Origin of the sequence: Brevundimonas sp. MYb52, assembly GCF_002979535.1 — a bacterium.
Taxonomy (GTDB): domain Bacteria; phylum Pseudomonadota; class Alphaproteobacteria; order Caulobacterales; family Caulobacteraceae; genus Brevundimonas.
The window spans coordinates 1-54723 of sequence record NZ_PCPB01000017.1 but is presented as its reverse complement, the minus strand read 5'-3'; the positions used below and the strand labels follow the sequence as shown (position 1 = coordinate 54723).

56 protein-coding genes (1 of these 56 only partly in view) are annotated in these 54723 nt (G+C 68.6%); 21 read left to right on the top strand and 35 right to left on the bottom strand.

Annotation, left to right across the window (positions count from 1 at the left end; translation table 11 throughout):
* Positions 1-794, top strand: the 3' portion of a protein-coding gene (locus CQ039_RS15000; protein WP_105564598.1) for a glutamate racemase. 70 nt of this gene lie to the left of the window's left edge; 794 of the gene's 864 nt are visible here — the last part of the coding sequence; its start codon lies off the left edge, out of view; its stop codon occupies positions 792-794.
* On the opposite strand, the gene CQ039_RS14995 is transcribed toward CQ039_RS15000, so the two are convergent.
* On the bottom strand, positions 795-1292 hold the full coding sequence (locus CQ039_RS14995; protein WP_233190313.1) for an S-type pyocin family protein: 498 nt from the start codon (positions 1290-1292) through the stop codon (positions 795-797).
* Positions 1293-1425: 133 nt separating this feature from the next.
* On the opposite strand from CQ039_RS14995, the gene coaBC reads away from it, so the two are divergent.
* On the top strand, positions 1426-2649 hold the full coding sequence (coaBC, locus tag CQ039_RS14990) for a bifunctional phosphopantothenoylcysteine decarboxylase/phosphopantothenate--cysteine ligase CoaBC (protein WP_105564597.1): 1224 nt from the start codon (positions 1426-1428) through the stop codon (positions 2647-2649).
* A gap of 9 nt (positions 2650-2658) precedes the next feature.
* The gene (gene dut, locus CQ039_RS14985; protein ID WP_105564596.1) at positions 2659-3108 is read left to right on the top strand and encodes a dUTP diphosphatase; all 450 of its coding nucleotides are present in this window, start codon (positions 2659-2661) and stop codon (positions 3106-3108) included.
* A gap of 3 nt (positions 3109-3111) precedes the next feature.
* Here dut and CQ039_RS14980 read toward each other — a convergent pair whose 3' ends face one another.
* Entirely contained in the window at positions 3112-3993 is an 882-nt protein-coding gene (locus CQ039_RS14980) for a DMT family transporter (RefSeq protein ID WP_233190312.1), read from the bottom strand.
* A 135-nt stretch (positions 3994-4128) separates the two neighbouring features.
* Here CQ039_RS14980 and CQ039_RS14975 point away from each other — a divergent pair, with 135 nt between their 5' ends.
* Positions 4129-4482: a hypothetical protein gene (locus CQ039_RS14975; RefSeq protein WP_105568039.1), complete on the top strand. Its 354-nt coding sequence runs from the start codon at positions 4129-4131 to the stop codon at positions 4480-4482.
* Between the two features lie 23 nt (positions 4483-4505).
* Here the strand turns inward: CQ039_RS14975 and dapB are convergent, their stop codons facing one another.
* The 3 genes from dapB to dnaK all read right to left on the bottom strand — a co-directional run bounded on the left by dapB (position 4506) and on the right by dnaK (position 8556).
* Positions 4506-5255, bottom strand: a complete 750-nt coding sequence (gene dapB / locus CQ039_RS14970) for a 4-hydroxy-tetrahydrodipicolinate reductase (RefSeq protein WP_105564593.1) — start codon at positions 5253-5255, stop codon at positions 4506-4508.
* Positions 5252-6460 carry a molecular chaperone DnaJ gene (dnaJ, locus tag CQ039_RS14965; protein WP_105564592.1) on the bottom strand — a complete coding sequence of 403 codons (1209 nt, stop codon included), beginning with the start codon at positions 6458-6460 and terminating at the stop codon, positions 5252-5254. The genes dapB and dnaJ overlap by 4 nt, the downstream gene beginning before the upstream one ends.
* A gap of 185 nt (positions 6461-6645) precedes the next feature.
* Entirely contained in the window at positions 6646-8556 is a 1911-nt protein-coding gene (gene dnaK, locus CQ039_RS14960) for a molecular chaperone DnaK (protein ID WP_105564591.1), read from the bottom strand.
* 459 nt (positions 8557-9015) lie between these two features.
* Between dnaK and CQ039_RS14955 the strand changes: the two genes are divergently transcribed.
* Entirely contained in the window at positions 9016-9666 is a 651-nt protein-coding gene (locus tag CQ039_RS14955) for an alpha-ketoglutarate-dependent dioxygenase AlkB (RefSeq protein WP_105564608.1), read from the top strand.
* Between the two features lie 43 nt (positions 9667-9709).
* On the top strand, positions 9710-10612 hold the full coding sequence (locus CQ039_RS14950; RefSeq protein WP_105564590.1) for a dienelactone hydrolase family protein: 903 nt from the start codon (positions 9710-9712) through the stop codon (positions 10610-10612).
* A gap of 205 nt (positions 10613-10817) precedes the next feature.
* Here CQ039_RS14950 and grpE read toward each other — a convergent pair whose 3' ends face one another.
* Both grpE and hrcA read right to left on the bottom strand, forming a co-directional pair.
* The gene (grpE, locus tag CQ039_RS14945; RefSeq protein ID WP_199183665.1) at positions 10818-11414 is read right to left on the bottom strand and encodes a nucleotide exchange factor GrpE; all 597 of its coding nucleotides are present in this window, start codon (positions 11412-11414) and stop codon (positions 10818-10820) included.
* A gap of 41 nt (positions 11415-11455) precedes the next feature.
* Positions 11456-12544, bottom strand: a complete 1089-nt coding sequence (hrcA, locus tag CQ039_RS14940) for a heat-inducible transcriptional repressor HrcA (protein WP_369831567.1) — start codon at positions 12542-12544, stop codon at positions 11456-11458.
* 50 nt (positions 12545-12594) lie between these two features.
* Here hrcA and rph point away from each other — a divergent pair, with 50 nt between their 5' ends.
* Positions 12595-13311 carry a ribonuclease PH gene (gene rph, locus CQ039_RS14935; protein WP_105564588.1) on the top strand — a complete coding sequence of 239 codons (717 nt, stop codon included), beginning with the start codon at positions 12595-12597 and terminating at the stop codon, positions 13309-13311.
* A gap of 75 nt (positions 13312-13386) precedes the next feature.
* Positions 13387-13842, top strand: coding sequence for a hypothetical protein (locus tag CQ039_RS14930; RefSeq protein WP_105564587.1), 456 nt, complete (start codon positions 13387-13389; stop codon positions 13840-13842).
* Between the two features lie 252 nt (positions 13843-14094).
* Here CQ039_RS14930 and pnp read toward each other — a convergent pair whose 3' ends face one another.
* The 13 genes from pnp to htpX form a co-directional block, all read right to left on the bottom strand.
* Positions 14095-16326 carry a polyribonucleotide nucleotidyltransferase gene (gene pnp, locus CQ039_RS14925; protein ID WP_105564586.1) on the bottom strand — a complete coding sequence of 744 codons (2232 nt, stop codon included), beginning with the start codon at positions 16324-16326 and terminating at the stop codon, positions 14095-14097.
* Between the two features lie 298 nt (positions 16327-16624).
* Positions 16625-16894, bottom strand: coding sequence for a 30S ribosomal protein S15 (gene rpsO, locus CQ039_RS14920; protein ID WP_105564585.1), 270 nt, complete (start codon positions 16892-16894; stop codon positions 16625-16627).
* 47 nt (positions 16895-16941) lie between these two features.
* A complete protein-coding gene (truB, locus tag CQ039_RS14915) occupies positions 16942-17874 on the bottom strand; it encodes a tRNA pseudouridine(55) synthase TruB (RefSeq protein WP_105564584.1) in 933 nt (310 codons plus the stop codon).
* A complete protein-coding gene (rbfA, locus tag CQ039_RS14910) occupies positions 17874-18347 on the bottom strand; it encodes a 30S ribosome-binding factor RbfA (RefSeq protein WP_105564583.1) in 474 nt (157 codons plus the stop codon). The genes truB and rbfA overlap by 1 nt, the downstream gene beginning before the upstream one ends.
* Positions 18348-18408: 61 nt before the next feature.
* On the bottom strand, positions 18409-19119 hold the full coding sequence (locus CQ039_RS14905; RefSeq protein WP_105564582.1) for a DUF2459 domain-containing protein: 711 nt from the start codon (positions 19117-19119) through the stop codon (positions 18409-18411).
* A 5-nt stretch (positions 19120-19124) separates the two neighbouring features.
* Positions 19125-19649: a hypothetical protein gene (locus CQ039_RS14900; protein WP_105564581.1), complete on the bottom strand. Its 525-nt coding sequence runs from the start codon at positions 19647-19649 to the stop codon at positions 19125-19127.
* Positions 19650-19787: 138 nt separating this feature from the next.
* The gene (gene infB / locus CQ039_RS14895) at positions 19788-22823 is read right to left on the bottom strand and encodes a translation initiation factor IF-2 (protein ID WP_105564580.1); all 3036 of its coding nucleotides are present in this window, start codon (positions 22821-22823) and stop codon (positions 19788-19790) included.
* 79 nt (positions 22824-22902) lie between these two features.
* Complete coding sequence (locus tag CQ039_RS14890) at positions 22903-23607, bottom strand: RNA-binding protein (RefSeq protein ID WP_105564579.1); 705 nt, start codon at positions 23605-23607, stop codon at positions 22903-22905.
* An 18-nt stretch (positions 23608-23625) separates the two neighbouring features.
* Complete coding sequence (gene nusA / locus CQ039_RS14885) at positions 23626-25350, bottom strand: transcription termination factor NusA (RefSeq protein WP_105564578.1); 1725 nt, start codon at positions 25348-25350, stop codon at positions 23626-23628.
* A complete protein-coding gene (rimP, locus tag CQ039_RS14880; protein ID WP_105564577.1) occupies positions 25350-25946 on the bottom strand; it encodes a ribosome maturation factor RimP in 597 nt (198 codons plus the stop codon). Before rimP ends, nusA begins: the two co-directional genes overlap by 1 nt.
* A gap of 137 nt (positions 25947-26083) precedes the next feature.
* A complete protein-coding gene (locus CQ039_RS14875; RefSeq protein WP_105564576.1) occupies positions 26084-28009 on the bottom strand; it encodes a methyl-accepting chemotaxis protein in 1926 nt (641 codons plus the stop codon).
* A 108-nt stretch (positions 28010-28117) separates the two neighbouring features.
* Complete coding sequence (trmB, locus tag CQ039_RS14870; RefSeq protein WP_105564575.1) at positions 28118-28861, bottom strand: tRNA (guanosine(46)-N7)-methyltransferase TrmB; 744 nt, start codon at positions 28859-28861, stop codon at positions 28118-28120.
* Between the two features lie 53 nt (positions 28862-28914).
* A complete protein-coding gene (gene htpX, locus CQ039_RS14865; RefSeq protein ID WP_105564574.1) occupies positions 28915-29877 on the bottom strand; it encodes a zinc metalloprotease HtpX in 963 nt (320 codons plus the stop codon).
* Positions 29878-29962: 85 nt separating this feature from the next.
* On the opposite strand from htpX, the gene CQ039_RS14860 reads away from it, so the two are divergent.
* Positions 29963-30211, top strand: a complete 249-nt coding sequence (locus tag CQ039_RS14860; RefSeq protein ID WP_233190310.1) for a DUF1674 domain-containing protein — start codon at positions 29963-29965, stop codon at positions 30209-30211.
* Between the two features lie 93 nt (positions 30212-30304).
* Positions 30305-31171: a hypothetical protein gene (locus tag CQ039_RS14855; protein WP_105714866.1), complete on the top strand. Its 867-nt coding sequence runs from the start codon at positions 30305-30307 to the stop codon at positions 31169-31171.
* 70 nt (positions 31172-31241) lie between these two features.
* Here the strand turns inward: CQ039_RS14855 and pyrF are convergent, their stop codons facing one another.
* Entirely contained in the window at positions 31242-31964 is a 723-nt protein-coding gene (gene pyrF / locus CQ039_RS14850) for an orotidine-5'-phosphate decarboxylase (RefSeq protein WP_105564851.1), read from the bottom strand.
* A 99-nt stretch (positions 31965-32063) separates the two neighbouring features.
* Between pyrF and CQ039_RS14845 the strand changes: the two genes are divergently transcribed.
* Complete coding sequence (locus CQ039_RS14845) at positions 32064-32762, top strand: MarC family protein (protein ID WP_105564850.1); 699 nt, start codon at positions 32064-32066, stop codon at positions 32760-32762.
* 3 nt (positions 32763-32765) lie between these two features.
* Here the strand turns inward: CQ039_RS14845 and CQ039_RS14840 are convergent, their stop codons facing one another.
* The 4 genes from CQ039_RS14840 to glpK all read right to left on the bottom strand — a co-directional run bounded on the left by CQ039_RS14840 (position 32766) and on the right by glpK (position 36723).
* A complete protein-coding gene (locus tag CQ039_RS14840) occupies positions 32766-33572 on the bottom strand; it encodes an SDR family oxidoreductase (RefSeq protein ID WP_105564849.1) in 807 nt (268 codons plus the stop codon).
* A gap of 10 nt (positions 33573-33582) precedes the next feature.
* A complete protein-coding gene (locus CQ039_RS14835) occupies positions 33583-34053 on the bottom strand; it encodes an Rrf2 family transcriptional regulator (protein ID WP_105564855.1) in 471 nt (156 codons plus the stop codon).
* 91 nt (positions 34054-34144) lie between these two features.
* On the bottom strand, positions 34145-35218 hold the full coding sequence (locus CQ039_RS14830; protein ID WP_105564848.1) for a phosphotransferase family protein: 1074 nt from the start codon (positions 35216-35218) through the stop codon (positions 34145-34147).
* The gene (gene glpK, locus CQ039_RS14825; RefSeq protein WP_105564854.1) at positions 35215-36723 is read right to left on the bottom strand and encodes a glycerol kinase GlpK; all 1509 of its coding nucleotides are present in this window, start codon (positions 36721-36723) and stop codon (positions 35215-35217) included. The genes CQ039_RS14830 and glpK overlap by 4 nt, the downstream gene beginning before the upstream one ends.
* Positions 36724-36780: 57 nt before the next feature.
* Between glpK and CQ039_RS14820 the strand changes: the two genes are divergently transcribed.
* The 3 genes from CQ039_RS14820 (at position 36781) to CQ039_RS14810 (ending at position 40051) form a co-directional block, all read left to right on the top strand.
* Positions 36781-37755, top strand: coding sequence for a threonine/serine dehydratase (locus CQ039_RS14820; RefSeq protein ID WP_105564847.1), 975 nt, complete (start codon positions 36781-36783; stop codon positions 37753-37755).
* A 59-nt stretch (positions 37756-37814) separates the two neighbouring features.
* Positions 37815-38282: a MaoC family dehydratase gene (locus tag CQ039_RS14815; protein WP_105564846.1), complete on the top strand. Its 468-nt coding sequence runs from the start codon at positions 37815-37817 to the stop codon at positions 38280-38282.
* Positions 38283-38377: 95 nt separating this feature from the next.
* Positions 38378-40051, top strand: a complete 1674-nt coding sequence (locus CQ039_RS14810; protein WP_105564845.1) for an MHYT domain-containing protein — start codon at positions 38378-38380, stop codon at positions 40049-40051.
* Here CQ039_RS14810 and CQ039_RS14805 read toward each other — a convergent pair.
* The gene (locus CQ039_RS14805) at positions 40048-40980 is read right to left on the bottom strand and encodes a Gfo/Idh/MocA family protein (RefSeq protein ID WP_105564844.1); all 933 of its coding nucleotides are present in this window, start codon (positions 40978-40980) and stop codon (positions 40048-40050) included. The two genes, CQ039_RS14810 and CQ039_RS14805, sit on opposite strands and share 4 nt — an antisense overlap.
* A gap of 5 nt (positions 40981-40985) precedes the next feature.
* Entirely contained in the window at positions 40986-42146 is a 1161-nt protein-coding gene (locus CQ039_RS14800; protein WP_105564853.1) for a DegT/DnrJ/EryC1/StrS aminotransferase family protein, read from the bottom strand.
* A 181-nt stretch (positions 42147-42327) separates the two neighbouring features.
* On the opposite strand from CQ039_RS14800, the gene CQ039_RS14795 reads away from it, so the two are divergent.
* From CQ039_RS14795 to CQ039_RS14785, 3 genes are all read left to right on the top strand, one after another.
* Positions 42328-43446 carry an AGE family epimerase/isomerase gene (locus CQ039_RS14795; protein WP_105564843.1) on the top strand — a complete coding sequence of 373 codons (1119 nt, stop codon included), beginning with the start codon at positions 42328-42330 and terminating at the stop codon, positions 43444-43446.
* Positions 43443-43952 (top strand): HAD-IIIA family hydrolase, encoded by a 510-nt coding sequence (locus tag CQ039_RS14790; RefSeq protein ID WP_105564842.1) that lies wholly within the window; start codon positions 43443-43445, stop codon positions 43950-43952. The genes CQ039_RS14795 and CQ039_RS14790 overlap by 4 nt, the downstream gene beginning before the upstream one ends.
* 68 nt (positions 43953-44020) lie before the next feature.
* Entirely contained in the window at positions 44021-44917 is an 897-nt protein-coding gene (locus CQ039_RS14785) for an alpha/beta fold hydrolase (RefSeq protein ID WP_105564841.1), read from the top strand.
* Between the two features lie 62 nt (positions 44918-44979).
* On the opposite strand, the gene CQ039_RS14780 is transcribed toward CQ039_RS14785, so the two are convergent.
* The 3 genes from CQ039_RS14780 to CQ039_RS14770 all read right to left on the bottom strand — a co-directional run bounded on the left by CQ039_RS14780 (position 44980) and on the right by CQ039_RS14770 (position 48074).
* Entirely contained in the window at positions 44980-45204 is a 225-nt protein-coding gene (locus CQ039_RS14780) for an alkylphosphonate utilization protein (protein ID WP_017506643.1), read from the bottom strand.
* A gap of 66 nt (positions 45205-45270) precedes the next feature.
* Positions 45271-45873: a DUF4168 domain-containing protein gene (locus tag CQ039_RS14775; RefSeq protein ID WP_105564840.1), complete on the bottom strand. Its 603-nt coding sequence runs from the start codon at positions 45871-45873 to the stop codon at positions 45271-45273.
* 152 nt (positions 45874-46025) lie between these two features.
* Complete coding sequence (locus CQ039_RS14770; RefSeq protein WP_105564839.1) at positions 46026-48074, bottom strand: NAD(+) synthase; 2049 nt, start codon at positions 48072-48074, stop codon at positions 46026-46028.
* Between the two features lie 189 nt (positions 48075-48263).
* On the opposite strand from CQ039_RS14770, the gene ftsY reads away from it, so the two are divergent.
* The 3 genes from ftsY to CQ039_RS14755 all read left to right on the top strand — a co-directional run bounded on the left by ftsY (position 48264) and on the right by CQ039_RS14755 (position 50708).
* Positions 48264-49199, top strand: a complete 936-nt coding sequence (gene ftsY, locus CQ039_RS14765; RefSeq protein WP_105564838.1) for a signal recognition particle-docking protein FtsY — start codon at positions 48264-48266, stop codon at positions 49197-49199.
* 6 nt (positions 49200-49205) lie between these two features.
* Positions 49206-49850 carry an inner membrane-spanning protein YciB gene (locus CQ039_RS14760; RefSeq protein WP_105564837.1) on the top strand — a complete coding sequence of 215 codons (645 nt, stop codon included), beginning with the start codon at positions 49206-49208 and terminating at the stop codon, positions 49848-49850.
* 210 nt (positions 49851-50060) lie between these two features.
* The gene (locus tag CQ039_RS14755) at positions 50061-50708 is read left to right on the top strand and encodes a MarR family winged helix-turn-helix transcriptional regulator (RefSeq protein WP_105564836.1); all 648 of its coding nucleotides are present in this window, start codon (positions 50061-50063) and stop codon (positions 50706-50708) included.
* 148 nt (positions 50709-50856) lie between these two features.
* Here CQ039_RS14755 and CQ039_RS14750 read toward each other — a convergent pair whose 3' ends face one another.
* The 5 genes from CQ039_RS14750 to CQ039_RS14730 all read right to left on the bottom strand — a co-directional run bounded on the left by CQ039_RS14750 (position 50857) and on the right by CQ039_RS14730 (position 53698).
* Entirely contained in the window at positions 50857-51096 is a 240-nt protein-coding gene (locus CQ039_RS14750) for a hypothetical protein (protein WP_105564835.1), read from the bottom strand.
* A 73-nt stretch (positions 51097-51169) separates the two neighbouring features.
* Positions 51170-51730, bottom strand: a complete 561-nt coding sequence (locus CQ039_RS14745) for a DsbE family thiol:disulfide interchange protein (RefSeq protein ID WP_105564834.1) — start codon at positions 51728-51730, stop codon at positions 51170-51172.
* Positions 51727-51879 carry a heme exporter protein CcmD gene (gene ccmD, locus CQ039_RS14740; protein ID WP_105564833.1) on the bottom strand — a complete coding sequence of 51 codons (153 nt, stop codon included), beginning with the start codon at positions 51877-51879 and terminating at the stop codon, positions 51727-51729. Before ccmD ends, CQ039_RS14745 begins: the two co-directional genes overlap by 4 nt.
* Positions 51880-51889: 10 nt before the next feature.
* Positions 51890-52609, bottom strand: a complete 720-nt coding sequence (locus CQ039_RS14735) for a heme ABC transporter permease (RefSeq protein ID WP_105564832.1) — start codon at positions 52607-52609, stop codon at positions 51890-51892.
* A 66-nt stretch (positions 52610-52675) separates the two neighbouring features.
* Positions 52676-53698 (bottom strand): adenosine kinase, encoded by a 1023-nt coding sequence (locus tag CQ039_RS14730; protein ID WP_105564852.1) that lies wholly within the window; start codon positions 53696-53698, stop codon positions 52676-52678.
* A gap of 97 nt (positions 53699-53795) precedes the next feature.
* On the opposite strand from CQ039_RS14730, the gene CQ039_RS14725 reads away from it, so the two are divergent.
* The gene (locus CQ039_RS14725) at positions 53796-54686 is read left to right on the top strand and encodes a RimK family alpha-L-glutamate ligase (RefSeq protein WP_105564831.1); all 891 of its coding nucleotides are present in this window, start codon (positions 53796-53798) and stop codon (positions 54684-54686) included.
* The last annotated feature ends 37 nt before the right edge of the window (positions 54687-54723 follow it).

Below are 54723 nucleotides of genomic sequence, written 5' to 3'. Positions count from 1 at the left end.
CGACGCGGGACTTCATCTATCTGGGCGACCAGGCCCACGCCCCCTATGGCGGTCGCGGCGGCGAGGACATCGTCGAGCTGACGCGCGCGGGCTGCGAGCGTCTGTTCGAGGCCGGCGCCTCGGTCGTGGTGCTGGCCTGCAACACGGCCTCGGCCATCGCCCTGCGCCGCCTGCAGCAGACCTGGATTCCGGCGATGCGCGAAAAACTGGGCCGTCCGGTCAACGTCCTGGGCATCATCGTCCCGACCATCGAGGCGGCCACCGGCCTGCCCTGGTCCTATGAGGCCGAACGCAACGGCCGACTGGAAGGCGAGAAGAAGCAGGCAATCGACATCACCGGCGTCTTCTGCACCGCCGCCACGGCCATGAGCCGGGTCTATGAGATCGAGATCGACAAGCGCCGCGAAGACCTGGCCGTCTTCACCGAGCCCTGCCCCGGCCTGGCCGGCCTGATCGAACTGGGCGCCCCGGCCGAGGAACTGAAGGTGGTGGTCGAGGACCACGTCGACGCCCTGCGCCGTCGCATCGGCCGCCACCCGGACAAGGCCATCCTGGGCTGCACCCACTACGAGATCGTCGCCGACCTGTTCGCCGACGCCCTGCCCGCCGGGGTCCAGGTCATCAGCCAGCCCGCCGCCGTGGCCGACTCGCTGGAGCGCTATTTCGCGCGGCACCCGGAATACGACCTGGGATCGTCCGGCCGTCGCGACTTCCTGACCACCGGCACGCCCGGCCCGCAATCGGACCTGATCGCCCGCTTCTGGGGCGCGCCGTTGAGCTTCGACGCGGCCTGATTATTCGGCCGGGCTTGAGCGGCGCTGGCCGAAGGTCGGCGCCCTTTCCTTCTGCTGCGCCCAATAGGCCGGACCGTCGTCAGGCTTGAACATGGTGCGCGGCACGCCGTTGCGGTCCACCACCGCAAAGGTGTTGGTCGAGGCCTGATAATAGAGGGTGTCGCCATTGGGGCGCTTGACCGTCTCGGTCCCCTTGGGCGCCGCCTCGGTGAAGGCCCGCACCTTGCTGAGATACTCATCCGCCGACTTCGCGCCGAAGGCTGCGCCGTTGCGTTCGAACAGACGTTGCACCTTGGCGTCAGCGGTCTCGCGCCGATTGGCCGTCACGGGCGGCTTGACCTCGGGCGCCGCCTCGCCAGCGCCTTCCTCCGACGCCGCAGAGATCAGGGCGACCGGCTCGGCCGTCGTCCGTTCGCGCGTCTGAACCGCCGAACCCCCGCTGTCGCACGCCGCCAGAACCAGCGCCGTGAGCGCCGCCGTCGCCATCTGAATCCGCATGGGTCACCCTCCCTGAAGAACCCGCCGAACACAGGTATGCACAGAGCGCACGTTCGCGCAATGTTCCTACTGACATTTCTGTTTGAAGAAGCCCTGTCTCGACGGCGTCATGTGGTCCCGCTAGAGATTTCCCATGACCGCATCCTCGCTTTCGGGCCGCAAGGTCCTGCTGATCGTCGGCGGCGGCATCGCCGCCTACAAGGCGCTGGAACTGACGCGCCTGCTGAAAAAGGCCGGGGCCGAGGTGATGGCCGTCCTGACCAAGGCCGGGGCCGAGTTCGTCACCCCCATGTCGCTGGCGGCCCTGACCGGCCACCCCGTGCGGCAGGATCTGTTCATGCCGGAAGACGAGACGGCCATGGGCCATATCGAGCTGTCGCGCTGGGCCGATCTGGTGGTGGTGGCGCCGGCGACGGCGGGCCTGATCGCCAAGGCCGCCAACGGCCTGGCCGACGACCTGGCCTCGACCACGCTTCTGGCCACCGACAAGAAGGTGCTGCTGGCCCCGGCCATGAACGTGCGCATGTGGCTGCACCCGGCGGTGCAGGCCAATGTCGAACGGCTCAAGGGCTTCGACGGCTTCCACGGCATGGCCGTGGTCGGCCCTGACGACGGCATCATGGCCTGCGGCGAGTTCGGCCCCGGCCGCATGGCCGAGCCGCCCGTCATCTTCGATGAGATCGCCCGCCTGCTGGACGGACCGGACGGCCGCCCCCTGGCCGGCAAGACCGCCGTGGTCACCGCCGGGCCGACCTTCGAGCCCATCGACCCGGTGCGCGGCCTGACCAACCGTTCCAGCGGCAAGCAGGGCTATGCCGTGGCCGCCGCCCTGGCCGAACTGGGCGCCGAGGTGACCCTGATCTCCGGCCCCGTGGCTCTGGACGCGCCGGTCGGCGTCACCCGCCTCTGGGTCGAGGCCGCCACCGAGATGAAGGCCGCCGTCGAGGCTGCACTTCCGGCCGACATCGCCGTCATGAGCGCCGCCGTCGCCGACTGGCGCGTGGACGGCGTCGCCTCAGGCAAGATCAAGAAGAAGCCGGGCGGCCCCCCGTCCCTGGCCCTGATCGAGAACCCCGACATCCTGGCCGGCGTTTCCGCCCCGGGGCCAAAGCGGCCGAAACTGGTGGTCGGCTTCGCCGCCGAGACCAGCGATCTGGAGGCCAACGCCCGCGCCAAGCTGTCGCGCAAGGGCTGCGACTGGATCGTCGGCAACGACGTCTCGGGCGAGGTCTTCGGCTCCGACGGCAACGCCGTGACCCTGTTCACCCGCGACGGGGCCGAACCCTGGCCGCGCCAGTCCAAGACCGAGGTGGCGAGAAAGCTCGCCGTCCGCATCGCCGATCACTTCAAGGCCTGAGAGAACTCCATGACCACCGTCCGCGTCGAACGCCTGCCCCACGCCGAGGGCCTGGCCCTGCCCGCCTATGAGACGACGGGATCGGCGGGCATGGACCTGCGCGCCGCCGTAGCCGAGTTCGAACCGGTCATCCTGGCGCCGGGCGAGCGCAGACTGATCCCGACCGGCCTGAAGATCGCGCTGGAGCCCGGCTATGAGGCTCAGGTCCGCCCCCGCTCGGGTCTGGCCCTGAAGCATGGCGTCACCTGCCTGAACGCCCCCGGCACCATCGACAGCGACTATCGCGGCGAGGTCGGGGTCATCCTGATCAATCACGGCCAGATCGCCTTCGAGATCAACCGCGGCGAACGCATCGCACAGATGGTCATTGCCCCCTACGCCCAGGCCGTCATGGCCGAGGTCGAGGCCCTGGACGAGACCGCGCGCGGCGCGGGCGGCTTCGGCTCGACCGGACGCTGACCCTCAGACCGCTGACCCGGACGGCGGGGTGATCTCGCGCCTCAGCACGTGCTCGCGCCAGGCGGTATAGAGACCGCTGCCCACGATCAGGGCGGCCCCCGCCAGGGTCGCCGCCGTCGGCGTGTCGCGCAACAGCAGCCAGCCCAGAACCACCGCTCCGACCATCTGCAGATAGTCCAGCGGCGCCAGGGCCGAGACGGGAGCGTGCTGCAAGGACGTCGTCATCAGCAGTTGGGCCAACCCGCCCGCCAAGCCGCCCGCCGCCAGGATGGCCAGCACCCGCCAGCTGTGACTGTGGCCGTCGACCAAGGTCAGGGCGCCGCCCACCAAGGCGCAGGCGATGAAGAACCAGAAGACGATGGCGGTGGCCGATTCCGTCTTGCCCAGTTGGCGCAGGGTGACGGTGACGGAGGCGGCCACGAAGGCCCCGCCCAGGGCGAACATCAGTCCGGCCAGCGGCGGGGCGCCCTCGGCGCCGGGGCGCACCATGACCAGAACGCCCAGAAAGCCCAGCCCCACCGCGGTCCAGCGATGGCGCCCGACCTTCTCCTTCAGGAAGAGGATGGACAGGAGGGTGGCGAAGATCGGCGCCGTGAAGCCGATGGTGGTGGCGTCGGCCAGGGGCAGAAGCCGCAGCCCCTGGAAGATCAGCAGAATGCCGGACACCCCCAGGGCGCAGCGCCAGACGTGCACCATGGGGCGACGGGTCGAAATTGACGCCAGTCCGCCCTTGAGGCTCACCACCCAGATCAAGACGACCGGGAGGCCGAAGATCGAGCGATAGAAGACCATCTCGCCCGCCGATACAGGCTCCAGCGTCGCCGCCCACTTCATCAGGGCGTACATCAGGGAGAAGCTGAGGGCCGACGCGACCCGCAGGGTCATGCCGTAGCTGGCTCCGTGCCGTGTCATCCGCCTGCGATGTCCTCGGCGTTGATGTGGGAGATCATGGGCTTTCTTCGGCGATTGCCGTGAACCCATAGGCCCGATAGGCAGGCAAGCCCACCCCTCTTGAACGGCATGGCCATGGACCTGCAGCAGATCGCCGCCTTCCTGATGGGACTATTTGAACTGGCGCGGTTTCAGCCCGACGCGGGGGCGGCGTCGCTGGCGCTGACGCTCGCTGTCATCGGCGGCCTGGGCATGCGCGACTGGCTCGCGCTCAATGCGACAGCGCGGGACGCGGCTCTCGCCCACATGCTCACCCTGGGGGTGCTGACCCTGGTCATGCGCGACGACTTCGGCATGCCGACCCCGCTGTCGCTGGGGTTCTGGCTGAAGCTGATGATCCTCTTCCTCGGCTATGAGATCGCCATCGCCGGGATCTTCTTCGCCAAGACGGTCGGACGCCGGGTCATTCGCCAGGAGGCGTGAAGGCCAGCGCCCCGCCGGGAACGTCAGGCCTGACGGAAGCCGAGCACGTCCTGCATGTCGTAGAGGCCGGGGCGACGGTTGCGCACCCAGGCGGCGGCGGCCACGGCGCCCTTGGCGAACAGGGAGCGGTCGATGGCCGAGTGCGACAGGGTCAGCAGTTCGTCGTCCGAGCCGAACAGGACCGTATGTTCGCCGATGACGCCGCCGGCCCGCAGGGAGGCGAAACCGATCTTGCCCGGCTCGCGCGGGCCGGTGATGCCGTCATAGGGCGCGGTCTTCAGGTCTTCCAGATCGCGGCCCCGGCCGTTGGCCGCGGCCTCGCCCAGCATCAGGGCGGTGCCCGAAGGCGCGTCCACCTTGCGCCGGTGATGGGTCTCCAGCACCTCGATGTCCCAGTCGCGGCCGTCCAGACGCTGGGCCGCGTGCTCGACCAGGCCAATCAGGATGTTGAGACCCAGCGAAAAGTTGCCGCTGCGGACGATGGCGATCTTCTCGGCCGCCGCCTCAAGCTCCGTATCCTGTTCCGGCGACAGGCCCGTCGAGCCGATGACCAGGGCCGGGCCGCCACGTTCAGCACAGGCCTTGGCCAGGTCGACCGAGGCCTCGGGCGTCGAGAAGTCGATAATGACGTCGCACAGCTTCAGGTCAGGCGTCTCGCCGCGATCAAAACGGGCGGCGACCACCACGTCCTCGCGGGCGTCCAGAACCTGAGAGACGGCGCGGCCCATGCGGCCCCGGGCGCCGGAGATGCCGGCGTGGAAGATGTCGCTCACGCAGTCTCTTTCGGATTGTCAGCGTCGCCGCCCAGAATATCGGCCCAGAACCGCTTGGCCTTGCCCGCGAAACTGGAGTTGCGCGGATTCTGGCTCTCTCCGAACGAGGCCGCAAGCTCCTGCATCAGTTCCTTCTGACGCGGCGTCAGATCGGTCGGGGTTTCCACGAACAGCTCGACCACCAGATCGCCGCGCTGGCGGCCGTTCAGGTGAGGCATGCCCTTGCCCTTGATACGGACGGTCTTGCCGGTCTGGGCGCCGGCGGGCACCTCGACCGTGGCCTTGCACTTGCCGTCGCAGGCCTCGGACACCAGGCAGGGGGCGTCGACCACCCCGCCCAGCGCCGCCACCGTCATCGGCACCGGCACCGTGACCAGCAGGTCCAGGTTGTCGCGCTCGAACAGTTCGTGGTCGTGCACCGACAGGAAGACATAGAGGTCGCCGCGCGGGCCGCCGCGCTGACCGGCCTCGCCTTCGCCCGACAGGCGGATGCGCGAGCCGTCGTCGACGCCGGCGGGGATTCTCAGGCTGAGCTGGCGGTTCTTGCGGACCTGGCCGTGGCCGTGACAGGCGCCGCAGGGGTCGGCGATCATCTCGCCCGAGCCGCCGCAACGGGGGCAGGTGCGCTCGACCTGGAAGAAGCCGTTGGCCTGGCGCACGCGTCCGGCGCCGCCGCAGGTCGAGCAGATGGTCGGCTTGGTCCCGGCCTTGGCGCCCGAACCGTCGCAGACCTCGCAGGTCATGGTGGTGGGGACCGCGATCTCGACCTCGGCCCCCTTGTAGGCCTGCTCCAGGGTGATCTCGAGGTCATAGCGCAGGTCCGAGCCGCGACGCGGTCCCGCCTGCTGCTGACGCCCGCCGCCTCGGCCGCCGAACGCATCGCCAAAGGCGTCGCCGAAGACCTGGGAGAAGATGTCGTTGATATCGTGGAAGCCTTGCCCGCCGCCGCGTCCGAACGGGTCGCCGCCGCCGGCGCCGCCGTTCACGCCCGCATGACCGAACCGGTCATAGGCCGCGCGCTTCTGATCGTCCGACAGCACCGTATAGGCCTCGGAGATTTCCTTGAACTGGGCGAGGGATTCTTCGGAGCCGCCGTTGCGGTCCGGGTGGTGGATCATGGCCAGCTTGCGATAGGCCGACTTCAGGCCCGGCGCGTCGATGGTCCGTTCGACCCCCAGAATCTCGTAATAGTCACGCTGCGCCATCAGGCGTTCGTCCTCTTACTTTCTCGCGGCGTCCGCCGTCCGTGTTGAGCCCCGGATCGTGCGGTCGCCAATGACCCAATGACCATGTCTGCTGACATGGGCGCCCGGTCGAATGATGCAAGTTTTATGAAACGGCCCCGCCTGCCGTCTGGCAAGCGGGGCCGGTCGTCGTACGTCGCGTTTCGTTACGCGTTCTTCTTGTCGTCTTCGTCCGAGACTTCCTCGAACTCGGCGTCGACCACGCCGTCGTCGGCAGGCGCCTCAGCCGAGGCGCCGTCTTCACCGGCGCCCTGCTGAGCGGCGTACATGGCCTCGCCCAGCTTCATCGAGGCCTGGGCCAGGGTGTTGGTCTTCTCGCGGATGACTTCCGGGTCCGAACCGTCCTTGGCCGACTTCAGATCGTCCAGGGCCGACTGGATGGTGGCCTTGGTGGCGTCGTCGACCTTGTCACCGTGTTCCGACAAGGCCTTCTCGGTCGAGTGGACCAGGCTGTCGGCGCCATTGACGGCCTCGACCAGTTCCTTGCGGACCTTGTCGGCGGCGGCGTTGGCTTCGGCTTCCTTGACCATCTTGTCGATGTCCGCGTCCGACAGGCCGCCGTTGGCCTGAATGCGGATCGACTGCTCCTTGTTGGTCGCCTTGTCCTTGGCGGTGACGTGGACGATGCCGTTGGCGTCGATGTCGAAGGCGACCTCGATCTGCGGCATGCCGCGCGGCGCCGGCGGAATGCCCATCAGGTCGAACTGACCCAGGACCTTGTTGTCGGCGGCCATCGGGCGCTCGCCCTGGAAGACGCGGATCGTCACGGCCGACTGGTTGTCGTCAGCGGTCGAGAAGACCTGGGCCTTCTTGGTCGGGATGGTGGTGTTGCGCTCGATCAGGGGCGTGAAAACGCCGCCCAGGGTTTCGATGCCCAGGGTCAGAGGCGTCACGTCCAGCAGCAGAACGTCCTTGACGTCGCCTTGCAGAACGCCGGCCTGAACGGCGGCGCCCAGGGCCACGACCTCGTCAGGGTTCACGCCCTTGTGCGGCTCCTTGCCGAAGAACTTCTTCACGGCTTCCTGCACGGCGGGCATGCGGGTCATCCCGCCGACCAGAACGACTTCGTCGATGTCCGAGGCCTTGAGGCCCGCGTCCTTCAGCGCCTTGGCGCAGGGCTCGATCGTGCGCTGGATCAGGTCGTCGACCAGGGCTTCCAGCTTGGCGCGCGACAGCTTGATGTTCAGGTGCAGCGGACCCGAGGCGTTCATGGTGATGAACGGCAGGTTGACCTCGTACTGGGCCGTCGAGGACAGCTCCTTCTTGGCCTTCTCGGCTTCTTCCTTCAGGCGCTGCAGAGCCAGCTTGTCGGTCCGCAGATCGACGCCCTGCTCCTTCTTGAACTCGTCGGCCAGGTAGTCGACCAGACGCAGGTCGAAGTCCTCGCCGCCCAGGAAGGTGTCGCCGTTGGTCGACTTCACCTCGAAGACGCCGTCGCCGATTTCCAGGATCGAGACGTCGAAGGTGCCGCCGCCCAGGTCATAGACGGCGATCTTCTGACCTTCGTTCTTCTCCAGGCCATAGGCCAGGGCGGCCGCGGTCGGCTCGTTGATGATGCGCAGGACTTCCAGACCGGCGACCTTACCGGCGTCCTTGGTGGCCTGACGCTGGGCGTCGTTGAAATAGGCCGGAACAGTGATGACGGCCTGGGTCACGGTCTCGCCGAGGTAGGCCTCAGCGGCCTCCTTCATCTTGCCGAGGGTGAAGGCCGAGACCTGCTGGGGCGAATAGTCCTTGCCGTGGGCGCGCACCCAGGCGTCGCCGTTCGGACCCTTGACGATTTCGTAGGGCACCATGCCCTTGTCCTTGGCCACCACCGGGTCATCGAAATTGCGGCCGATCAGGCGCTTGATGGCGAAGAAGGTGTTGGTCGGGTTCGTGACCGCCTGGCGACGCGCAGGCTGGCCGACGAGCACTTCGCCGCTGTCCTGGATCGCCACGACCGACGGGGTCGTGCGGTTGCCTTCGGCGTTCTCGATGACCTTGGGGTTCTTGCCGTCCATGACGGCGACGCACGAGTTGGTCGTGCCGAGGTCGATGCCGATAATCTTGGCCATGAGCTTGTCTTTTCACTCCTTGCGGCGGGCGATGCGGCGGCCTTCGAAAAGCGCCGCGCGTGACCGCCCCCAGTTGGGCTGAAAGCCGTTCCGGTCGTCCGGTCGGGCAGGTTGAATGGTTGCGGTCGAAAGCCCCAGGAACTTCGGGGTTTCTTCCAGACTGGCCCGGATATGGGAAAGACCGCAGGGGCTGCAAGGGTTTCGTGCGGTTCGGGACGGATTCGATGGCGTTTACCGCCATGAACCCTCTCCCGACGGTGAGCCGCCTGGAGAGAGGCCACCTCCCCTGCCGTCACCCCGGACGGCCCGGAGGGGCGATCCGGGGCCCAGGCCCGGGATCCGAAGACGGCGCGGCGGAATGTCGGACGTCTGGGTTCCGGGTTCGCTTCGCGCCCCGGAATGACGGCAGAGGGGGCGAGACGCCTTCTCCCATCGGAGGAAGGGTCTTAAATGGCGAGCATGTCTCCGCCCCGCGAAACCCCGACCGGCCTGCCCGGCTTTCGCCTGTGGCCGGGCGCTCTGGATGCGGCGGCGCAAGCCTCTCTGCTGGCCGAGGTGCTGGCGACGACGGAGGCGGCCCCCTTCTATCGCCCTGTGACGCCCGGCGGTCGGCCCTTCTCGGTGGAGATGACGGGGATGGGGCCCCTGGCCTGGGTCTCAGATCGGGCGGGCTATCGCTATCAGCCGACCCATCCGGTCACCGACGCGCCCTGGCCGCCCATGCCCCAGACGCTGCTCGACCTGTGGGACGCCCTGACCGGCTGGCCCGCCCCGCCCGACGCCTGCCTGGTCAACCTCTATCGCGGCGAGGCGAAGATGGGCCTGCATCAGGATCGCGACGAAGCCGACCTGACCGCCCCGGTCCTGTCGGTGTCGCTGGGCGACACGGCGGTCTTCCGCATCGGCCCGGCCGAGGGCGGCAGGACCCAGAGCCTGAAGCTGGCCTCGGGCGACGTCTGCGCCCTGACGGGACCCGCCCGTCTGGCGCGCCACGGGATCGACCGGCTGCTGGCCGGGTCGTCGCAGCTGGTGCCCGGCGGCGGGCGCATCAATCTGACCCTGCGTCGCGCCCTCTGGCGTCTCGGGGATCGGGACTCGACGGGAGGTTGAAAGCCGGGCCACAGTCGCGCCCTCAAACAGTCGGAGACGCGCGATGCCCCTGATCACCCGGCCCGAGGGCCTGAGCCCCGACCAGATCGCCCCCAGCCGCCGCAGCCTGGGCGTGGCCACGGCCGGCGGCCTGATGTTCGCCGCCTACGCCCCCGCCGCCCTCAGCCAGGCGGCCAGTCCCGTGACGACCGACAGCACCGGCCTGATCGCCCACACCGTCTCTTTCCCCGCCCCCGACGGTTTCGAGCTGCCCGCCTATGTCGCCCGGCCCGAGGGCGAAGGCCCCTTCCCCGTCGTCATCGTCGTGTCCGAGATCTTCGGCGTGCACGAGTACATCCGCGACATCTGCCGCCGCCTGGCCAAGGCCGGCTACGCCGCCGTCGCCCCGGCCTTCTTCGTCCGCAAGGCCGACCCGGCCCCGCTCAGCGACATGTCGGCCATCATGGCCATCGTCGGGGCCGCCGGTTACGACCAGGTCATGGGCGATGTGGGCGCCGCGCTGGAGTGGATCGGCCTTCAGTCCTGGGCCAGGGCCGACAAGGTCGGGATCACCGGCTTCTGCTGGGGCGGCAAGGTGGTGTGGCAGGCCTGCGCCCGCTTCGCCGTCCTCGACGCCGGGGTCGCCTGGTATGGCCGCCTGGCCCCCGCCGCCACGGCGACCGACGAACAGAAGACAGTGGGCCGCCCCTGGCCCGTCGACCTGGCGGCTGATCTCCAGGCCCCGGTGCTCGGCCTCTACGGTGGTCAGGACGGCGGCATTCCCGTCGCCAGCGTCGAGACCATGCGCGCGGCCCTGACCGCCGCTGGACAGAGCGACAGCGAGATCGTGGTCTATCCCGACGCCCCGCACGGCTTCCACGCCGACTACCGCGCCAGCTACCGCGAGGCGGACGCCAAGGATGGGTGGCGAAGGTTGCTGGCGTTTTTCAACACCCGCTTGAAATAGCACGGCGCTTTTTTCCGTCATTCCGGGGCGCGAAGCGAACCCGGAACCCAGACGCCGGATGTTTCACCGCCCACGCCATTGAAGCCGCCGCCTGGCCCCCGGATCGTCCCTTCGGGCCGTCCGGGGTGACGGCAGGAAGGGGCACAAAAGAAAACGGCCCGGAGCGTCTGCTCCGGGCCGTCGTCGTTTTCTGCTCAGAAGACCATCACGCCTTGGCGTCGAAATTCCCGCCCGTCGTATTGGCTTCCGAATAGGCGCCGCCCGCCGGGCCAGAACCCTTGGCGGCCACCGCCACCATGGCCGCGCGCACGGTGCGGCCGAACAGGGCGTAGCCCGGCTGCAGGGTCTGGATCACCGTGCCGCCTGGCACGCTGTCCGAGGGCTGCTCCATCACGGCCTGATGCAGGTGGGGGTCGAAGGCCTCGCCCGGCTGGGGCGCCACGCGGGTCAGGCCGTTGGATTCAAAGGCCGACAGCAGGGACTTCTGCGTCAGCTCCAGGCCGGTGACCATGGCGGCGGCGGCGCTGTCGGCCTCGGCCGTTTCCAGCACCTTGGGCGCCGACAACAGGCCGCGCTCCAGGGTGTCGGCCACGCTCAGCAGGTCCTTGGCGAAGCGCTGGATGGCGTAGGCGCGGGCGTCGTTGGCCTGGGTCTCGGCGCGGCGCTTGATGTTCTCGGCGTCGGCCACGGCGCGCAGGGCGCGGTCCTTCCACTGGTCACGCTCGGCGATCAGGGCGTCGATCACGGCCATGTCGCCGTCGTCAGCGCCTTCGGCTGCGGCATCGATGGCGGATTCTCCCATGTCCTGCTCGAGTTGGTCGCGGGTCTCGTCGTTGATGTCGTTCACGTCTCTTGTCCGTCCAGAATCCGCCCCAGCACCCGGGCGGTGTAATCCACCAACGGTATGACACGGGCATAGTTCAGTCTTGCAGGGCCGATGACGCCGATGGCGCCCAGCATCCGCTGCCGACCCGTCATATAGGGCGCCGCGATCACGGCGGAACCCGAAAGCGAAAACAAGCGTGTTTCGGCGCCGATGAAGATGCGCACGCCCTGGGCCGCGCCGACCCCGTCCAAAAGGCCGATCAGCTGTTCCTTCTGCTCCAGATCGTCGAACAGGACGCGGACCCGCTCCAGATCCTCGAGCGCCTGCGCGTCCTGCAACAGGTTGGCGCGGCCGCGCACGATCAGGGCCCGATCCCGCTCGCCCCCGCCCGACCAGGCGGCCAGACCATCCTCGACCAGGCGCGCGGCGGCGGCGTTCAGTTCCGACCGGGCGGCGTCCAGTTCGGCGCTCATCTCGGTGCGCGCCTCGGCCAGGGGGCGACCCTTGAGCCGGGCGTTGAGGAAGTTGGAAGCCTCGCTCAGCGTCGAGGGCGTCACCCCCGCCGACAGGGGCATCAACCGGTTCTCGACCGTGCCGTCGTCCCCGACCAGAACGGCCAGGGCCTGATCATGGCCCAGGGCCACGAACTCGACGTGCTTGACGCCTGCGTCGCGCACCGGGCTGGCGACGATGCCCGCCCCGCCGGCCATGCCGGACAGCAGGTTGGTGGCGGCGTCCAGCGCCTCCTCAAAGTTGCGGCCCTTCCCCGCCAGGCGGGCGTCGATCTCGCGCCGCTCGTCCTGGCCGATGTCCCCGACCTCCAGCAGACCGTCGACGAACAGGCGCAACCCCGCGTGGGTCGGCACCCGTCCCGCCGAGGTGTGGGGCGAGGCCAGTAGGCCCGCCAGGGTCAGATCCTGCATGGTGTTGCGGATCGAGGCCGGCGACAGGGCCAGCCCCCCGCGTGAGATGGTGCGCGACCCGACCGGCTCGCCCGTCTCCAGATAGGTCTCGACGATGCGACGGAAGATGTCGCGCGCGCGCGCGTCCAACGTCCCCAGGCCAGCGGGGGCGCTTCCGAACGGCGACGGATGGGGGGCATACAGGCTCACGCTTTCAGGATAAGCACGCCCTGCTCTGGTTCCAAGGAAATCCCATGCGCCCGTCTGAACGCACCCCCGAACAACTCCGCACCGTCACGCTGGAGACCGGCGTCAACCGCTATGCCGAGGGCTCGTGCCTGGTCTCGTTCGGCCACACCAAGGTGCTGTGCACCGCCTCGATCGAGGAAAAGGTGCCGGGCTGGATGCGCAACACCGGCCAGGGCTGGGTCACGGCCGAATACGGCATGCTGCCCCGCGCCACCCACACGCGCGGCCGTCGCGAAGCCGCCGCCGGCAAGCAGTCGGGCCGCACGCAGGAAATCCAGCGCCTGATCGGCCGCAGCCTGCGCGCCGTGGTCGACCTCAAGGCCCTGGGCGAGCGTCAGGTCCTGATCGACTGCGACGTCATCCAGGCCGACGGCGGCACCCGCACCGCCTCGATCACCGGCGCCTGGGTGGCCATGGCTGTGGCGCTCAACTATCTCAAGGACGAGGGCGTGCTGAAGGCCGACCCCATCATCGATCAGGTCGCGGCCGTGTCGTGCGGCATCTTCAACGACCTGCCGGTTCTGGACCTCGACTATGAGGAAGACTCCACCGCCGAGGCCGATTCCAACTTCGTCCTGACCGGCGCCGGCGGCATCGTCGAAATCCAGGCCACCGGCGAGAAGCGCGGCTTCTCGCGTCCCGAGTTCGACCGCCTGTTCGAACTGGCCGGCATCGGCTGCGCCGAACTGTTCGCCCTGCAACGCGCCGCCCTGGCCAAGTAGGCCGCCCATATCGAAGACTAGGCCGCGAGGGCCGATCAAGGCATGGTGGCGTCTCCCGCGAACGGAGACTGCCTCATGCGCCCCGCCCTCGCCGCCTCTCTTCTGGCCCTGACGGCCGCCCTGCTGACCGGTTGCGGCCAGCCCGCGCCCGCCGAACCGCCGCAGCCCGCGGGCGTGGACACCCGGCTGTCGCAGGAACCAATCGACGCCGTGCCGCTCAAGGACGCGCCCGCGCCGGTCTCGCCGCCCAAGCCCAAGCCTGATCTCAAGCCAGAAGCCGTCGCGCCGGAACCTGAGCCGACCAAAACCGAGACGCCCGCCGTCACGCCTGTCGGGGAGCCCGGCTCCTGCCTGGCCGAGATCGGCGAGGCCCGCTCAAAACGTCTGGTCGAACGCTGCATCGCTGTCAGCCCCGCGACCCGTCCGCCGTGCAACAGCGCCAACCCCTGCGACATGATCCAGGGCGAGATCGACCGCTCCTGCGCCATGTATGGGGCGGACGAGGCCAAGCCCAAAGAATGCGCCAACTGATCCCTCTCCCTCCCCTTCATGGGGAGGGTGGTCGCGTAGCAACCGGGTGGTGAGGGCGTGGTGATACCGGGCGCGGCGGCCAATCAGCGAAGGCGCCCCCACTCGACTTCGCCCTGCGGGCTCAGCCACCCTCCCCATGAAGGGAAGGGAGAAACGCGCTCAAGCAGCGCGCGGCCGCGTCGCGCGCGATAGCGCCCTAAGAAAAAGGCCCCGCTGTTTCCAGCGGGGCCTTCTTCATTTCAACCGTGAGGCCTAGTCGCGACGGCGACGGCCACGATCGCCACCGCGATCGCCTTCACGCTTGGGACGGCCGCCGGTGTCTTCCGACAGCGGGGCTTCACCGCGTTCAGCGCGCTCGGCGTTGATCTTGTCGGTGATGTCTTCGCCGGTTTCCTGATCGACGACCTTCATCGACAGCTTGGTCTTGCCGCGATCGTCGAAGCCCAGGAACTTGACCTTGACCTCTTGGCCTTCCGACAGGACGTCGGCCGGGTTGGCGACGCGTTCCAGAGCGATCTGGGACACGTGGACCAGGCCGTCCTTGGCGCCGAAGAAGTTCACGAAGGCGCCGAAGTCGACGACCTTCACGACCTTGCCGGAGTAGATCATGCCCAGCTCGGGTTCCGAGGCGATGGACTGGATCCAGGCCTTGGCGGCGTCGATCTTCTCCTGGTCGTTGGCGGCGACCTTGATGGTGCCGTCATCGCCGATGTCGATCTTGGCGCCGGTCTTCTCGACGATCTCGCGGATGACCTTGCCGCCCGAACCGATCACTTCACGGATCTTGTCGACCGGGATCTTGATGGTTTCGATCTTGGGAGCGTGCTCGCCCAGCTCGGCGCGCGGGGCGTCCATGGCCTTCGACATTTCGTCGAGGATGTGCAGACGGCCGGCCGAAGCCTGCGTCAGGGCCTGTTCCATGATCTCCTTGGTGATGCCGGCGACCTTGATGTCCATCTGAAGGCTGGTGATGCCTTCCGACGTGCCGGCGACCTTGAAGTCCATGTCGCCCAGGTGATCTTCGTCACCCAGGATGTCCGACAGGATGGCGAACTCGCCCGACGGCTCCAGAATCAGACCCATGGCGATGCCCGAGACCGGACGGACCAGCGGCACGCCGGCGTCCATCAGGGCCAGGGACGATCCGCAGACCGTGGCCATCGAGGACGAGCCGTTGGACTCGGTGATCTCGGAGACCAGACGGATGGTGTAGGGGAAGTCTTCCTTGGTCGGCAGCATCGGACGGATCGCGCGCCAGGCCAGCTTGCCGTGACCGATTTCGCGACGGCCGGGCGAACCCATGCGGCCCGCTTCACCCACCGAATAGGGGGGGAAGTTGTAGTGCAGCAGGAAGGACTCCTTGTAGGTGCCCTGCAGGCTGTCGATGTACTGCTCGTCCTCGCCGGTGCCGAGGGTGGCGACGACCAGGGCCTGGGTTTCGCCGCGCGTGAACAGCGACGAACCGTGGGTGCGCGGCAGGACGCCGACTTCCGAAACGATGGCGCGGACCTTGTCGAGGGCGCGGCCGTCGACGCGGTGCGCGTTCTCGATGATGTCGCGACGCAGGACGTCGGCTTCACATTCCTTGAAGGCGGCCGAGAACTTGGAGCTGTCAACGCCCTCGGGGTTCTCGTCGGTCTTCACCAGGGCGGCGGCGGCGGTCTTCTTGGCCGCGTCGACGCCCGAACGGCGCTCATACTTGCCCGGATGGGCGTAGGCGGCCTTGATGTCCTCGCCGACCAGCTTCTTGATCGAGGCGACGACGTCGGAGTGGTCTTCGGCCTGGAAGTCGAAGGGTTCCTTGGCGGCGTGTTCGGCCAGGTCGATGATGGCGTCGATGACCGGCTGCATGCCCGCGTGTGCGAACATCAGGGCCTCGAGCATCTTCTCTTCCGACAGCTCCTTGGCTTCGGATTCGACCATCATCAGGGCGTCTTGCGTACCGGCGACGACCAGGTCCAGCGAGCTCTCGCCCATCTGGTCAACGGCCGGGTTCAGCACCAGCTCGCCGTCGATCAGGCCGACGCGCGCGGCGCCGATGGGGCCCATGAAGGGCACGCCCGAAATGGTCAGGGCGGCCGAGGCGGCGACCATGCCCAGGACGTCCGGATCGTTTTCCATGTCGTGCTGCAGCACGGTGATGACGACCTGGGTCTCGTTCTTGAAGCCCTTGACGAACAGGGGGCGGATCGGACGGTCGATCAGGCGCGAGACCAGGGTCTCTTTTTCCGACGGACGGCCTTCACGCTTGAAGTAGCCGCCCGGAATCTTGCCGGCGGCGAACGTCTTCTCTTGGTAGTTGACGGTCAGCGGGAAGAAATCCAGGCCCGGCTTGGGCTGGCGGCCATAGACGACGGTGGCCAGGACCACGGTCTCGCCGTAGGTCGCCAGAACGGCGCCGTCAGCCTGACGGGCGATGCGGCCGGTTTCCAGCGTCAGCGGGCGGCCGGCCCACTCGATCGTCTTGCGTTTGATATCGAACATTTTTCTTCTTTCGTCTCCCGCGGGCGTATTCCCGGCGGGGGTGTGTGGAGCCTCGGGCTGTTCCGTCCCTTGGTCCCCGAAAACCCGGTCGCGCCATCGCGTCCGGAGGGTGGTGCAAGAACCATCCTGGCCCTCGCGTCTGCGCCGTTAAAGACCTGCGGCGCGCAGGAAGCTCTTGGTCGTCACACTCCCGAAGCGAACCACGATCCGCCTCACAGGGAAGTGCTCTAGGTGCGGAACGAGGCGCGGACGTGTCCGCCCGCGCCTCGAGAATTCTTTCCGCTGCCGGTCGGCCGCCTTAGCGACGCAGGCCCAGCTTGGTGATCAGAGCGGTGTAACGCGCGCGATCAACCTTGGTCAGGTGGTCCAGAAGACGACGACGCTGCGAGACCATCTTCAGAAGGCCGCGACGCGAGTGGTTGTCTTTCTTGTGGGTCTTGAAGTGCTCGGTCAGGTTGGCGATGCGTTCCGAAAGGATCGCGACCTGGACCTCGGCCGAGCCGGTGTCTGCAGCCGAACGAGCGTTGTCAGCGATGACTTCGCCCTTGCGTTGAGCCGTAATCGACATCGTAGATCTCCATGTTGGAGCCCTGTCGCGCCGCTCGAAAACGAGCGCTAGGGGAGATTGAAAACACGGTCGGGTTCTAGCCGTCCGGCCCGCATGGTGCAGAGCGCGACCAGGGTCTCTCCCACGAAGGCCGACACCGTGCGCGAGCCGGCGGATAGCTGACTCTTCAAGGTTTCAACCTGACGGGGGAGCAGAACGATCGGCCGTCCCTGCCTCAGCGAGAAGGCGTCCTGTTCCGTAACGGCCAGATCCGGGATGTCGTCCAGAGCGGTCGAAACGGGCAGCAAGCCTTCCAAGGCGGCGCCCTTATGCGCCAGATCGACGAGAAAATCCAGAGTGACGGCGTTCTCGGTCGAGAACGGCCCCACCCGCTCGCGCCGCAGGGCCGAAACATGCCCTTCGGCGCCCAGCATGGCGGCCAGGTCGCGGGCCAGGGATCGGACATAGACGCCCTTGCCCGTCCTCATGGTGATCTCGACGTGGTCGGCGTCCGGCGCGTCGGTCACCGCGGCCTCGTGGATCACCACCTTGCGGGTCTCCAGCTCGAACTGCACGCCGTCGCGGGCCAGATCATAGGCGCGCTCGCCGTTGACGCGGATGGCCGAGAACTGGGGCGGCGCCTGGTCGATCTCGCCGACGAAGGTCGGCAGGGCCGCCCTGACCGCCTCGACCGAGGGCCGCACGTCGGAGCGGCCGGTGATCTCGCCCTCGCGGTCGATGCTGTCGGTGGAAATGCCCCAATGGATGGTGAAGCGATAGACCTTCTCGGCGTCCATCATGAAGGGCACCGTCTTGGTCGCCTCCCCCAGGGCGATGGGCAGGATGCCCGAGGCCAGAGGGTCCAGCGTCCCTGCGTGACCCGCCTTCTGGGCGTCGAACAGACGGCGGACCTTGGTCACCGCCTCGGTCGAGCCCACCTCGAACGGCTTGTCGAGGCAGATCCAGCCGTTGACGATCTCGCCCTTCTTGCGGCGCGCCATCAGTCTTCGCCCGACCCTGCCGCGCCTTCTTCCGGTTCGTCGGAACGCGCCAGGTCGGCGCGAATGCGCGGGTCGGCCATCAGCCGGTCCATATAGCTGGCCGCCTCGAAGCTCTCGTCGTGGCGGAACTTCAGGTCCGGGGTGTATTTCATGTCGATGTGGCGGCCCAACTGGCCACGCAGGAATTTGGCGTGGGTGTTCAGGGCCTTGATGATCACCGACTCCTGGCCCGCCGTCTCGGCGCTCTCGACGCCGGCGCCCAGGGGCTCGACGAAGCAGGTGGCGTGACGAAGATCCGGCGACAGCCGCACCTCGGTCACGGTGATCGATACGCCCAGCAGGGCCTCGTCGTGGATCGCGTTCTCGCGCAGCACGTCGACCAGGGCGTGACGGATCAGTTCGCCGGCGCGCAGTTGGCGCTGCGAGGGCCCCTGGGGACCGGTGGCGTTACGGGTATGCTGTTTGCGGCTCATGGCGGCCTCCCTTGTCGCTCGCCGGGGATCGGACGCCGGCTAAAAAAGCGAAGGGCGCGGTCTAGTCGCGGACGGGCTGCAAGTCCAGCTTGGCCGCATCGCGCTCGGCGCGGGCGGCCGTCCGCATCACCTCGCCAGAGGTCATGGCGCGCAAAGGCCGGATCGGCAGGCCCGCCGCCGACAGCAGGTCCGCCGTCCAGTGGTTGCACAGATGGCCGATCCAGAAGGTCTCGCGGCTGGCGAAGAAACGCGCGTCATCTCCGGGCCGGACGGCCGTCAACACCGGACCGCCCGCCGCATCGGTCGCCAGCGAGGCCTGCACCCGCCCCCGCAAGGCCGCCATGCCGGCCGACGACAGCCTCAGGACCTGACGATCCTCGGCGCGAAAGCGCCGCGCCGGATCGCCCGCTTCGGGGTCCAGCATGATGACCGAGGCGTTGCCCGGCTTGAAGAAGGCTCGCGCGCCGTCGGCCAATCGTCCCGAAATCGGGCTCTGATCGACATAGAAGACCGCGTCGCCCCAGCCGATCAGCACCCAGTCGCCGGGCGCCAGGCGCGCCGTGGCCTCGGCCAGGGGCCCGCCTCCCATCAGCAAGGCCGTGCGCGGCACGGCCAGGTCGGTGTGGAAGCCGTTGTCGAGGAGATAGACCGTCACCCCCGCCTCATCGGGCGAGGCCGGATAGAGGGCCGCGTCGCCCGGCCGGGTCAGGGTCCACAGGGCTGCAGCCAGCCCGATCAGGCCCGCCAGCAGGAACCGGCCCGGCGGCGTCATGATCCTCAGTTCGGGCCGTAGGCCACGGGCGCGTCTCGCGCCGGGCTATTGCCCTGCTGCGTCGCCCATTCGCCGCGATAGTCGTAGTTCAGCTCGACGCAGTGGCGATACTGACCGTCGCTCCAGCGGCCCACCGCCTGCATGGTCATGGGACGCCCCGCCTTGACCCGGCCGATCACCAGCCAGCTCTCTTCCGCTCCTGGACACAGGGCGCGCGACAGGCCGCGTCCGTCGCCTTCCTGCACAATGGAATAGACGCCGCTCTCGCTGGCGCCCGCCGGCAGGGCGCGACGCACCGCGTCGGGACCGCCACGCTCGAACCGGGCCGACCCGCGCGAGGTGCTGGAAAACAGATTGCGCACGGCCACGGCCCCGAACAGGCCGCGCTCGACCTCCAGGGTCACGCCGCGCGTCAGGGCCTGGGTCGTGCGATCGCGGGCGTCAAAGGCCAGAAAGCGGGTGTCGGCGGCAGCGGACCCGGCCAGGGCCGAGGCGGCGACCAGGATCACAGGCAAGATGTGGCGACGCATGGCGGCCCCTCGATGAACGCCCCCCGGCGACCCGCGGACCCTAGACGGGCCGGCCGCCGTCGTGAAGCCTCGCCCAAAGACAAAAGGCGCGGTCCCTTGCGAGACCGCGCCCTGATGCCTTGGACAGACCCTGACGGCCTAGTCCAGCGTGCGCTTGACCGATTCCACGGTGAAGCACTCGATGTAGTCGCCTTCCTTGATGTCCTGGAAGCCCTGGAACTGCATGCCGCATTCCTGGCCCGAGGGCACTTCGTTGACCTCGTCCTTGAAGCGCTTGAGCGTGTTGAGCACGCCCAGTTCCAGCACCACCACGTCGTCGCGGATGATGCGGACGCGCGCGCCCTTGCGGACCACGCCTTCCGACACCCGGCAACCGGCGATCTTGCCGATCTTGGTGATGTCGAAGACCTGCAGCACCTTGGCGTTGCCGAGGAAGGTTTCGCGCTGGAGCGGCGCCAGCATGCCCGAAAGCACGCCCTTCATGTCGTCCAGCAGGTCGTAGATGATCGAGTAGTAGCGGATCTCGACGCCTTCACGCTCAGCCAGATCGCGCGCCTGCTTGGACGCACGGACGTTGAAGCCGAGGATCGGCGCCCCGGCCGACTTGGCCAGGTTGACGTCGCTCTCGGTGATGCCGCCGGCGCCCGAATAGACGGTGCGGGCGCGGACTTCGTCGTTGCCCATCTTCTCCAGCGAGCCAACGATGGCTTCGGCCGAACCCTGCACATCCGCCTTGATGACGACCGGCAGTTCGTTGACCTTCTTGGACTGCAGCTTCGACATCATGTCGACCAGCGAGACCGATCCGCCCGAGACCTGGTTCTTCTCGCGGCGCGCACGCTCGCGATACTCGGTCAGTTCACGGGCGCGAGCCTCGCTCTCCACCACGGCGAAGACGTCGCCCGGCGACGGCGCTTCCGACAGGCCGAGGATCTCGACCGGGACGGAGGGACCGGCTTCGGTCAGTTGAGCATTGCGTTCGTCCAGCAGGGCGCGCGCCTTGCCCCAGGCGGAGCCGGCCACGACGATGTCGCCGCGCTTCAGCGTGCCGCGCTTGACCAGGACGGTGGCGACCGGGCCGCGGCCCTTGTCCAGCTTGGCCTCGATGACCACGCCTTCGGCCGAACGGTCCGGGTTGGCACGCAGGTCCATGACCTCGGCCTGCAGCAGGATGGCGTTGATCAGACCGTCGAGGTTGATGCGGTTCTTGGCCGACACCTCGATGATCTGGGTGTCGCCGCCCAGGCTTTCGGCGATGACTTCGTGCTGCAGCAGCTCGTTGACGATCTTCTGCGAGTTGGCGTCCGGCTTGTCGATCTTGTTGACCGCGACGATCAGGGGCGCGTCGGCCGCCTTGGCGTGACGGATGGCTTCGATCGTCTGCGGCATGACGCCGTCGTCGGCGGCCACGACCAGGACCACGATGTCGGTGACGGTGGCGCCGCGCGCCCGCATCGCCGAGAAGGCGGCGTGGCCCGGGGTGTCCAGGAAGGTGACGCGTTGGCCGTCTTCCAGGCGCACCTGATAGGCGCCGATGTGCTGGGTGATGCCGCCGGCTTCGCCTGCGGCCACATCCGTGGTGCGCAGGGCGTCCAGCAGGCTGGTCTTGCCGTGGTCGACGTGGCCCATGATGGCCACGACCGGCGGACGCGGCGTGGTGGCGTCCTCGTCGTCGGCCTCGGCGATGAAGCCGGTTTCGACGTCGGATTCCGACACGCGCTTGACGGTCATGCCGAACTCTTCGGCCACCAGTTCGGCGGTGTCGGAGTCGATCACGTCGTTGATCTTCATCATCATGCCCTGACGCATCAGGAACTTGATGATGTCGACGCCGCGGACGGCCATCCGGTTGGACAGCTCCTGCACGGTGATGACGTCGGGGATGACCACTTCACGCGCCGTACGCGGCTCGTCGGTGGACCCGCCCTTGCGCTTTTCCTTCTCGCGTTCGCGGGCGCGGCGGACCGAAGCCAGCGAGCGCATGCGCTCGGCGGTGTCGCCGTCGCCGGCGACCGACTGGATGGTCAGGCGGCCTTCACGGCGCTTGGGTTCGCCACGCGTGCGGCTGACGGCCTTGCCGGCGTCAGAGAAGCGCTTGTCGCGGTCGTCCTCGGGACGGACCGGACGGCCGAAGCCGGCGCCGGGCGCGCGGCTGGGACGGGCCACGTCCGGCGTGGCCGGCGGGGCGTTCGGGGCCGGACGGCCGCCGGGGCCGGTGCGGGCCGCGCCAGGACGAGCGGCGCCGGGCGCCGGTTTCGGGTTCAGAGCCGAATAGCGGACGGTCTGGCTGGCGGCCGGACGGGCGCCCTGCGGACGATCGCCCTGGGGACGAGCGCCTTGCGGACGGTCCGAAGCCTGCGGACGGTCGGACTGCGGACGATCGCCGTCGCCCATGGCCTGTTCGCGAGCCGAACGGCCGCCGAAAGCAGGGCGCTCGATCGGCGCGCGGCCGGTCGGAATCTTGGGTGCGCGCTGGCCGAAGTTGACCACCGGACGCGCCGGCGCAGCCGGACGCGGGGCCGGAGCAACCGGCGCCGGGGTCGGCGCGGGCGTCGGCGCCGGAACGATCGGCTTGGGCAGCTCGACCTTGGGCAGTTCCACCTTGGGCGCGGCGGGCTTGGCCGGGGCGGCCGGCGGCGCGGCGGCCGTCAGCTTGGCGGCTTCGGCGCGAGCGGCGTCAGCGGCGGCCTTGGCGGCGGCGGCTTCGGCGCGGGCGGCCTCGGCAGCCTTCTCGGCGGCGGCGGCCTGATCGCGCTGAGCGGCTTCGCGAGCGACCTTCTCGGCGTCGGCGGCGCGGGCGCGTTCAGCCTGAGCCTGGGTGGCCAGGGCGATGGCGCGGCGACGCGCCTCCTGTTCCTCGACCGACAGGGCGCCGCCGGCCGGACCGCCGCGCGGCGCATTGCTGCGCGGCGCGTTGGAGCCGCCCTGATCGGCGCGCGGACGCGAGACGTCGAAGCCCTGCGGACGCTGATGTCCAGGCGCAGCGCCGGCGCGACGCTTCGTCTCGACGACCACGGTCTTGGACCGTCCATGGCTGAAGCTCTGCTTCACGGTGCCGGTCGAGACCGATCCCGCAGCGCGCGGCTTCAGGCTCAGCGGAGCGCGCGGCCCCGTTTGAGAAGGCGCGTTGGCAGGGGTCTTACCGTCTTCGGTCTTGTCGTTTTCGTCGCTCATCCGGTCGCTTTACTCGGGGCGGAGAATTCCGCCATCGTCTCGTCAAACACCCATAGCCGGGCGTGGTCCCGCTCCCTTGTCAGGAAACAGGTCCTCGCCCGCCAAAAGCCTCAGGCTCTCGTTCCGGGGTCTCGCCCCGGTCGTCCTCGGCGCCGTCGCCGGGGCCGTTCCGGCGCCAGCTCTCTGGACGCAGAGGCCGAAATCCCGCCAGTCGCTCGACCTCAAGGGTCCAACGATCAGCTCGCCCGCCTTGCAGCAGGACGGCGTGTATCGCATTTTCCAGCCCAAGGGCCAAACTCAAATCGTCCGCCGTGAATGCGCCGCAGATTTTGGGCGCCGGGGACGGGTGTTTCGCCAGGGCCAGAAGCTTGCCTCGACCGTCGGCGGACCCGTCCGCCGCCTCGATGACCCAGGCCGCTCGCCCGCCGCGAATGGCGGCGGCGCTCTTTTCGAAGCCAGAGATAAGCACGCCTTCGCGCCGGGCAAGGCCCAGTTGGTCGAGACAGCGCCGCACCAGCAGCTTCTCGACCAGATCCGCCAGGTCCGCCGCCGGTTTCAGCGGCGCCTTGGCCGAGCGGGCGAACAGGTTTTTCTTCACCGCCGTCTCGATCGAGGCGCGGTCGGCGGCGACCCAGAGGCCGCGGCCGGGCAGCTTGCGCGCCAGATCGGGCGCGACCGAGCCGTCCGGCGCCGGCACGAAGCGGATCAGGCGAGATTCATCGAGAACCTGGCGGGTCACCAGGTCCTGACGGTCTCTATCGATCAGCGCCTCGTTCGGGGTCATGGACGGTTGCGGCTCCCATCAGTCTTGCGACGGCTCGAGGTCTTCGGCGAAGACCTCCGCATCGACATCAACGGCTTCAGCCGCGTATTCGGCGCCCTCTTCACCGGCTTCGGCGAAGATTTCTTCCTCATACTCGGGCTCTTCGACCTGCGGCAGTTCCGAAGCGTCGATCCAGCCAGCGGCCACGCGGGCCTGCAGGATCAGCAGCTCGGCGTCCTGTTGCGACAGGTTGAAGCTCTCCAGCACGCCCGGAACCTTCACGCGCTCGCCGTTGCGGACTTCATAGCCGCCGCGGATTTCGTCGGTGGCCAGGTCGGCCAGGTCTTCGACCGTCTTCACACCGCCTTCGCCCAGGGCGACGGCGATGGCGCCGGTCACGCCCGGAACGTTCAGGACGTCGTCCTCGACGCCCAGGGCCACGCGCTTGGCGTCCAGTTCGGCGGCCTTGCGGTCCAGGAACTCACGGGCGCGGGTCTGCAGTTCTTCGGCGGTGTCCTCGTCGAAGCCTTCGATCTCGGAGACTTCGTAGGATTCGACGAAGGCCAGGTCCTCGACCGTGGCGAAGCCTTCGGTGACCAGCAGCTGGGCGATGGTTTCGTCGACGTCCAGGGCTTCCTGGAACAGGGCGGTCCGCTCGGCGAACTCCTTCTGGCGACGCTCCGAGTCCTGGCTTTCGGTGATGATGTCGATCTGCCAGCCGGTCAGCTGCGAGGCCAGGCGCACGTTCTGGCCGCGACGGCCGATGGCCAGCGACAGCTGTTCGTCCGGCACCACGACTTCGACGCGGTCAGCGTCTTCGTCCATGACCACCTTGGCCACTTCGGCCGGGGCCAGGGCGTTGACGATGAAGGTGGGCTCGTCGTCGTTCCACTGGATGATGTCGATCTTCTCGCCCTGCAGTTCGGCGACGACCGCCTGAACGCGCGAGCCGCGCATGCCGACGCAGGCGCCGACAGGGTCGATCGAGCTGTCGTTCGACAGGACGGCCATCTTGGCGCGCGAACCGGCGTCGCGAGCGGCGGCGCGGATCTCGATCACGCCGTCATAGACTTCCGGCACTTCCTGGGCGAACAGCTTGGCCATGAAGCCCGGATGGGCGCGGCTCAGCATGACCTGCGGGCCCTTGGCCTCGGGACGGACGTCATAGATGTAGGTGCGGACGCGGTCGCCGACGTTGAAGACTTCGCGCGGGATCGACTGGTCGCGGCGCATGATGCCTTCGCCACGGCCCAGGTCGACGATGGTGTTGCCGTATTCGACGCGCTTGACCGTGCCGTTGACGATCTCGCCGACGCGATCCTTGAACTCTTCGTACTGGTTGGCGCGCTCGGCCTCACGGACCTTGCCGGTCACGACCTGGCGAGCCATCTGGGTCTGGACGCGGCCGAACTCGAACGGCGGCAGGACCTCGATGTATTCCTTGCCGACCTCGGCTTCCGGGTCGCGCTTGGAGGCGTCGTTCAGGCGCACCATGGCGCTGTCGTTGAACTCTTCCAGCTCATCTTCCGGCTGCCAGTCGTCGGGCACGATGGTGACGTGGCGGGTCAGCGACAGCTCGCCGGTCTTGTGGTCGATCTTGGCGCGGATGTCGTGATGGGCGCCGTAGCGCGACTTGGCGCCCTTCTGGATCGCCTCCTCGATCGCCTCGATGACGATTTCCTTGTCGATGTTCTTCTCACGCGCGACGGCGTCGGCGATCGAGAGCAGTTCGAGACGGTTGGCGGAAATACCGGTGACGGCCATCAGGCTTTGTCCTTGGTCGAGGTCGGGTTGGTTTGTTCGTCTTCAGCCGCGCCTTCCGGCAGGCCGTCGTCTTCGGGTTCGCCGCGCGCCGCGCGCAGAGCCGCGCCGCGCTTCAGCAGTTCGTCGGTCAGCACCAACTTGGCGTCCGCAACCCATTCAAACGGGATCAGGGCCGTATCGTCCTCGCCGTCCAGATCGATGGCGACATTCTCGCCCTCGACGCCGGCCAGCACGCCCTTGAAGCGTTTGCGGCCCTCGACCATGCGGTCGGTTTCCAGACGGGCCTCAAAGCCTTCGAACAGTTGGAAGTCCAGCAGGCGGGTCAGCGGCCGGTCGATGCCGGGCGACGACACCTCCAGCAGGTACTCGCCCGAGATCGGGTCGGCGGCGTCGAACACTTCCGACACGGCGCGCGACAGACGGGCGCATTCCTCGACCGAGATGTCGTTGTCGATCACGCGCTCGGCCATGATCTGCAGGCGGCGACGCAGGGTGCCGCCCATCAGGCGCACGCGCACGACGGCCAACCCCAGGCTCTCGGCCACGGGGTCGATCATCTCCAGCAGGGCGCGGTCTTCAGCGGTCTTGGCGCGCAAGGGTCAGGTCCAAATACAAAAGCGGCGGTCCGTCCGGGCCGCCGCTTGAAACGACGCCGTTGGACGCCGGTCTAACGATGTGAGCGGTCATATAGGCGAAAGCGGGGGCCGTGTCAGCCCCCGCCGTCGTCAGACCTTCAGAACTCCTCCCAGCCGTCCGTGACCACGGCCAGGGCCGGTTTGCGGGCGGCGCCGCCGGTGCTGCGCAGGGCCGCGACTGTCTGGGCCACCGGCTGCGGCGCGCGCACCGACGCCGGCTTGGGCGCGACGGGGGCTGCGGCCTGACCGGTGCGGAAACGCGACACCGAGGCGGCCAGAATGTCGGCCTCTTGCGACAGCGAATGACTGGCGGCGGTCGACTGCTCGACCATTGCGGCGTTCTGCTGGGTGACCTGATCCATCTGGTTCACGGCGGTGTTGACCTGTTGCAGGCCGGTGGCCTGCTCCTGGGCCGAGGCCGAGATTTCGCTTACCAGACCGTCGATTTCGGCCACGCGGCTGACGATGCGTTGCAGGGCCTCGCCCGTCTGACCCACCAGGTTGACGCCGGCGCCGACCTGCTGACCCGAGGCGGAAATCAGGGTCTTGATCTCCTTGGCCGCTTCCGCCGAACGTTGCGCCAGGGCCCGAACTTCCGAGGCGACCACGGCGAAGCCGCGCCCCGCATCGCCCGCACGGGCGGCTTCGACCCCGGCGTTCAGAGCCAGAAGATTGGTCTGGAAGGCGATCTCGTCGATCACGCCGATGATATTGCCGATTTCAGCCGAAGACTGCTCGATGGCGTTCATGGCCTGGACCGCATCGCGAACGATGACGCCGCTCTTTTCGGCGTCGCCGCGCGCCGACTGGACCACGCCCGACGCCTGACGGGCGCCGTCGGCGGTCTTGTTCACCGTGGCGGTGATCTGATCCAGGGCGGCGGCGGTTTCTTCCAGGCTGGCGGCCTGCTGCTCGGTGCGGCGCGACAGGTCGTCCGAGGCCTGGCTGATTTCGCTGGAGCCCGAACGGATGGCGGCGACATTGTCGACCACCACGGCCACGGCCTGTTCCAGCTGGGCGATGGCGGTGTTGAAGTCGGTCTTCAGCTGTTCCGAACGCTGCGCCACCTGGGCGGTCATCCGATGGGTCAGGTCGCCGTTGGCCATGGCCTGCAGACCCTGGCCCAGGGCGGTGACGGCCACGCGGTCTTCCTCGGCGATACGGGCCTTCTCGGCCTCGACGCGGGCGCGCTCTTCCTCGGCCTCCTGTCTCGCGACAGCGGCTTCGACTTCCAGGCGCTCATTGGCGATGGCGGCGTCGCGGAACACTTCCAGGGCTCCGGCCATGCGGCCGATCTCGTCATGGCGGGCCAGGCCCGGAATGGGGGCGGTCTTGTCGCCCTCGGCCAGACGTTTCATGCGGTCGGCCAGGGCTGCGACCGGCCCGGCGACCGAACGGCCCAGCCTCCAGCCGGCCACGCCCATGGCCAGCGCCACCAGCAGCGCCATGCCGCCCAGGGTCAGGGCCGCGCGCGCCACGGCGGCGACGATCTGATCCGTATAGACGCCCGAGCCGACCACCCAGCCCCAGGGCGCGAAGGCCTTGACGTAGGAGACCTTGGAGGCCGGCTCTTCCTGACCCGGCTTGGCCCAGCGGTAGTTGAGGAAGCCGGCGCCGTCGCGACGGGCGATCTCGGTCATCTCGCGGAACATGAAGACGCCGTCGGCGTCGGTCTTGGTGCTCAGGTCCTGACCCTCCAGCTGCGGGCTGAAGGGGTGCATGACCATGCGCGGCTGCATGTCGTTGACCCAGAAATAGTCGTCCTGGCCATAGCGCAGGGCGCGCAGGGTCGACAGGGCCGCCGCCTGGGCCTGGGGCCGCGTCATGACGCCCAGCTGTTCCTGGGCCTGATAATGGGACACGACGCTATGGGCGACCTCGACCGTCTTCTTGGTCCGGTCGGCGATCTCGGCGCGCATCACGCCGTCGAGCTTCATCAGAGAGAGGCCCGTCACCAAAAGCAGGCCGGCCACCGCCAGCACCGACAGCAGGTTCACCCTGCCGCCGATCGTCAAACTACGCATTCGTCATATCCCCTGACTGTCAGGGTCAGGATGAAGAACGCCGGTAAACGTCGAGGAAAATCCGCCCTGCGTAGAAACCCCTGCGTAGCGGCCCTTACGACTAAGGTCTTAGGCCTGACGCTCGAACTCGAGGAAGATCGGCGTGGTGTCGCCCAGCTTCTTTTCCTCATAGCGGGTGACGACGTGATCGGCCGGCACGGCGAACCAGTCAGCGCCTTCAGCCTCGATCCGCGTCAGGCCCGGCGTGCGCGCCAGCCGCTCCAGCGCCCACTCGGCATAGTCCAGCCAGTCGGTGACGAAGCGAACCCGACCGCCGGGCTTCAACAGGCGGGCGATCTCGACCGCCGTCTCGTCCTGCAACAGGCGGCGCTTGTTGTGGCGCGCCTTGTGCCAGGGGTCGGGGAACAGGATCATCACCCGGTCCAGCGAGGCGTCCGGCAGGGCCGTCATCACCGCACGGGCGTCGTCGGCGTGCAGGCGCACGTTCTTCAGACCGCCCTCTTCCACATGGCGCAAGGCCGAGGCCACGCCGTTGAGGAAGGGCTCGCAGCCGATCATCAGGGCGTCGGGGTTGCGCGCCGCCTGTTCGGCCAGGTGCTCGCCGCCGCCAAAGCCGATCTCCAGCCAGGCCTGCTTGGCGCCCGGCATCAGGCTCTGCGGGTCGATCGGGCCCTTGCTTGGGTCCGGCACGGCGATCTGCGGCATCAGGGTGTCGAACAGGGCCGCCTGACGCGCCTTGATCGGCCGCGACTTGATGCGCCCGAACGAGCGCAGCGGGCCGTGGGCCTGGGCCCACTCGGGGCGGTCGGCGTCGAAGGCGGGCAGATCGGCGGGGTCGGACTTGTCGGTCATGGCGCGCGCTCTAGCCGTTTACGCCCGACGGCGCAAAGTCGATCAGCCCCCATCTAGCCCCAGAGACCGCGCGGCGTTGTCGGCGTCGAGGGGGTGGCCGGCACGCTGGTCGAAGGACGCCTCGCCGCCACGGGCGCCGCCGCCGGACGCCGGTTCATGCCCATCTTCGTCCCCAACTCCATCAGGGCGCGGACGCGGTTGCCAGTGGCCGGGTGGGTCGAGAACAGGTTGTCCGCCCCCTTCCCGTTCAAGGGATTGATGATGAACATATGGGCCGTGGCCGGATTGCGCTCGGCCGGGACATTCACCGCCCCGCGGGCATAGGCCTCGATCTTCTGCAGGGCTGAGGCCAGGGCGTGCGGATCATTGGCGATCTCGGCGCCGACCCGGTCGGCCTCATATTCGCGGGCGCGGCTGATGGCCATCTGCACCAGCCCCGCCGCCATGGGCGCCAGCAGCATCAGGGCGATGGTCCCGATCAGACCGCCAGGACGCTCGCGGTCGTCGCCGCCGCCGAAGAAGAGCGCGAAATTGGCCAGCATGGCGATGGCGCCCGCCACCGTCGCCGTGACCGTCATGGTCAGGGTGTCGCGGTTCTTCACATGGGCCAGTTCGTGGGCCATCACGCCCCTCACCTCTTCACGCGTCAGCATGTCCAGCAGGCCGCTGGTCGCGGCCACGGCGGCGTTCTGCGGATTACGGCCAGTGGCGAAGGCGTTGGGCTGGTCGTTGGGGATGATGGTGATGGTCGGCAGGGGCAGGCCTGCGTCCGTCGCCATCTGCTTGACGTCGGCGACATAGGCCCGGACCACGGCGTTGGGATGGGTCTCGTCCACCACCTGGGCCCTGTACATCTTCAGCACGATCTTGTCGGCGTTCCAGTAGCTGAACAGGTTCATCGCCGCCGCCACGGCCAGGGCGATGGCCATGCCCATCGCGCCGCCGATCAGATAGCCCAAACCCATGAACAGGGCGGTCATCATGGCCAGCAGGGCGAAGGTCTTGAGATGGTTCATGCGGTCCAGGCGGCGTCAGGGGTGGCGAAGAAGTCCTGAACGTCTATGTGAGGCCGTGTTTCCTCGCCCTCAAGGCAGACCCCCTGTGACCGAACAGCCCACCCCGCCAGCCGCTGACGATGTTGAAACGGCCCCCGCCTTCAACGCCGACGTGCCCCACGCCACCCCGGAGCGGCCTTTGAGCGAGATCGCGCGTCGCGCCCTGCTGGAAGCGGCCGAACGTCGCAAGGCGAGCGAAGAGGTGGTTCTGGACACCGAACACGGCGGTCCGCGCGGCCCCGAACCGACCCGCTACGGCGACTGGGAAAAGAAGGGTCTGGCCGTCGATTTCTGAGCTGGAACGCCCCGTCGCTCGCGTATCGGGAGAATATTGAACGCTCTGACGCAAACCGCGTTAACCTTTGCGGCTGAAACAAGGAGCGTGGCCATGAAGGCTGTTCTGTATATTGCTGTCGGCGCGGCCCTGCTCGCCGCCGGAACCGCTGAGGCGCAGACGCGCCATGTCCGCCACAACGCCGCCTCCGGCTACGCCCAACAGGCCTATGCCGGGGCCCAGCGCGGCCCCATCGTCGAGAGCCGCGTCCAGACCTATTACAGCGACAGCGGCTGGCAGGGCGGCTACGGCCCGGTGGAGGCCTATGGCTACGGCTATGGTTACGGCGGCGCCGGCTATCGCCCGCCCGTCGTCGTCGCCCCGCCGCAACAACCGATCCGCCACGGCGGCTACGGCTACAGCGGCGTGACCCGCTCCATGCCCTATGGCTATGTCGTCGACGGCTACGGGCGCTATCCCTGGTCGCGCGGCGGCTACCAGCAGAACCAGTATTCGCAGGGACAATATCAACAGGGCCAGTATCAACAGGGCTATTACCAGCAAGGCGGCTACGCCTCGGATTGCCGCTGCGGCCCGCCGCCCCAGCCGGTCCATTACCGCCCCGAGCCGGTCTATGTGAGCCAGCCCCCGGTCTATGTCTCGCAGCCGCCGGTCTATGTGGAATCCCCGCCGGTCTATGTGCAGCCGGCCCCGGTCTATGTCGAACCGGCCCGCGTCCATGTCGCCCCGCCGCCCGTCTATGTGGCCCCCGCCGACGTCCGCGTCGCCCCGGCCCAGGTCGAGGTCGCCCAGCCCCAGGTCCACGTGGCTCCCCCGCGCGTCGAGACCGCGCCTCCGGTCGTCAACTTCGAGCAGGGCTACTATGCCGTGCCCGACGCGCCGCCTCCACCCCCGCCTCCCCCGCATCACCGCTCGCCGACCGAGCGGCCCTATATGCAGGAGCCCGGCGAGCGGGGCTGATATGACAAAGGGCGGCCCCCACGCGGAGGCCGCCCTTTTTGTTTCACGTGGATCAATGGGTTGCGGGCGCTCAGATCAGCGCGATCTCGGCGGTGATGGCTTGCGCCGCCGCCCGCGGATCAGCCACCGCCGTGATCGGACGCCCGACCACCAGATGGGTCGCCCCGGCTTCCAGGGCGCTGGCCGGGGTCGCCGCCCGCGCCTGATCATCCAGGGCGGCGCCCGTGGGCCTCACGCCCGGCGTCACGATCAGGAAGTCCTCGCGGCCGGCCGCCATCGCGATCTCGCGCACGCGGCTCGCCTCATGCGGGCTGGACACCACGCCGTGGATGCCCGCCTCCAGCGCCTGACGCACCCGCAGTTCGACCAGGTCCGCCGCCGACAGGCTGTGATCGTCCGCCTTCAGATCCTCTTCGGTCAGGCTGGTCAGGACGGTGACGCCCAGAATCTTCAGGTCCGACCCCGCCGCCCCGCGCGCCGCCGCCGCCATGACCTGAGGCCGAGCGTGGACGGTCAGCAGGTCGCAGCCCGCATGGGCCAGCACCGCCGTCGCCTTCTCCACCGTCGCGCCGATGTCATGCAGCTTCCAGTCCAGGAACACCTGTGCGCCCGACGCCTTCAGCTCGCGCGCCAGCCCCATGCCGTCCGAGGCGAACAGCTGCAGCCCGACCTTGTAGAAACCGACCGCGTCGCCGATCCGCTCGACCAGGGCCCGCGCCTCCTCGATCGTCGGCACGTCCAGAGCGCAGATGACGCGCGGGTCAAAGGGGCGATTAGGGCGGTCTGGCGACATTTCCGGCTCTCGGCGGGTTGCAGGCGCGCGCGGATGCCCCGATAGGTGAGACCAAGGGTCGCGGGGTTGCGCGGCGGGATTTAAGGGCGGGGGCAAGCAATGAACGCGGTCGATCTGGGGGTCAACCTGTTCGTGGCGCTGTTCGCGCTGCTGGACCCCATCGGCAATGTGCCGATCTTCGCCGCCGCCACCGCCGGGGCCTCCCTGCGGCAGCGCATCAGCGTCTCGGCCATGATCTGCGCCTTCGCGGTCGCCTTCCTGGCCTTCTTCTTCTTCACCGGCCTGGGCCTGCTGCAGTTCTTCGGCATCTCCCTGGCCGCCTTCCGCATCGCCGGCGGCATCCTGCTGCTGCTGCTCGGCCTCGACATGGCGCGCGAGGACTTCCTCAAGATCTTCGCCGACGCCGACGCCGTGACCGACGCCAAGGACGTGCGCGGCTACGCCAAGCGCCGCTTCAAGCGCCTGATCGTGCCCTTCGCCATTCCGCTGATGATCGGCCCCGGCGCCATCTCGGCCATCATCATCAACGCCGGCGAGGCCCAGAAGCTGGGCGCGGCGGGCACGGCCGCCTCGCTGACGGCCATGGTCGCCGCCTGCCTCGTCACCTTCTTCTGCTTCGCCGCCACCGGCCCGATCAGCCGCATCCTTGGCGACGTCGGCATGGCCATCGTGGTGCGGGTCCTGGGCCTGATCCTGTGCGCCCTGGCCATCCAGTTCATCATCGCCGGCCTGGGCGAGGCCATCCCCGGCATGTTCAGCCTGGGCGTCACCGCCCCCTACCCCGCCGGCGGTCACTAGGGCCTAAAGGCGGTCCAGCCGTTTGGCGTGACCGCCGACCATCTTCAGCGCCAGGGCGTCGGGCAGCATCCCGCCCAGCCCCGCCAGCACATTGTTCATGACACCCGGCGTGACGCGCGGCCGATTGGTCTCGACCGCGTCCCAGCCGATGCGGGCCACGCGGTCGGCCTCCATCCACATCCACTTGGGATAGGCGTTCGACACCTGCTCGCGCGAGCCGTTGACGTCGTGGAACTCAGTATAGGTATAGCCGGGGCACAGGGCCGTGACGTGCACCCCGGTCCCTTGCGTCTCCAGCCACAGCCCCTGCGACGCCTTGATCAGGAAGCTCTTGATCGGTCCATAAAGCGTGTCGCCGCCCGTCGCCGGCATCTGGCCGGCCAGCGAGGCCACGTTCAGCACCCGACCCCAGCCGCGCGCCACCATGCCCGGCAGCAGCAGTCGCGACAGCTCGACCGGCGCGGTCAGCATGACGCGGATCATGGCGGCGTGGTCGGCCGGATCGGTGTCGAGAAAGCCCGTGGTGCGGCTGAAGCCGGCATTGTTGATCAGGCCGTCAACGGTCAGGCCGCGCGCGGCGATAGCCTTGACCAGGGTCACAGGCGCGCCCGGCTCGGCCAGATCGGCGGTGATCACATGGGCGCTCACGTCCTGTCGCGCGCTCAGGTCCTGGGCCAGGGCCTGCAGCGGCCCCTCGCGCCGGGCCGTCAGGATCAGGTCATAGCCCCGCATCGCGCACTCACGCGCCAGGGCCGCGCCGATGCCGGCGCTGGCTCCCGTGATCAGGATGGTCTTGCGATGCTCCCCCAAGCGACGCGCGTCAGGCGGCGACGGGACAGGATGAATGCGGCGCGAAGTCGCGCAGCGAGGCGGGGTCCGCCTCCAGCAGGTCGGCGATGGTGATCTTGGCCAGGGCCTCGCCGGCGGCTCGATCAGCGGCGGTCAAGGCCTTGGCGACCTGACGGGGGATATGCTCGCCCACCGGACAGCCCTTGGCCCCGGCGGGGGTCGAACCCAGGTGGGCGCAGCCGTTCACCGCCTTCAGCACCTCGTCCAGACGAATGGTCTCGGGCTGGCGCAGCAGCCAGGACCCGCCCGAGGCGCCAGGGCGCGTGGCGATCAGTCCCGCCTTGGCCAGCAGGGCCGTCACCCGGCGAATGACCACCGGATTGGTCGGCACCGAGGCGGCCAGAATGGCGCTGGGCGCGGCGTCGGCGGCCGAATAGGCGCCCTTGTGGGCCAGATAGGCCAGGGCGTGGGCGGCGACGGGGAATTTTTGGCTGTCAGACATCTTGATCAATGCTCCAGACCGGAAGGTAGGGCTTCCGGCGCCGTTTCACAAATCTAACCGCAACAAAAACTGTTTTAATTATCGCCAAGCTTCACGCCCCGGCCTTCTGGGCGAAGCTCCAGGCCGCGTCCGACAGGGGTCCGACCTGGGCCGCCATGGTCCTGGCGTGGGCGCTGGCGGCGGTGCCGTCGCGCACCCGCCCGGCGATACCCTGGCAGATGGCCGCCAGCCGGAACAGGTTGTAGGCGAACAGCCAGTCGAGGTTCTGGGGCGGCGTCGTCCCGGTCTTTTCGGCGTAGCGCGCGACCGTCTCCTCGACCGAGGGAATGCCCAGGGCCTTCAGGTCGGCTCCCGCCAGACCATTCCTCAGACTGGCCGGAATGACCCAGGCGATCAGCAGATAGGAGAAGTCAGCCATCGGGTCGCCCAGCGTCGACAGCTCCCAGTCCAGCACCGCCCTCACCCTGGCCGCATCGGGCGCGAGGATCATGTTGTCGAGGCGAAAGTCGCCATGGACGATCCGCGTCGGTCCCTCCGGCGGCAGGCTGTCGGGCAGGAAGGCGATCAGCCGGTCCATGGCCGCAATCGGCTCGATCTCCGAGGCCCGATACTGCTTGGTCCAGCGCCCGACCTGACGCGCGAAATAATTGCCCGGCTTGCCATAGTCGTCCAGGCCGATGGCGGCGGGGTCAAAGGCGTGCAGGGCCGCCAGCGTGTCCGTCTGCGCCTCATAGACAGCCCGGCGTTCAGCGGGCGTCAGCCCCGGCAGCTTCAGGTCCCAGAAGACCCGCCCCTCGACCTTGTCCATGACATAGAAGATCGAACCAATGACGCCTTCATCCATGCACAGAGCATAGGGGCGCGCCACCGGAAAGCCTTGGGCGTGGAGGGCCGAAATGACGGTGAACTCGCGGTCCACCGCATGGGCGCTGGCCAGCAGGACGCCCGGCGGCTTCCTGCGCAGCACATAGGTCCGACCCGGCGTGGTCAGCTCATAGGTCGGGTTCGACTGCCCGCCCTTGAACTGGCGAATGGTCAGCGGTCCGGCATAGCCCTCGACGTTCGCCGCCAGCCAGGCGTCCAGCGCCGCCACGTCCAGACGATAGCGTTCGTCCACCTCGCGCGTGCCGGAAAAGGCGGATTGGGCGTCCAGTTGATCGGTCATGCCGCGTCTCCCCCATCATCCGGCGCGGCGGCGATGATGGCGGCCTTCACCGCCCCGCGCCAGCCCTTCAACAGCCGCGCCCGCTCCGCCTCGCCCATGCGCGGGCGCCAGACAGCGGGGGCCTCGGCGGGCGCGGTCCATAAGGCCTCAGTCAGGCCGACGCCGAAGGCCGCCAGTCGCGCCGCCCCCATGGCCGTCATCTCCTGGAAGGCGGGGCGTTCCACCTCGACCTCGCAGATGTCGGCGACGAACTGCATGGCGAAGGCGTTGGCGGTGACGCCGCCGTCGACCTTGAGCCGCGTCAGCGCCGGCGCGCCATCCGCCTTCAGGGCGTCCAGCAGGTCGCGGGTCTGATAGGCCAGGCTCTCCAGCGCCGCCCGCACGAAGTGGGCCGGGCCGCTGTCGCGGGTCAGGCCGATGACCGTGCCGCGCGCCTCCGGCTTCCACCAGGGCGCGCCCAGACCAGTGAAGCCGGGGACCAGATAGACCCCGCCATTGTCCTTCAAGGTCTGGGCCATGGCCTCGGACTGACGCGAGTCCGAGATCACCTTCAACCCGTCGCGCAGCCACTGGATCGCCGACCCGGCCGAGAAGATCGACCCCTCCAGCGCATAGGCGACATGGCCATCAGCGGCATACCCCAGCGTCCCCAAAAGGCGCGAGGTCGAGGCCACCGGCTGATCCCCGACATTGGCCACCAGAAAGGCCCCGGTGCCATAGGTGATCTTGGCGTCGCCCGCCGCCAGCGCGCCGTGGCCGACAAGCGCCGCCTGCTGATCCCCCGCCGCGCCGTGGATCGGCAGAGCCCGCCCCAGCAGGCTGGCGTCGCAGTCGCCCAGATGATCGGCGCAGCCCCGGATCTCAGGAAGGGCCTGCATCGGCACGTCGAACAGGTCGCAGAGATCATCGCGCCATTGCAGCGTCTTCAAGTCCATCAGGCTGCTGCGGCTGGCGTTGGTGGCGTCGGTGACATGGCTTTGCCCGCCAGTCAGCTTCCAGATCAGCCAGGCGTCGATGGTGCCCAGCTTGACCTCGCCCTTGGCCGCCCGCTCCCGCGCCCCCGGCACAGCGTCCAGCAGCCAGGCATATTTCGAGGCCGAGAAATAGGGATCGAGGATCAGACCGGTCGCGCCCTGCACCTTGGCCTCATGCCCTTCGGCCGCCAGCCGCGCGGTCACATCCGCCGTGCGCCGGTCCTGCCAGACGATGGCGCGGTGCAGGGGCTCGCCGGTCGCCCCGTCCCACAGCACCGAGGTCTCGCGCTGGTTGGTGATGCCGACGGCGGCGAAACGGCCCACGCCCCCCGCCTTCCTCACCACCTCGCGACAGGTCTGCAGCGTCGCGCGCCAGATCTCGGCCGCGTCATGCTCGACCCAGCCCGACTGCGGAAAGTGCTGCGCCAACTCGATCTGACTGACGGCGACGGCGCTGAATGAACCAGACGACGAGACTTCAAACGCGATGGCCCGCGTCGAGGTCGTGCCCTGGTCGATGGCGAGGATCATGTTCGCTTGCATGAGGAGAGTTATGCAGAGCCTGCGTCCGCGCGTAAGAGGAAACTCATGCACACCCCCTCCTTCCAAGGCGTCCTCGACGCCGCCCGCCAGATCGCCCCCGCCGCCGTCCGCACGCCGCTGATCGAGCATCCGGCCCTGAACGCGGCGGTCGGCGGGCGCGTGCTGATGAAGGCTGAGACCCTACAGGTCGCGGGCGCCTTCAAGTTCCGCGGGGCCTATAACCGCATCAGCCGCCTGACGGATGAAGAGAAGACGCGCGGCGTCGTGGCCTATTCCTCGGGCAACCACGCGCAAGGGGTCGCTGCGGCGGCCCAGGCGGTGGGAACCCGCGCCCTGATCGTCATGCCGTCAGACAGCCCGACGGTGAAGGTCGAGGGCGTTCGCGTCTTCGGCGGCGAGGTGCGCTTCTACGATCGCTGGACCGAAAGCCGCGAGGCCATCGGCGCCGAGATCGCAGCGGAACGCGGCTCCATCCTGGTCCCGCCCTTCGACGATCCCTTCGTCATCGAGGGTCAGGGCACGGTCGGGCTGGAGATGCTGGAACAGGCGGGCGTCCCCGTGGACCAGCTTTTGTGCGGCGCCTCGGGCGGCGGTCTGATCGCCGGCGTCAACCTGGTCATGGCCGAACGGAGCCCGGACACCCGCGTCATCGTGGTCGAGCCCGAGGCCTTTGACGACACCCGCCGCTCGCTGGAAGCCGGCAAACGCACCGCCCATCCGCAAGGCGCGCCCTCCATCTGCGACGCCCTGATGGCCCCCATGCCGGGCGAACTGACCTGGCCGATCAACCAGCGTCTGGCGGGCGCCGCCCTCGTCACCGACGCCGAGGTGGCCGAGGCCATGCGCTTCGCCTTCCGCTGGCTGAAGCTGGTCGTCGAGCCCGGCGGCGCCGTGTCCCTGGCGGCCCTGCTGTCAGGCAAGATCTCGGCCAAGGGTCTGACCACAGGGATCGTCCTGTCCGGCGGCAATGTCGATCCGGGTCTGTTCGCCGAGATCATCGAGGACCGGTTCAAGGGCTGATCCCGCCCCTTGCGCCCGCCCGCGACGCAGTCAAGGCTGCGTCAAACGGAGGGGCCCCGATGACAACGCCGCGCGATCTGCCATCCCTGGTCGGCCAGGAGGTCGGCCTCAGCCGCTGGATCACCGTCGATCAGGCCCGCATCGACGCCTTCGCCAAGATCACCGAGGACGAGCAGTTCATCCACATTGATCCCGAGCGGGCCAGGGCCACGCCGTTCGGCGGGACCATTGCGCATGGGTTTCTGACCCTCAGCCTGGCCTCGGCCATGAGCTATGACGCCGTCGCCCCGCTGGACGGCATGGTCATGGGCGTCAACTACGGCTTCGACAAACTGCGCTTCCTCGCCCCGGTCCCGGCCGGGTCGAACATTCGCGGCCGTTTCAGGCTGCTGTCCGCCGAGGACAAGGGCGCCCAGGACGGGGTGGCCCGCTGGCTGCTGAAGCACGAACTGACCGTCGAGATCGAGGGCGCCGACAAGCCAGCCCTGATCGCCGAATGGCTGTCGATGCAGATGGTGAACGTCTGACGACGGAGCGTTTCTGGCGCTGGACAAGCGTCGAAGAACGGCGCTCCTGTAAACCATAATAACGCCGCGCACGTCAGATCGAGGGAGGCTGAACCGTGCACCCACACCTCGTCTCGCCTTTCGGCGGCCTGTCCGTTCTGGTGGCTGTTTTCGCCGCCTGGACGGCCCTGGACCTGTTCCAGCAGGTGCGCGGACGACAGGGCGCCGCGCGGCTGATCTGGCTGGCCACGGCGGCGATGGCCATGGGCGGCGGCGTCTGGTCGATGCATTTCATCGCCATGCTGGGCTTCAACCCCGGCGGCCCGGTCCACTATGACCTGACGCTGACCGCCGCCTCCTTCCTGTTGGCGATCGCCGGGTCCTGCCTCGCCTTTCTGATCGCCTCGCAGGGCCGAGGAACAGGCCGCCTCATCCTGGCCGGGGTCATCATGGGCGGCGGCATCTGCGCCATGCACTACCTCGGCATGGCGGCGCTGCGCACCACGGTCGCCCTGACCTATGCGCCCGCCCTGGTCGCCCTGTCGGCGGTCATCGCCCTGTCCGCCTCCATCATCGCCTTGTTCGCAGCCGAGCGGGCGCGCGCGCCCCTGTGGCGGCTGGCGGCGGCGGTCGTTCTGGGCCTGGCGGTCGTGGGCATGCACTATTTCGCCATGGCGGCGCTGACCCTGACCCCGCTGCAGACGGCGGCGACGACGCACCCGCCGGGCGCCCCGCCCCTGATGCTGGCCATCGGCGTCGCCGCCGTCACCGTGGTCATCCTTTTCCTGGCCCTGGCGGCCTCCATGATCGGCCAGCGCGACAAGCTGATCTCGATCATCGACGCGGGCGGGGTCGGCTACTGGGAGCTGAGCCTTCCGGGGCAGACGCTCTGGCTGTCCGGTAGGGCGCGCAAATACCTCGACCTGGCCCACGGCGAGGCCTTCGGCGCCCGCGACTTCGTGCGCAAGCTGAAGCCCGAAGACCTGCCCCGACGCGCCGCCACCCTGGCCCGAGCCCTCAACGGCGATGGCGAATACAATGCCGAGTATCAGATGCGCGACAGCGGCCGCTGGCTGCTGCTGCGCGGCCGGCTGCTCCGCTCGCGGTCCGGCCGCCCGCTCAAGCTGGCCGGGGTGATCACCGACGTGACCGACCGGCGTCAGGCCTTCGCCGCCCTGGCCACCAGCGAGCACCGCCAGCGCCTGCTGATCAATGAGCTGAACCACAGGGTCAAGAACACCCTGGCCACCATCCAGTCGATCGCCGCCCTGACCGCGCGCCGCTCCAGCAGCGTCGAGGACTTCATGCGCCTGTTCGAGGCGCGGCTGATCGCCCTGTCGGACACCCACAACCTCTTGACCGCCAACGGCTGGGAGCGCGCCCGCCTGCGCGATCTGATCCTGCTGGAGTTCCGTCCCTATGCCGAGGACCGGCTGCGGATGCAGGGCCCGGAGGTGACCCTGGAGGCCGAACAGGCCCTGTCCATGGGCCTGATCCTGCACGAGCTGGTGACGAACGCCGCCAAATACGGCGCCCTCAGCTGCCCTGAAGGCGCGCCCGGCTGGGTCGATGTCGCCTGGAGCGAGGCCGACGACGGCGGCCTGATCACCCTGGACTGGATCGAGCACGGCGGCCCAAGCGTCGCCCCGCCGACGCGCTCAGGCTTCGGCTCGCGTCTGATCGACGTCAGCATCCGCAACACCCTGGCCGGGTCGGCAAGCATGGACTACGCCGAGGGCCGCCTGCATTGCCGCCTGAGGTTCCGCCCCGGCGCCGCGCCTAAGACCTAGCGCTCGCCCAGGCAGCGCAGGGCGACTTCCAGGTTGCGCAGGCCGTCCTCGCCCGAGACCGCCGCCGTCTCGCCGGTGCGGATGGCGTGGACGAAGGCCTCGTGCTCCTTCTTGAGCGGCTCGGCGGGCCAGGAGTTGAGCATCCGCGTCGAATAGGAACCGTCCGGCTGCTGGCCGAAATACTCGGTCACCTGACGGGTGATCAGGTCGGCGACGATGAAGCGGTTCTTGGTGGCGACCTGCAGGGTGCGGGTCTTGTAGGGCGTGACCCAGTTGGTGGTGATATGGGCGATCACGTCATTGGCCATGCGGAACTGCAGCAGGGCCGAATCTTCGCGCGAGGCGTGGGTATGGCCCAGCAACGACTGGACCTCGACCACCTCTGAGCCCGTCAGGTGACGGATGATGTCGATGTCGTGCACCGCCAGGTCGATGACCACCCCGACCTCGCCCATGCGCGGCGGGAAGGGGCCGACGCGGGTGATCTGGATGGAGATGATCTCGTCGCCGTCGATGGCGCGCTTGACCGTGTCCACCGCCGGGTTGAAGCGCTCGACATGGCCGACCATCAGCACGCGGTTATTGGCCTTGGCCGCGTCGATCATGGCCTGGGCGTCCGCCACGGTGGCCGCGATCGGCTTCTCCACCAGCACATGCACCCCGGCGTTCAGCAGGGCCACGCCCAGCTCGGCGTGGAAGCGGTTCGGCGTGGCGATGACGGCGGCGTCCAGGCCGGCGGCGACAAAGGCCTGGGCCGTGGTCACGGCGGTGGCGCCATAGGCTTCGGCCACGCCCTCGGCCGTCACGGCGTCGGGATCAAACACGGTCGTCAGCTCGACGTCGCGCAGTTCGGACAGGACGCGGGCGTGGTTGCGGCCCATGACGCCGGCGCCGGCGACGCCGATCTTGAGGGGGGTCTGCTGGGTCATGAGGATCAGGCCTTGAAGCTGGCGACGGCGGCGATGATGCGATCTTGCGTCGCCTCGTCCAGATCCGAATGCATCGGCAGGCTGATGACGCGCTGCATCAGGCGCTCGGTGACCGGCAGGCCCTGCGGACCGCGCGGATACATGTCATAGGCGGGCTGCAGGTGCAGCGGGATCGGGTAGTAGACCGCCGTCGGCACCCCCTGCTCTTTCAGATGCGCGGCCAGGGCGTCGCGGTCCTCGTGCTCGATGGTGTATTGCGCCCAGTTCGAGACATTGCCCGCCGGCACGTCCGGCACGGCGGCGACATGAGCGCGCAGACCGTCATTGTAGCGGGCGGCGATGCGGTTGCGCCACTCGATCTCCTGACCGAAGACCTTCAGCTTCTCGATCAGGACGGCGGCCTGGATGGTGTCCAGACGGCTGTTCAGGCCGATGCGCATGTTCAGGTATTTGGGGTCGTGGTCGAAGGTCTTGTCCTTCAGGTCGACCGCCACCGCCTTGCCGTGCACGCGGATGGAATCGATCAGCTGGGCCAGTTCGTCGTCATTGGTCAGCACCGCCCCGCCGTCGCCGTAGCAACCCAGCGGCTTGGCCGGGAAGAAGCTGGTGGTGGTGATGTCGGCCCACTTCAAAGGGTGCTCGCCGTCGATGGTGCAGCCGAAGCCTTGCGCCGAGTCCGAGATCAGTTTCAGGCCGTACTTGTCGCAGATGGCCTTGATCGCCGGATAGTCGGCGGGCTGGCCGAACAGGTCGACGGCGATGACCACGCGCGGCTTCAGACGGCCTTCCTTCAGCGTCGCCTCGATGGCCGCCTCCAGATGGGCCGGGTCCATGTTGTAGGTCGCCTCGTCCACGTCGATGAAAACCGGCTCGGCGTCGAACCAGGGCACGACCTCGGCGGTGGCGGCGAAGGTGAAGCTGGGGACGAAGACAGCGTCGCCGCGTCCCACGCCCCAGGCCATCAGCGGCAGGGCCAGGGCGTCTGTGCCGTTGGCGCAACCGAGGGCGTGCTTGGCGGCGCCAAAGGCGGCCAGGTCGGCCTCGAACTGGCGCACCTGCGGGCCCATGACCCAGGCGCCGCCGACGACGGCGTCGGCGACGGCAGCCTCGATCTTGCCGCCGAGGCGAAGGCGCTGGGCCTGAAGGTCGATGAAGGGAATGGTCATGAAGGCTCTCTCGATGACGCCCTGCGCGACGCCGCGCGCGGACAGGGAGGAGGTTATGTCGTTGCGGCCTCCTATCAAAGCCGCCGCCCAGCACCAAACTCGCCAGGGTCACTTCGCGTTGCCGGTTGCAACGAAAGCTCGACTTGGCAAAGCCCGCAAGCCTGCCTAAGCCCAAGGGATCATGACGCTCTCGACGACGCAAAATCAGGTCCGCGACTGGCTGTTCGGCCAGGCCCTGCCCCTGTGGGCCGAGGCCGGGGTCGACGCCGAGGGCCGCTTCTTCGAGAAACTCGACTTCGACGGCCGTCCGATCATCGGCGCCCCGCGCCGCACGCGGGTCCAGGCGCGCCAGGTCTATGTCTTTTGCGAAGCCGTCGCCCTGGGCTGGCCAGAAAAGGAAAATGGCGGCGCGGCGGTCGCCCGACGCGGATTGGACGCCCTGATCCGCGACTACCGCCGTGAAGACGGCCTGTGGGTCCGCGCTCTCAATGACGCGGGCGCCGTCATCGACCCCACGCCCGACCTCTACGACCTGGCCTTTGTCCTGTTCGCCCTCGCCGCCGCCCACCGCGTATTGAAGGACGAGCGCGCCCTGCCCCTGGCCCTGTCGACGCTGGCGGCCATCGAAACCCACATGGCCGATCCGGTCCGCGGCGGCTGGCAGGAGGCCCTGCCCCCCGTCCTGCCGCGCCGCCAGAACCCGCACATGCACATGCTGGAGGCCCTGCTGGCCTGGCAGGCCGTCGCCCCCGACCCGGCCTTCGAGGCGGCGGCGCGGTCCGTGCTGAACCTGTTCAACCGGCGCTTCTTCGACCGCGAACACCTGGTGCTGGGCGAGTTCTTCACCGCGGACTGGACCGTCGCTTCCGGCGGCCCCGGACAGGTGGTCGAGCCCGGCCATCACATGGAGTGGATCTGGCTGCTGGATCAGGCGCGACGCCTCGGCTTCGACGGTCATGAGCGACAGGCCCAGGCCCTCTTCGCCTCGGCCCTAACCAATGGCGTCGACGCCCAGGGCCTGATGGTCCGCGAAGTCGACCGCATCGGCGCCGTCCGCGACGCCGGTCGCCGCCTGTGGGGGCAGACCGAGGCCATCCGCACCTTCCTGCTGCGCGACCAGACCGAACGCGCCCTCAGCCTGACCGACGCCGTCTTCGCCACCCATCTGGCGACCGAAACGCCGGGCCTATGGATCGACAGCTATGACGCCGAGGGCCGCGCCCAGGACGCCTCCGTCCCCGCCTCGACCCTCTATCACCTGATGACCGCCTTCTCGGCCCTGCTGACGGAGCCCGCATGAGCCGGCCTGCTGCTTTTCTCGACCGCGACGGCGTGCTGATCTTCGACTGCGGCTATCCGCACCGCCCCGACCAGCTGGTGCTGATCCCCGGCGCCGCCGAGGCGGTGAAGCGGCTGAACGACGCCGGCTATGTCGTCGTCATCGTCACCAACCAGTCCGGCGTGGCGCGCGGCCTGTTCAGCGAAGAAACGATGCACGGCTTCAACGCCCTGCTGGTCGAGCGTCTGGCCGAGGCCGGCGCCCGCATCGACGCCGTCTATGCCGCCCCGCACCATGCCGAGGCCGTGGACGCGCGCTATCGTCACCCCGACCACCCCGACCGCAAGCCCAACCCCGGCATGCTGCTTCGCGCCATCGCCGAGCACGACCTCGACCCCGCTCGCTCGCTGATGATCGGCGACCAGCCCTCGGACATGGAGGCGGCGCGGCGTGCGGGGGTGGCCGGCCATCGCTTCCCCGAGGGCGGCGACCTCGATCACTTTGTCGCGGGCGTGCTGATCGGTTGATCGCAATTCTTCATCTGGTGAATTAATCTCACAGCCAAGGTCATAAGAAACCGCCGGAGAAGACGACCATGCCCGCCCAGACCTCGCCCTTTGCCGAACGCTACGTCGAGCGCCGCTGGACCTCGCCGGACGGTCTGAGCCTGTTCGCCCGCGACTATGCCCCGGCGGCGGGGGCGGCGGGCCTGCCGGTCATCGCCATCCACGGCCTGACCCGCAACAGCGCCGACTTCGGCGTCATCGCCGGGCTGATGGCGCAGAGCGGCCGCCGCGTCCTGGCCGTCGACGTGCGCGGGCGCGGCCTGTCGGATCGCGCGACCGATCCCATGACCTACAGGCCCGACGTCTATGCCCGCGACGTCATCGCCCTGATGGAGCAGACGGGGATCGCCAAGGCCGTCTTCCTCGGCACCTCCATGGGCGGGTTGATCACCATGGCCCTGGCCGCGATCCAGCCCCAGGCCATCGCCGCCGCCGTCATCAATGACGTGGGGCCCGAGGTGGCCGCCGAGGGTCTGGCCCGCATCGCGGCCTATACCGGCCGAAAGGTCGAGATCCGCAACTGGACGGACGCCGCCGCCTATGCCCGCGACATCAACGCCGTCGCCTTCCCCCAGTATGACGCCGCCGACTGGGACGCCTTCGCCCGTCGCATCTTCCGTGAGGGCGCCGACGGCCAGCCGGCGCTGAACTACGACCCCGACATCTCGGTCCCGATCAAGGCGGCGGGGGCTGCGGCCCTGGTCCCCGACCTATGGCCAGCCTTCAAGGCCCTGACGACGGGACGGCCGGCCCTGCTGGTGCGCGGCGGCGCCTCGGACCTGCTGAGCGCCGAGATCGCCGGGCGTATGCGCGAAACAGCGCCCGACATGGCCTATGTCGAGGTTCCAGGGATCGGCCACGCCCCCATGCTCGACGAGCCCGAAGCCCGCGCCGGCATCCTGACCTTCCTGACCGGGGTCAGCTGACGCCGCTTCCGGGATGACCGCCTATGCGGCCTCAAGTAGCGCAAAGCGCGGTAGGCCCAGCATCAAGCCTTCTTCACAAACTCCGTGCGCAACACCAGCCCGCGCACCTTTTCGACATTGGCCTCGATCTCGTCGGGGTCGCCGGTCAGGCGGATGTTCTTGACCAGGGTCCCGCGCTTCAGCGTCACCCCGCCCGAGCCCTTGACCTTCAGGTCCTTGATCAGGGTCACGCTGTCGCCGTCGGCCAGGATGTTGCCGTTGGAGTCCTTGGTCACGTCGTCGGTCATGATCGATCCCGCCTGAATTGAAGAAAGAGGGCCGCCGCATCCGCGACAGCCCCGCCTCCTCAGGGCCTATTCGGCCAGACGCGCCTGAGCAAGGGCGATGCGCGCCTGAAGATGCGCATCCTGGCCCGTGGCGGCGGAAATGGCGTTGAAACGCTCGATATCGAGGCCGGCATCCGTGATGGCCGAGGCCATCTGGGCCTGCTGCTCGGCACTGGGTTGAGCACCGTTCAGGGCGCGGGCGAGACCGGAAATCTCGCCCATGGCGGCGGCGAACTGGCCGGCTTCGGCGTCAGTGACGCTCGCCCCGACCGAGCCGGGCGCGGACGGCGTCGTCCCCGCCACAGCGGCGCGGGCCTGCAACACGGGATCGCCCGAGACAGCGGCTGAAATGGCGTTGAAGCGTTCGACCGCCAGGCCCGAATTCTGCACGGCGGCGGCCATTTCGGCCTGTTGCTCAGCCGTCGGGGCGCCGTTCTGGACGGAGGCGGCCACGCCCTGCACCGTCGTCATGGCGGCGGCGAACTGGGCCAGTTCAGCGTCCGTGGGATCGCCCGCTGGGGCCGGCGCGGCGGCCGGAGGCGGGGTGGCGGCGTCCTGCGCCAGGGCGGGCGCGGCGGTCATGAACAGGGCCAGAATGGCGGTCGGGGCGGCGGCCGTTGCAATACGCATGGCTTATCCTTCTGCAGTCCCGAACGCTCAGCCCAAGGCTGACCCAGACAGGGGTCCGGGCTCTCCCGCACGACCGGGTTGTGTCAGGCTCACAGAGGGCGGGGAGGTCCGAACGCTAACCCGCGTCATGCGGGCGCGTAAACCCCAGGTCGTCAATCGGGCGTATGGGCGTCCAGTTCATCCAGCCAGACGCGCGCCGAGGAATCCGACGGCGCCCGCCAGTCGCCGCGCGGCGATAGAGAGCCGCCGGTCACCACCTTGGGCCCATTGGGCACGGCCGAACGCTTGAACTGGCTGGTCTGGAAGAAGCGGATCAGGAACTTCCTCAGCCAGGCCTTGATGGTCGCCAGATCATAGGCGACCCGCTCGCCCTCCGGCAGGCCGACCGGCCAGCTTCCCGTCGTGGCGTCGCCCCAGGCCTGATGCGCCAGATAGGCGACCTTGGACGGCTTCATCCCAAAGCGGCTGATGTAGAAGAGGAAGAAGTCGTTCAGGGCATAGGGGCCGACGATGGACTGCGTCGACTGGATCGCCCCATCGGCGCCCGCCGGCACCAGTTCGGGCGAGATCTCGGTGGCCAGGATGGCCTGCAACGTCGGCCTCGCCGCCTCGCCCACCAGACCGCCCTCGGCGACCCAGCGGATCAGGTGCTGGATCAGGGTCTTCGCCACCCCGCCGTTGACGTTGTAGTGGCTCATGTGGTCGCCGACGCCATAGGTGCACCAGCCCAGGGCCAGTTCCGACAGGTCGCCCGTGCCCAGCACAAAGCCGTGGTTCTGATTGGCCAGGCGGAACAGATAGTCGGTGCGCAGACCCGCCTGGACGTTCTCGAAGGTGATGTCGTGGACCGGCTGGCCGTCGGCGAAGGCATGGCCGATGTCGCGCAGCATCTGCTCGGCGGCGGGGCGGATGTCGATCTCGGCCCCCGTCACCCCCAGGGCCGTCATCAGCGCCCAGGCGTTGGACTTCGTGCCGTCCGACGTCGCAAAGCCCGGCATCGTAAAGGCCAGAATCCCCGTGCGCGGCAACTTCAGCCGATCGAAAGCCCGACAGGCCACCAGCAGAGCCTGGGTCGAATCCAGCCCCCCCGAGACGCCGATGACCAGGGTCTTCGACCCCGTGGCCGTCATCCGCCGCATCAGGCCCTGGACCTGGATATTGAAGGCTTCGAAACAGTCCTGATCCAGACGCGCCGCGTCATCGGGCACAAAGGGGAAGCGGTCCAGCGGACGGATCAGGGCGTCGCCCGGCCCCGGCCCCGCCTCGAACGGAACCACCGTCGCCGCCTCGCCTTCCAGCCGGGCGCAGTCGGCGAAGGTGCCGTTGCGCAGCCGGTCCAGACCGATGCGGTCCACGTCCACGTCGGCGACGGTCAGATGACTTTCCAGCGCGAACCGCTCGCCCTCGGCCAGTTTCGCGCCCAGTTCATGGATGGTCGCCTGACCGTCCCAGGCCAGATCGGTTGTGCTCTCGCCCCAGCCCGAGGCGGCGAAGACATAGGCCGACAGGGTGCGGCTGGACTGGCTGGCGCACAACAAGGCCCGCTCGTCCGCCTTGCCGATGACGATGTTGGAGGCCGACAGGTTGCACAGGATGCGCGCCCCTGCGAGCGCCGCCCGCGTCGAGGGCGGCTGGGGCGCCCAGAAGTCCTCGCAGATCTCGACCGCAAAGACGAAGCCCGGCCGGTTGCTCGCCTCGAAGATCAGACCCGGCGCGAAATCGACGCTCTCTCCGTTCAAGACGACCGCGTCCTCGGACCGGCTGGCGGCCGGTGCGAACCAGCGCTTTTCGTAATATTCCCGGTAGTTGGGCAGGTAGGTCTTGGGCACGACGCCCAGCACCTCGCCGCCGCCCAGCACCACGGCACAGTTGAACAGGGCGTCGCCGTTGCGGATCGGCGCGCCGATCACGGCGATGACGCCTGCTTCGTCAGCCACCTCGGCCAGCTCGGCGATGCGACGCTCGACCTCTTCCAGCAGAGCCGCCTGCATCAGCAGGTCGTCGATGGCGTAGGCGCTCAGCGAGAGTTCAGGAAAGACCAGCAAGTCCACGCCCGCCACGCCCGCCTGACGGATCAGGGCTGCGTGTTCCTCGGCGTTGGCGGCCGGGTCGGCGACATGGACCACCGGGGTCGCGGCGGCGACGCGCACGAAGCCGTGGGCGCGCGGGGCGTGGAAGGGGTGAGAACCGTGGGAAACCATCAATCCATCCGCTCATCCCGGCGGACGCCGGGATCCAGTGAGAGCCATAGGCACAGACCTTGCGGCCTGCCTGATCAATATAGGGTTGCGCCCGGAACCCAAAGGACTGGATCCCGGCGTCCGCCGGGATGAGCGGGATGCAGTGGGAAGTTCGTGACCTGCGAACCGGCGTCGGCTAAGGCTCGCAGCATGAGCGATACGCCCAAAAAAGGCTGGTTCCAGCGACTGAGCGCGGGTCTGTCCCGCTCCTCCAAACAGATGACCGAACAGGTCGTCTCGACCTTCGTGAAGGAGCCTCTGTCCGAAGAGGCGCTGGAGCGGCTGGAAGAGCACCTGATCGAGAGCGACCTGGGGCCCGCCGCCTCGGCCCGCATCGTCGAGCGCTTCCGCGAGCTGCGCTTCGGCAAGACCTCCGACGAGCGCGAGATCAAGGAGGCCCTGGCCGAGGCCGTGGCCGCCGAACTGCTGCCGCGTCAGGCGACGTTTGATCCTCTCAGCGGGCCCAAGCCCTATGTCGTCCTGTTCGTCGGCGTGAACGGCTCGGGCAAGACCACGACGCTCGGCAAGATCGCCTCGGACCTGACCGCCAAGGGCGCCAAGGTGATGATCGTCGCCGGCGACACCTTCCGCGCCGCCGCCCGCGAACAGCTCAAGGTCTGGGCCGAGCGCGCCGGGGCCGATTTCGAGAGCCGCCGCGACGGCGCCGACGCCGCCGGCCTGGCCTTCGACGCCTATACCAAGGCGAAAGCCGAGGGCTACGACGTGGTCCTGATCGACACCGCCGGGCGGCTGCAGAACAAGTCGACCCTGATGGACGAGCTGCTGAAGATCGTCCGCGTGCTGAAAAAGGTCGATGCCGAGGCCCCGCACGAGACCCTGCTGGTGCTTGATGCGACGGTGGGCCGCAACGCCCTGGAGCAGGAAAAGATCTTCGGCCGCACGGCCTATGTCTCAGGCGTCGTCATGACCAAGCTGGACGGCACGGCGCGCGGCGGGGTCCTGGTCCCCGTTGCCCAGGCCTCGGACGCCCCGATCAAGCTGATCGGCGTCGGCGAGGGCGTCGACGACCTGCAACCCTTCGACGCGCGCGCGTTTTCCCGATCACTGGTCGGGCTTGAGGACTAGAAGCGTATGAGTGAAGCGTCCGAGACCAAGCGTCCCCAGTGGATCCGTCAGGCCGTCGATTTCGGCGCCCTGATCGCCTTCATGGCCGCCTATTTCATCACCCGCGACATGATCAAGGCCACCTGGGTTCTGGTTATCGCCTCGATGATCGCCCTGGCCGTCGGCTTCGTGCTGGAGCGGCGCCTGGCCCCCATGCCGCTGATCACCGGCGGCTTCGCCCTGGTCTTCGGCGCCCTGACCATCCTCACCGACGACGACCTGTTCGTGAAGCTAAAGCTGACGGTGCAGAACGGCCTTCTGGCCGCTGTCCTACTGGGCTCCATCCCGCTGAAGAAGTCGCCGTTCAAGGCCCTGCTCGGCTCGGCCATCAAGGTGACGGACGCCGCCTGGCGCACGCTGACTTTGCGCTACGGCCTCTACTTCCTGGCCGTCGCCATCGCCAACGAGGTCTTCCGCAGTCCCGCGGCCGTCACCGCCATCTGGTCGGCGCTGAACCTGGGCGTGCCCGACCCCAACGGCGTCTGGACCGCCTTCCGCGGCGTCCTGTGGATCGCCGCCTCCATCTTCGGCCTGTGCCAGGTGCCGCTGATCATGAAGAACATGATCAAGGACGAAGAGCCCGGCCCCATCTCGCCCGACACGGGGCTCTAGGGAACCGTCTGCGTTCTGACGATCTAAGTCGTGGTGCCTGCTCGGCGCCCTAGCTCTTCTGCCGGGGCCTCAAGTAGCGCGAAGCGCGGTAGGCCCAGACAAAATGTCTTCAAACCGTCAGGCTTACCGTCGTCAAAGCGTAAAGCGCGGCTGTTAGCTGTCACGCCATGTCCGGCCCTCTCCTCGCGGCCGGAACGGGAAACGAAGACGATGGTCAAGTCAGGCAAGCAGGCGAAGATCAAGGGCGGCCTGGCGGATTCGCCCAGCCACCTGATGCACCGGGTGTTGCAGCTCTCGCTCGACATCTATGCCGAAGAAGCCGGCCCCGATGGCCTGACCCAGCGCCAGTTCGCGGTGCTGGAGGCGGTCTCGGTGCGCTCGGGCCTGACCCAGACCGATCTGGTCAAGGCCACCGGCATCGACCGCTCGACCCTGGCCGACCTGGTCGCGCGCATGACCGCCAAGGGCCTGCTGGAGCGCGAACGCTCGGCGCTGGACGCCCGCGCCAAGGCGGTGCGCCTGTCCGAGGCCGGTCAGGCCGCGCTGGAGGCCGCCCGCCCCCGCGTCGAGGCCGCCGACAAGCGCATCCTGGCCCTGCTGCCCAAGGCCAAGCGCGAGGGTTTCCTCGACCTGCTGACCAGCCTGACCGACGCCGCCGACGCCGCCCCCGAGCAGGCCAAGGCCGAGGCCAAGATCGCCAAGAAGGCGGCCAAGGACGCCCGCAAGGCCGAGAAGGCCGCAAAGAAGGCCCAGGACGGCGCCAAGCCGAAAAAGAAGAAGAAGGCCATTGAGCCAGTCGTCGAACCGGCCGCGACCGAAGCGGTGATCATCCCGCTCAAGGATGTCGCGAAGGCCTAACCCCCTTCGTCACCCTCGGGCTTGTCCCGAGGGCCCATCGTTCCACACACGCCTCGCATCCTGGCCTCGCATCCTGAAAGACGCCGCGCCGTTCGGGCCGCCGCCATAGGCCCTCGGGACAAGCCCGAGGGTGACGGTTGTTATGGGGTCAGACCCGAATATCCAGCAGCGACCCCGGCCGCTGATAGCGCGTCGTCGCCGAGGCTTCAGGCGCCGGGGCGGCGCGGACCGGCGTATCCGCCCGCGTCTCGACCGGAACGGCGGCGGGCGTCGGCGCGCTCATGCCCATGGCCGCGCGGAAGAAGGCGGACTGGGAGGTTCTCAGCGCATGGGCCGCGCCGCCTGCGGGAGGCGGGAAGGCCGGGCGGTCTGAAGGAATCGCGGACATGGGCCGACGATCCGCCCAAAGGGTCTAGATATGGTTAATGCGCGATTCACCCTGTTTCGCGCTGAAGGTCGTCTCAGCGCGGCGGCGCTTTCAACGCGTCCACCAGCTTCTGCAGATCGGCGTCGGTCAGCACCGGCCCCGAGGACTTGGCGACGATGGTTCCATAGGCGTCCACGGCAAAGCTCTCCGGCACGCCCGAGACCCCCAGGTCCAGCCCCGCCCGCCCCTCGCGGTCCACCAGCACCAGGGCATAGGGATCGCCCAGTTCGTCGAGGAAGGCGCGGGTGGCGACGGGATCGTCCTTGTAGGCGACGCCGATCACATTGATCCCTTGCGCCTTCAGCTTCATCAGCTGCGGGTGCTCCAGACGGCAGGGCGCGCACCAGCTGGCGAACAGGTTGACGATCATCGGCTTGCCGACGCCCGCCGTCTTCAGGTCCAGCCGTTGATTGGTCTCGACCTCGCCCTGCAGGATCGGCAGGACCGTCTGCGGGATCGGCTGGCCGACCAGGGCGTCGGGCTTGTAGGACCGCCCCTCGCCCGGCGCGCCGGACATGGTGTTCAGCTGGAACATCAGGAAACCGCCCACGGCCAGCAAGGCGGCGATGGGGATCAGGGCGAACCAGCGGTTCATTTGCGCGTCTCTTCCAGACGGGCCAGTTCGCGCTTCCAGCGCCGGGCGGCGAGCAGGGCGCGGATCGAAATGGCGGCCAGGGCGACCGCGCTGATGGCCCAGGACGACCAGACGAAGACGCCGTAAGGGCTCATGTCGAGATCCAGCATCGGCGGCTCCTTACGCTTCTTGCGCCGCGCGAGCGCGCAGGGTCAGGACGCGACGACGGCGCACCTCGGTGCGGATCGACGTCAGCCAGACGGCCCCGAACAGCATCCCATAGGCCGCCATCATGGTCAGCAGAGGCGCCAGATAAGCCGGGTCCAGACTCGTCCCGCCCGCCCGCAGCAAGGACGCCGGCTGATGCAGGGTGTTCCACCAGTCGACCGAAAACTTGACGATGGGCAGGTTGATCAGCCCGACCAGGCCGAGCACCGCAGCGGCCCGCCCGGCCTTGGCCTCATCGTCGATCGAGGCGCGCAGGGCCATGTAGCCGAGGTAGAACAGGAAGAGCACCAGCACGCTGGTCAGCCGCGCGTCCCATACCCACCAGGTCCCCCACATGGGCTGGCCCCACAGCGAGCCGGTGATCAGGGCCAGACCCGTCAGCACCGCCCCCGGCAGGGCGGCGGCGCGCGCGGCGGCGTCGGCCAGCGGGTGACGAAATACCAGGGCGAAGAAGCTGGACACGCCCAGCGCCGCATAGGCGCCAAGCCCCAGGGTCGCGGCCGGCACATGGATGAACATGATCCGCACCGTGTCGCCCTGCTGATAGTCGGCGGGCGCGGTGAAGCTGAGCCAGGTTCCCGCCGCCAGCAGGACAAGCGCCAGCCCCCACAGCACCGGCGTGACCGGGCGGGTGAAGCGCATGAAGCGGTCGGGATTGGCGAGGCCGAACATGGTCCGCCGATTACGCGGCGCGGCGGGGAACGGCAAGCGCCCCCCGCGCGTGACCTCTGGTCGCGATCAGAGCGTCAGCCCGTGCTCGGCGGCCAGGGCCTCTAGCTTGACCATCGGACGCGGCCCCCAGTGGGCGATCACTTCCGAGGCGGCCAGCGAACCCAGGGCGCCGGCCTCGGCCAGGCTCAGGCCGCGCGCCAGACCCAGCAGCACGCCGGCGGCGTACTGATCGCCCGCGCCCGTGGTGTCGACCACCTTGTCGACGGGGAAGGCGGCGATCTCGACCCGCTCGTCGCCGCGGAAGAGGACCGAACCGGCGGCCCCGCGCGTCACGGCGGCGACCTCGACGATGCGGCCCAGGTGGGCGGCGGCGGTATCGAAGTCCTCGGTCTCGAACAGGGCGTGCAGTTCAGCCTCATTGGCCAGGACGATGTCCGCCGAGGCCTCGATGAAGGCCAGCAGCTCGGCGCGCCAGCGGTGAACGACAAAGCTGTCCGACAGGGTGATGGCGACCTTGCGGCCCGCAGCATGAGCCGCAGCAGCGGCGGCCTCGAAGGCGGCGCGGGCCGGGGCCGGGTCGAACAGATAGCCTTCCAGATAGACGATCTCGCTGGCGCCGATCAGCTCGGCGTCGATGTCGGCGGTCGTCAGCTGGTTGGCGGCGCCGAGGAAGGTGCACATGGTGCGCTGGGCGTCGGGCGTGACGTTGATCAGGCAGCGGCCGGTGCCGAAGCCCGAACCCGCGCCGCCTTCCAGAACCGGGGTGTCGAAGTGGACGCCGGCGGCGCGAATGTCGTGGCTGAAGACCTCGCCCAGGGTGTCCTTGGCCACCTTGCCGATATAGGCCGCGCGCCCGCCGAACGAACCGACGCCGGCCACGGTGTTGCCGGCTGAACCGCCCGAGGCCTCGACCCCCGCCGCCATGGCGTCATAGAGGGCCGCGCTCTGCGCCTCGTCCACCAGTTGCATCGAGCCCGGCGTCAGGCCCTGGGCGTCGAGGAAGGCGGGCTCGCATGGGCTCAGCACGTCGACGATGGCGTTGCCGACGGCGCAGACGTCGAAGCGGGCGGGAGCGTTGTTCTGGGTCATGGTCGCCCCATAGCGGGACAAGGGCCGCGACGCCAGCACCGGGCATTTCGACGCCGCTGAAAACAGCCTATGCAGTTCCCGTCCGAGGAGTAATCGCATGACCGACGTCGCCGTCCTGACCCCCGATCCCGCCGACCCCTCCTATGCCGGGCAATGGCCGGGCGTGCTGGACCGCCTGTCGGCCGCGCTGGCCACGGCCGGGATCAAGGCCCGGCCCACGCCCTGGACCGATCATGTCGAGAGCGCCCACGGCCTGATGGACTATCCCCTGGTCCTGCCGCTGATCGTCTGGGGCTACCACCGCGATCACGACCGCTGGATGCAGGCCTGCACGACCTGGGCCGAGGCGGGCGCCTCCCTGGCCAATCCCGCCGAGGTCCTGAACTGGAACTCCGACAAACGCTATCTGGCCCGGCTGGCGGAAAAGGGCGTGGCCATCCCGCCGACCATCTGGACCGACCACGCCAGCCCCGCCGTGGTCGAAGCCGCCTTCGCCGCCACCGGCGCCGAACAGTTGATCGTCAAGCCGACCGTGTCCGGCGGCGCCTGGCGCACGCTCAAGGTCGCGGCGGGCGACCTGCTGGAGGATGTCCTGGCCGACGCCCCCATCGGCGGGGCCATGATCCAGCCCTTCCTGCCGACCATTGGCACTGAGGGCGAGACCTCGCTGCTCTTCTTCGGCGGCGAGCTGAGCCACGTGGTCAACAAGCGCCCGGCCCACGCTGACGAGTTCCGCATCCAGGTCCAGTACGGCGGCCAGTATCAACGTCTGGATCAGCCCCCAGAGGGCGCCCTGGCCCTGGCCGAACGCACGCTCGCCGCCATCGACGAGCCGCTGCTCTACGCCCGCATCGACATGGTGCCCGACGCCGACGGCCAGTGGCTGCTGATGGAGGCCGAACTGATCGAGCCCGACTTCTACCTCGGCGCCGCCCCCGAGGCGGGCGCCCGCTTCGGGCGGGCGGTGGCGGACCGGTTGGGGCTGTAGTCAGGAGCCCTCCCCCTCGAGGGGGGAGGGTTGGGTG

What these genes read in the sequence shown, in the direction of transcription:
- CQ039_RS14995 (WP_233190313.1), bottom strand. Translation starts at nt 1,292, where the DNA reads ATGCGGATTCAGATGGCGACGGCGGCGCTCACGGCGCTGGTTCTGGCG.
- coaBC (WP_105564597.1), top strand. Translation starts at nt 1,426, where the DNA reads ATGACCGCATCCTCGCTTTCGGGCCGCAAGGTCCTGCTGATCGTCGGC.
- dut (WP_105564596.1), top strand. Translation starts at nt 2,659, where the DNA reads ATGACCACCGTCCGCGTCGAACGCCTGCCCCACGCCGAGGGCCTGGCC.
- CQ039_RS14980 (WP_233190312.1), bottom strand. Translation starts at nt 3,993, where the DNA reads ATGACCCTGCGGGTCGCGTCGGCCCTCAGCTTCTCCCTGATGTACGCC.
- CQ039_RS14975 (WP_105568039.1), top strand. Translation starts at nt 4,129, where the DNA reads ATGGCCATGGACCTGCAGCAGATCGCCGCCTTCCTGATGGGACTATTT.
- dnaJ (WP_105564592.1), bottom strand. Translation starts at nt 6,460, where the DNA reads ATGGCGCAGCGTGACTATTACGAGATTCTGGGGGTCGAACGGACCATC.
- dnaK (WP_105564591.1), bottom strand. Translation starts at nt 8,556, where the DNA reads ATGGCCAAGATTATCGGCATCGACCTCGGCACGACCAACTCGTGCGTC.
- CQ039_RS14955 (WP_105564608.1), top strand. Translation starts at nt 9,016, where the DNA reads ATGTCTCCGCCCCGCGAAACCCCGACCGGCCTGCCCGGCTTTCGCCTG.
- CQ039_RS14950 (WP_105564590.1), top strand. Translation starts at nt 9,710, where the DNA reads ATGCCCCTGATCACCCGGCCCGAGGGCCTGAGCCCCGACCAGATCGCC.
- grpE (WP_199183665.1), bottom strand. Translation starts at nt 11,414, where the DNA reads ATGGGAGAATCCGCCATCGATGCCGCAGCCGAAGGCGCTGACGACGGC.
- rph (WP_105564588.1), top strand. Translation starts at nt 12,595, where the DNA reads ATGCGCCCGTCTGAACGCACCCCCGAACAACTCCGCACCGTCACGCTG.
- CQ039_RS14930 (WP_105564587.1), top strand. Translation starts at nt 13,387, where the DNA reads ATGCGCCCCGCCCTCGCCGCCTCTCTTCTGGCCCTGACGGCCGCCCTG.
- pnp (WP_105564586.1), bottom strand. Translation starts at nt 16,326, where the DNA reads ATGTTCGATATCAAACGCAAGACGATCGAGTGGGCCGGCCGCCCGCTG.
- rpsO (WP_105564585.1), bottom strand. Translation starts at nt 16,894, where the DNA reads ATGTCGATTACGGCTCAACGCAAGGGCGAAGTCATCGCTGACAACGCT.
- truB (WP_105564584.1), bottom strand. Translation starts at nt 17,874, where the DNA reads ATGGCGCGCCGCAAGAAGGGCGAGATCGTCAACGGCTGGATCTGCCTC.
- rbfA (WP_105564583.1), bottom strand. Translation starts at nt 18,347, where the DNA reads ATGAGCCGCAAACAGCATACCCGTAACGCCACCGGTCCCCAGGGGCCC.
- CQ039_RS14905 (WP_105564582.1), bottom strand. Translation starts at nt 19,119, where the DNA reads ATGACGCCGCCGGGCCGGTTCCTGCTGGCGGGCCTGATCGGGCTGGCT.
- CQ039_RS14900 (WP_105564581.1), bottom strand. Translation starts at nt 19,649, where the DNA reads ATGCGTCGCCACATCTTGCCTGTGATCCTGGTCGCCGCCTCGGCCCTG.
- infB (WP_105564580.1), bottom strand. Translation starts at nt 22,823, where the DNA reads ATGAGCGACGAAAACGACAAGACCGAAGACGGTAAGACCCCTGCCAAC.
- CQ039_RS14890 (WP_105564579.1), bottom strand. Translation starts at nt 23,607, where the DNA reads ATGACCCCGAACGAGGCGCTGATCGATAGAGACCGTCAGGACCTGGTG.
- nusA (WP_105564578.1), bottom strand. Translation starts at nt 25,350, where the DNA reads ATGGCCGTCACCGGTATTTCCGCCAACCGTCTCGAACTGCTCTCGATC.
- CQ039_RS14875 (WP_105564576.1), bottom strand. Translation starts at nt 28,009, where the DNA reads ATGCGTAGTTTGACGATCGGCGGCAGGGTGAACCTGCTGTCGGTGCTG.
- trmB (WP_105564575.1), bottom strand. Translation starts at nt 28,861, where the DNA reads ATGACCGACAAGTCCGACCCCGCCGATCTGCCCGCCTTCGACGCCGAC.
- htpX (WP_105564574.1), bottom strand. Translation starts at nt 29,877, where the DNA reads ATGAACCATCTCAAGACCTTCGCCCTGCTGGCCATGATGACCGCCCTG.
- CQ039_RS14855 (WP_105714866.1), top strand. Translation starts at nt 30,305, where the DNA reads ATGAAGGCTGTTCTGTATATTGCTGTCGGCGCGGCCCTGCTCGCCGCC.
- pyrF (WP_105564851.1), bottom strand. Translation starts at nt 31,964, where the DNA reads ATGTCGCCAGACCGCCCTAATCGCCCCTTTGACCCGCGCGTCATCTGC.
- CQ039_RS14845 (WP_105564850.1), top strand. Translation starts at nt 32,064, where the DNA reads ATGAACGCGGTCGATCTGGGGGTCAACCTGTTCGTGGCGCTGTTCGCG.
- CQ039_RS14835 (WP_105564855.1), bottom strand. Translation starts at nt 34,053, where the DNA reads ATGTCTGACAGCCAAAAATTCCCCGTCGCCGCCCACGCCCTGGCCTAT.
- CQ039_RS14830 (WP_105564848.1), bottom strand. Translation starts at nt 35,218, where the DNA reads ATGACCGATCAACTGGACGCCCAATCCGCCTTTTCCGGCACGCGCGAG.
- glpK (WP_105564854.1), bottom strand. Translation starts at nt 36,723, where the DNA reads ATGATCCTCGCCATCGACCAGGGCACGACCTCGACGCGGGCCATCGCG.
- CQ039_RS14820 (WP_105564847.1), top strand. Translation starts at nt 36,781, where the DNA reads ATGCACACCCCCTCCTTCCAAGGCGTCCTCGACGCCGCCCGCCAGATC.
- CQ039_RS14815 (WP_105564846.1), top strand. Translation starts at nt 37,815, where the DNA reads ATGACAACGCCGCGCGATCTGCCATCCCTGGTCGGCCAGGAGGTCGGC.
- CQ039_RS14805 (WP_105564844.1), bottom strand. Translation starts at nt 40,980, where the DNA reads ATGACCCAGCAGACCCCCCTCAAGATCGGCGTCGCCGGCGCCGGCGTC.
- CQ039_RS14800 (WP_105564853.1), bottom strand. Translation starts at nt 42,146, where the DNA reads ATGACCATTCCCTTCATCGACCTTCAGGCCCAGCGCCTTCGCCTCGGC.
- CQ039_RS14795 (WP_105564843.1), top strand. Translation starts at nt 42,328, where the DNA reads ATGACGCTCTCGACGACGCAAAATCAGGTCCGCGACTGGCTGTTCGGC.
- CQ039_RS14790 (WP_105564842.1), top strand. Translation starts at nt 43,443, where the DNA reads ATGAGCCGGCCTGCTGCTTTTCTCGACCGCGACGGCGTGCTGATCTTC.
- CQ039_RS14785 (WP_105564841.1), top strand. Translation starts at nt 44,021, where the DNA reads ATGCCCGCCCAGACCTCGCCCTTTGCCGAACGCTACGTCGAGCGCCGC.
- CQ039_RS14780 (WP_017506643.1), bottom strand. Translation starts at nt 45,204, where the DNA reads ATGACCGACGACGTGACCAAGGACTCCAACGGCAACATCCTGGCCGAC.
- CQ039_RS14775 (WP_105564840.1), bottom strand. Translation starts at nt 45,873, where the DNA reads ATGCGTATTGCAACGGCCGCCGCCCCGACCGCCATTCTGGCCCTGTTC.
- CQ039_RS14770 (WP_105564839.1), bottom strand. Translation starts at nt 48,074, where the DNA reads ATGGTTTCCCACGGTTCTCACCCCTTCCACGCCCCGCGCGCCCACGGC.
- ftsY (WP_105564838.1), top strand. Translation starts at nt 48,264, where the DNA reads ATGAGCGATACGCCCAAAAAAGGCTGGTTCCAGCGACTGAGCGCGGGT.
- CQ039_RS14760 (WP_105564837.1), top strand. Translation starts at nt 49,206, where the DNA reads ATGAGTGAAGCGTCCGAGACCAAGCGTCCCCAGTGGATCCGTCAGGCC.
- CQ039_RS14755 (WP_105564836.1), top strand. Translation starts at nt 50,061, where the DNA reads ATGGTCAAGTCAGGCAAGCAGGCGAAGATCAAGGGCGGCCTGGCGGAT.
- CQ039_RS14750 (WP_105564835.1), bottom strand. Translation starts at nt 51,096, where the DNA reads ATGTCCGCGATTCCTTCAGACCGCCCGGCCTTCCCGCCTCCCGCAGGC.
- CQ039_RS14745 (WP_105564834.1), bottom strand. Translation starts at nt 51,730, where the DNA reads ATGAACCGCTGGTTCGCCCTGATCCCCATCGCCGCCTTGCTGGCCGTG.
- ccmD (WP_105564833.1), bottom strand. Translation starts at nt 51,879, where the DNA reads ATGCTGGATCTCGACATGAGCCCTTACGGCGTCTTCGTCTGGTCGTCC.
- CQ039_RS14735 (WP_105564832.1), bottom strand. Translation starts at nt 52,609, where the DNA reads ATGTTCGGCCTCGCCAATCCCGACCGCTTCATGCGCTTCACCCGCCCG.
- CQ039_RS14730 (WP_105564852.1), bottom strand. Translation starts at nt 53,698, where the DNA reads ATGACCCAGAACAACGCTCCCGCCCGCTTCGACGTCTGCGCCGTCGGC.
- CQ039_RS14725 (WP_105564831.1), top strand. Translation starts at nt 53,796, where the DNA reads ATGACCGACGTCGCCGTCCTGACCCCCGATCCCGCCGACCCCTCCTAT.